The organism is Rhodoferax sp. LS1P39, assembly GCF_056521425.1.
This window is the reverse complement of sequence record NZ_JBWMAV010000002.1, coordinates 1-56,199: the sequence shown is the minus strand read 5'-3', so window position 1 is coordinate 56,199 and position 56,199 is coordinate 1. Positions and strand designations below refer to the sequence as shown.

Here is a 56,199-nt window from a genome sequence, read left to right as displayed (position 1 = left end):
ACCTGCTCAAACCGTTCCTGGTAGTCGCGGCAACTGCCACACCAGTCGGCGCACAGGCAGGCCACCCACAGCTGGGGCGCAGCGGGTTCGGGAGGCGTATTTACTACCAATTCCATAGCTGAAGGTCTTTATTCGGATAGCGCAGAGGGCCTATTTTAGGAGGCAAACTCGGCGGGGTAGGCCCGCGCCAGCACCTCGGCTGCGGTGGCTTCCAGCGACTGGCGCAGCCAGCGGTGCACCGGATCGTGCTGGTGGCGCAGGTGCCACAGCATGTACATCGGCAAGTCGGGGCAGGGCACTGGCACCGGGCAGCTCTGCAGGCCACGCAGCATGCCCAGCGCCAGCAGGCCGGGCAGGGTGGCGAGCCAGGGGCCCGCGTGCAAAAACGCCGCAATACCCGCAAACCCCGGCACGGTGGCGGCCATTCGGCGCTGGATGCCCTGGGCTTGCAGCCATTGGTCGATGTCCAGCGTGCGGCGGGGCTGGTACACCACGCTGATGTGCTCGCTGGCCAGGTAGTCGGCCAGGCTGTTGGGCGCGGCGCGCTGGCTGGCATCGAAAAACACGCGGTAGGGCGTGGCAAACAGGCGCTTTTGCACCACGTCGGTGGCATCGGGCGGGCGTGGTGACACCACCAGATGGCAACTGCCGTCGCGCAGCATCTCGGCCGTCGGCACGCCGGACGGCACCATGTGCAGGCTGACCTGGGGGGCCTGCTGCCGCAGCCTTTGCAGCAGGGCGGGCAGTAGCAGATCGCGCTGGAAGTCGTTGGCCGCAATGGTGAAGCAGGTTTGCAGCCGGGCCGGGTCAAACTGCTCGGGCGTGGCCAGACGCTGCATGTCTTCCAGCAGCAGGCGGGCGGGCTGGGCCATGGCCTCGGCCCGGGCGGTGGGTTGGATGCCGCGGCCTGACTTTACAAACAGCGGGTCGCCGGTGATGGCGCGCAGCTTGTCCAGCAAATGGCTGACCGCCGACTGCGTAACCCCCAGCCGCTGGGCGGCCCGCGTCACCGAGCCTTCTTCCAGCACTGCCAGCAGCAGCTGTAGCAACTGGCCATCGAGGTGGGAATGATCGAATTTGCTCATGGGTCTGATCGTGATTATCGGGTTTATCTGGGGGATCTGTTTGGGAATACTGCGGTTTCCACCACTTCCACAGGAGACAACCATGGCCCAGGCCGATATCCCCGGCACCACTTTGTTCGACGGTGTGCAAGCCCGCAAAGGCTACGCCCTCAACAAAATGTGCTTTTCCTTCAACGCCGCCGACGCGCGCGCCGAGTTCCAGCGCGACGAGGAAGCCTACATGCGCACATTCGGCCTGAACGCCGAACAGGCCGAGGCGATCCGCCAGCGCAATGTGCTGGCCCTGCTGGCTGCGGGCGGCAACGCCTACTACCTGGCCAAGTTCGCCGGTATTTTCGGGCTGGACATGCAAGACATCGGAGCCCAGCAAACGGGCGTGAGCAAAGCAGAATTCACGGCCCGTCTGTTGGCCGCAGGAGCATAAGCATGGCCAAAATCGTTGGTGCCATTACTACGTCCCACGTGCCCGCCATTGGCCGGGCGATTGCCCAGGATCTGCAAAACGATCCCTACTGGAAACCCTTCTTCGATGGCTTCCCCCCGGTGCGCCAGTGGCTGGACGAAGTCAAGCCGGATGTGGCGGTCGTCATCTACAACGACCACGGGCTGAACTTCTTTCTCGACAAGATGCCCACCTTTGCCGTGGGGGCCGCGCCGCAGTACCACCATGCCGATGAAGGCTGGGGCCTGGCCACGGCGGCACCCTTCCAGGGCAACCAGGATTTGTCGTGGCATTTGATCAACGGCCTGGTAGCCGATGGCTTCGACATCACCACCTGCCAGGAAATGCTGGTGGACCACGCCTTCTGCCTGCCCATGGACCTGTTGTGGCCGCATGCCGACCCCCAGGCCGCCTGGCCCGTGACCACCGTGCCCGTCTGCCTGAACACGGTGCAGTTTCCCTTGCCCACCGCTGCCCGCTGCTTTGCCCTGGGTGAAGCCATTGGCCGCGCCATCGCCCGCTGGGACAGCGATGCCCGGGTGGTGGTGGTCGGCACCGGCGGCCTGAGCCACCAGCTCGACGGCCAGCGGGCAGGCTTTATCAACAAAGAGTTTGACCTGGAGTTCATGCGCAGCCTGGTCAGCGACCCGGCCTGGGCCACCCGCTTCTCCATCCATGAACTGGTGGAAAAGGTGGGCACCCAGGGCATTGAGCTGCTGATGTGGCTGACCGCCCGCGCCGCGCTGCCCGGCCCGGCGCGCCTGCTGCACTCCAACTACCACATCCCCATTTCCAACACGGCTGCAGGCCTGATGCTGATGGCATCATGAAAAAAGCCCCTGGCGGACGATTCCGGCAGGGGCTTTTTCAGTTGGAGCAGCTTACAGCGTGTCGATAAAGCTGCGCAGCTTGTCGGAGCGGCTGGGGTGCTTGAGCTTGCGCAGCGCCTTGGCTTCTATTTGGCGGATGCGCTCGCGGGTCACGTCGAACTGCTTGCCGACTTCTTCCAGCGTGTGGTCGGTGCTCATCTCGATACCGAAGCGCATGCGCAGCACCTTGGCTTCGCGCGGGGTCAGGCTGTCCAGGATGTCCTTGACCACGTCGCGCAGACCGGCCTGCATGGCGGCTTCGATGGGGGCGGTGTTGGCACCGTCTTCGATGAAGTCGCCCAGGTGGCTGTCGTCGTCATCGCCGATCGGGGTTTCCATGGAGATGGGCTCCTTGGCGATCTTCATGATCTTGCGGATCTTGTCTTCCGGGATCTCCATCTTCTCGGCCAGGATGGACGCATCGGGCTCAAAACCAAACTCTTGCAAGTGCTGGCGGCTGATGCGGTTCATCTTGTTGATGGTCTCGATCATGTGCACCGGAATCCGGATGGTGCGCGCCTGGTCGGCGATCGAGCGCGTAATCGCTTGGCGAATCCACCAGGTGGCGTAGGTCGAGAACTTGTAGCCGCGGCGGTATTCGAACTTGTCCACGGCCTTCATCAAACCGATGTTGCCTTCCTGGATCAAGTCCAGGAACTGCAGGCCGCGGTTGGTGTACTTCTTGGCGATGGAGATCACCAGGCGCAAATTGGCCTCGATCATTTCCTTCTTGGCATTGCGCGACGAGGCCTCGCCTTCGTTCATGCGCTTGTTGATGCCCTTGAGCTCGTCCAGCGGCACCACCACGCGCGATTGCAGGTCGGTCAGCTTTTGCTGCAAATCCTGCACCGGCGGGATGTTGCGGCCCATGATGGCGCTCCAGGGCTTGCCTGCGGCGGTTTGGCGCTCGATCCATTTCAGGTCCAGCAGGTGCGAGGGCACTTTGTTGCCCATCTTGTCGCGGCCACTGAAGTCGGCAATGAAGTTTTCTTGCGGGTAGCCGCACTTGTCCACAATGATGCGGCGCAGTTCGCGCTCTTTCTTGCGCACGTCGTCCACTTGGCTGCGCAGCAGATCGCACAGCTTTTCAATGGTCTTGGCGGTAAAGCGGATGGTCATCAGCTCTTCGCTCAAAGCCGCCTGGGCCTTGACGTAGTGCGGCGTGCCGTAGCCTTCCTTGTCATAGATCTTGTGCACCTTCTCGAACAAGTCGCGCAGGGTATCAAAGCGGGTCAGGGCTTCTTTCTTCAGCTCTTCGAGCTTCTTGGTCAGCGCCTTGGAGCCGCCCTTGCCGTCGTCGTCGTCGGCAGCATCGAACTCGTCGAAGTCTTCTTCGGCCACGTAATCGTCGGCTTCGTTGGGGTTGGAGAAGCCGTCGACGATGGTGGAGATGACCACCTTGCCGTCACGGATCGCCTCGCCCATGTTGAACACTTCCGCCAAGGTGGCCGGGCTGGCGCTGATGGCTTCCATCATGCGCATCAGGCCGCCTTCGATGCGCTTGGCGATTTCGATTTCGCCTTCACGGGTCAGCAGCTCGACCGTGCCCATTTCACGCATGTACATACGCACCGGGTCGGTGGTGCGGCCGAACTCGCTGTCCACCGTGGAGAGGGCCGCTTCGGCTTCTTCTTCGGCTTCTTCTTCGGTGGCGGCGGTGGGGGCCGTGTTGTTCAGCAGCAAGGTTTCGGCATCGGGCGTTTGCTCGTACACCGCCACACCCATGTCGTTGAGCATGTTGACCACGACTTCCAGCGTTTCCGCATCGACCAGCTTGTCGGGCAGGTGGTCGGAGATTTCGCCGTGCGTCAGGTAGCCGCGGGTCTTGCCCAGCTTGATCAGGGCCTTGAGGCGCTGGCGGCGCTTGGCCAGGTCTTCTTCGCTCAGGACGGTTTCGTCCAGGCCGAATTCCTTCATCAGCGCGCGCTCTTTGGCCTTGCTGATCTTCATGCGCAGCGGCTTGATCTTCTCGCCGGTGGGGCTGAGCTGGACCGGTGCTTCCTCGACCGGGTCTTCCTCGATCTCGATCAGGTCGTCGAGGTTGATCTCGGTGGAGATCGAACCCTTGGGCTTGGGGCCGCGCTTGGCACCGGCGGGCTTGACCTTGGCGGGTGCTGCTGCGGCGGCGGCTTTGGCGGCGGGCTTGGCCGCAGGCATGGTCACCACCTTGGGCGGACGGCCAGGCTTTTTCTTCGCGGCATCATCGGCAGCGGAGGTAACTTCGGGAGCGGCGGGGGACTTCGATGCGGGCACGGGTTTGACTTTCAAGGCGGGCTTGACCGCTGTCTCGGCAGCCACTTTGGTGCTTGCTTTGGCAGGGATCTTGGCAGCGGGGCCAGCGGCGGATATCACGGGCTTCTCGGGCTTTGGAGCAGGCATGGGCAAAAAACCTCAGGACAACAAAAAAACGAAATAAACCCGGGAGCCACAGGCTACCGGCGCGGACGCGTAGGGATAGAGAAGGGTTCTCGTTGGCAAGATGGGAGGGCGATCATTTGCAAGAATTTTTTTAAAAATCCGTGCAGGCAGTCCTTGCGGTGGGGTGGCCGGTGCGCGCAGTGGCGGCGAGTGGCCGTATCCGGAGGTGTTGCTGTCGCTCTTGCCGAGCAGTTAGCCTTAGATTATAGCCTGCGCGCCAAAATTCAAGGCGTATTTTGAAGTTTCTAACCTATTTTGATAGCGGTTAGTTCCAGTCGGCGGCGGTTCAGGGCGCGGTAACGCTCCAACGCAGATGGGTCCGACTTGGCATCTTCCAAGGCCTGGGTTTCCTGCTGCTTGAGTTGGTCGATCAGCATCAGGTTGAGCAGGCCGCGCAGTTCCTGCAAGGCCTCGCGGTCGATCACGGTCTCGACGCCCTCGGCCGCGTCGGGGGCGTTGCTGGGCACGGGGCCGGACATCAGCTTCAGTGCCAGATCTTCGAACGGCTGGCCGCGCACGCCGGGGCGCAGCAGCTCCCAGGCTTGCGGGCCGTGATCGTGCTGTTGCGCCTCCAGCCAGACAAACAAGGCTGCGTGCGGCTGGGGCAGGGCGCACAGCAGGGCGTGGTCTTCGTGGGTCAGGCTGTCCCAGGCGGTGGCATTGGACAGCAGCAGGCGGGCCGCGTGGTCGGCACGGCTGGCGGGTTTGCGGCGGCCCGCGCTGTCTGAGCCGATGGGGGGTGCTTTGGGCTCATAGCGCTTGCCGGGTGTGTACGGGGTGCTATATTTTTTGCTGCCTTTGCCCTCGGGGCGGGCACCGATGGCCTTGCCGCTCCACACGTCGGTGAGTTCGCTGCTGCTGAGTTGCACCAAGTCGGCAATCTCGCCCAGCAACTGGCGTTTGAGTGCGCCTTCGGGCAACTGGCTCCACAGCGGTTTGGCGTTGCTGGCCAGCAGCGAGCGGCCTTCGGCGGTGTGCAGCTCGCAGCCTTCGCGGATGGATTCGATCAAAAAGCGGCTCAGCGGCGTGGCCTCGGACACATAGCGCGCAAACGCCTCGCGGCCATAAGCGCGGATGAAGCTGTCGGGGTCGTGTTCGGCGGGCAAAAATAAGAACTTACAGCTGCGCACATCGGTGGCCAGCGGCAGCGCACCGTCCAGCGCCTTGCGGGCGGCGCGGCGGCCTGCGGCATCGCCGTCAAAGCTGAACACCACCGCATCGGTGAAGCGGAACAGTTTTTGCAGGTGGTCGGCGGTGCAGGCCGTGCCCAGCGTGGCCACGGCGTTGGGAAATCCCAGCTGGGCCAGGGCGACCACGTCCATGTAGCCCTCGGTGACCAGGGCGTAACCGGCATCGCGCAGGGCGTTGCGGGCCTCGAACAGGCCGTAGAGCTCGCGGCCCTTGCTGAAGACCGGGGTTTCGGGAGAGTTGAGGTATTTGGGCTTGTCGTCGCCCAGCACCCGCCCCCCAAAGCCTATGCACTCGCCTTTGACGTTGCGGATCGGGAACATCACCCGGTCGCGGAAGCGGTCGTAGCGTTTTTCGGGGTCTTCTTCGCTGGTGATGACCAGGCCGCTCTCGGCCAGCAGCGGGTCGTCGTAGCGCGGGAACACCCCGGCCAGACTGCGCCAACCTTCGGGCGCATAGCCCAGGTCGAACTGCTTGGCGATTTCGCCCGACAGGCCGCGACCCTTGAAATAGTCGATGGCGCGGGGCGAGTCGCGCAGGTGTTTCTTATAGGCGGTGCAGGCCTGCTCCAGCACGTCGGTCAGGGTGGCCTGCTTTTGCTTTTGCTCGGCAGCGCGGGCACGGTCCTGGGGCGAGGCATCGTCTTCGGGCACTTGCATGCCGAACTGCTGGGCCAGGTCTTGCACGGCTTCGATGAAGGTCATGCCCGCGTGGTCCATCAAAAAGCGCAGCGCGTCGCCGCTCTTGCCGCAGCCAAAGCAGTGGTAGAACTGCTTGGTCGGGCTGACCGAGAAGGAGGGCGACTTCTCCGAATGGAACGGGCACAGGCCCATGAAGTTGGCACCGCCCTTTTTGAGCTGCACGTAGCGGCCCACGATCTCGACCACGTCGGCGCGGGCGATGAGTTCCTGGATGAAGGTATGGGGAATGGTCACGCCGCTATTGTCCCAGCATAGTCAGGCTGCCTGGATTACAAGAAAAATTGGCCCTTAGCGCTTATGGAATAAGCGTGAGCAGCTATAAAAATCGTAGTAATCAGCTTTTGCTCTTGGCCTGCGCATAACGGGCGGCGGCAATCACGCTGAGGATGGCGGTGGTCACCGTGTCGGGTTGGTCCTGGTGGATGTTGTGCCCGCTGTCGCCCACGATCTTCATGCGGCCCAGGCGCGACATTTTGGCCATGTTGCGTTGGCTGGCATCCCAGACCTTGCCCAGGCGCTCGGGCCAGCGGCTGGCGCTGCGGTCCTGGCTAAGCACGATGAGCGGCACGGGGGGAAACTCGCCGGCCCGGCGGACCTGGCGCGCGGTAAGTGCCGCAGACGCCATCTCAGCCCGCGTGGTGCTGGGTGCCATGGCAAACAACAGCGCGGGAGGGTCGTACCACATGCGGTGCACGCCAAGCTGTTTGCAGCGTTTGGAGAACTCGGCATGGCGCGCGTCCACCAGCACCACCCCGGCGACCTCCTCGGGGTAGGTTTTGGCAAACAGCTTGACGATGGTGCCGCCCAGGGAATGGCCCACCAGTACGTAAGGCGGTTTGATTTCTTCGGTCTGCAGCAAGGCGCGCAGCTCGCGCAAAATCTGCAAGCCATCGCGCGGCAGCCGGGAGCGCTCGCTCTGGCCATAGCCCGCCCGGTCGTAGGCCACCGCGTGGTTGATGGCGCTGATTTCGTTGAAGATACGGCCCCAGGCACTTTTGCCATGGCCCAGGCCGGCTTCAAACAGCACGGTGGGCCCGCCGGTGCCCGCGCTGACAAAGGCCCTGGTGCCAAACGGCGTGTAGCTCATGGTGTGCGGTGGCATCACTTCACTGCGCGCGCCGGGGCCCATGCGGGCCCGCAAAGCGTCCACCGACAGCAAGGGCAGGGGCTCAGCCGGTGGGGGCGCTACTGCTTCGGGAGGGAGGGCCTCGGTGATGCGGCTGGACGGCTTCAGGTACGCGGGCACATCGTCCTGCGGCATGCGCAAGACCGTGGTGCGCCGGCGTATGGGCTGGAACGGCACGGCTTCAGAGGGCTTCTGGTGGTCTGGCAACGGTGTGGAAGAGGCTCTCACCATGTCAAAAAGAAGACAAAAGGTCTGCGCTGGCCCACAGAGAAGACAAAGCCAGAGCGCGGGAGAACAACATATTCATTCCCTGATTATCAAACACCTAGCGGATCGTAATGTGTCAGGCTGTAATAACCGCTAGATGTTCGGTGTCGTGCCGGGACGGCTTTTAAGCAGTTCGCGCCCTTCCTCCCTTCTAGCTTCGCTGGAACGGTGGTCAGTGCTACGCACTGGATCTGCTGCGCAGCTCTCAGGCGCTGCGCGCCCTTCCACCCTTCTCAGCCCATGTCCGGGTCCAGCGGACTTGCATGATGCGCAACATGAACAACATCACTATCGCCAGACCGGCGAACAGGATGAAGCCCCACATGTAGCTGCCCGCGTACTGCTTGGACAGACCCATGGCGTTGGGCACCAGGCCGCCGCCGAGGGCGCCGATTTCGCCGATCATCGAGCCGGCCACGGCGGTGGCCAGGGGCCAGCGCAGGGGCACCAGTTGGAACAGTGCGCCATTGCCTGCGCCCAGGGCGGCAAAGCACAGAATCATCAGCAGCGTGGTCAGCACCAGCGAGCCACCCGCCAGACCACAGGCCACCAGCGTGGCCGCCACGGTGATGAGCACCACGTTCAGCGTGTTGACACCGCCCCAGCGGTCGGAGATCCATCCGCCAAACACCCGCAGCGCTGCGCCCATGAAGGCCGCCAGCATGGTCAGTTGCCCGGCCTGCACCTTGCTCACGCCAAACTGGTCGTAGTAGTAGGTGGGCAAAAAGGTGATCAGGCCGATGAAGCCGCCAAAGGTCACGGCGTAGATCAGGCTGAAAGCCCAGCCGTCCTTTTCAAACAGGCAGGCAATGTGCTCCTTGAAGCTGGCGTGCGGGTCCAGATCGGGCGGCTCCTGGGCGAAGACCACCATCACCACCATCGGGATGGCGATGGCGACGGCTGCAAAGCCGTACACCGCCACCCAGCCGTAGGCCTGGGCCAGGGGCGGGGCCACCAGCACGCAGACTGCGGTGCCGACGTTACCCGCGCCCACCAGGCCCATGGCCAGGCCCTTGTGCTTGGGCGGGAAGGAGCCCGCACCCAGCGACAAGGCCACGCCAAAGCTGGCCCCGGCAATGCCCAGCAGCACGCCCATGGCCAGCAGGTCGTTGAAGGTCTTGACAAAGAAAAAGCCAAACAGCATGGCGACCATGATCAGGCCCATCTCGACCAGCGTGGCCTTTTTGCGGCCGATGTACTGCGACAGCAGGCCCAGCGGAAAGCGCATCAACGCCCCGGCCATGATGGGAATGGACAGCATCAAGCCCTTTTGGGCCGGACTAAGGTTGAAGGTTTCGGAGATGAACGGAGCCATGGCCCCGTTCAGCACCCAGATGCAGCAGGAAAACGAAAAATACAAAAATGAAGCGAAGAGCGTGGGGGCGTGCCCGCTCTGGAGAAAACTGCGGAATCCCGCCATGGTGCATGTCCTAAATGTTCTGTAGATACATGCACCAAAGCGAAACTCGTGCCAACCAGAAATCGCCGTAAAACAGCCTCATTGCGGCATGCGTCCCGGTTTGGTGCTTGTTTTTGGTGCGGTACACCAAGTTGTGCGCCGTTTTGTGGGCAATAGCGGTGCACTACACCGGGCGACAGGCTACGCGGGTACCGGCTCCGCGATGGGTTGCCCCAGGCTGCGCAGCACGTCGCGCACCATTTGCGCGCGGTCTTTGGGCTCGGGCAGTTCGCGCTCGATGCGCAGCTTCTCGTTGCCCGCGAGCTTAATGTGGCGATTTTTCTGGATCAACTCGATGATGCGCATCGGCTCAATGGGCGGGTTGGCTTTGAAGGTGATGTTGATCACCCCCGGTGCCGCATCCACCTTGACCACGCCGTAAGGCCGCGACAGCACACGCAGGCGGTGGCCGTCGATGAGGGTTTGCGCCTGGGTGGGCAGCTTGCCGAAGCGGTCGACGATTTCTTCCAGCAGCGCGTCGATCTGGTCGGTGGTCTTGGCGGTGGCCAGCTTCTTGTAGAAACTGAGGCGCAGGTGCACATCGCCGCAGTAGTCGTCGGGCAGCAGGGCTGGGGCGTGTAGGTTGATCTCGGTGGTGACGTTCATCGGGCTCATCAGGTCGGGCTCGATGCCCGCCTTCAGGCAGCGCACCGCCTCGTTCAGCATCTCGTTGTAGAGCTGGAAGCCCACTTCCAGCATGTTGCCACTCTGGTTTTCGCCCAGCACCTCGCCCGCGCCGCGGATTTCCAGGTCGTGCATGGCCAGGTAAAAGCCGGAGCCCAGCTCTTCCATTTTCTGGATCGCGTCCAGGCGCTGGCTGGCCTGCTTGGTCAGGCCTTCCAGGTCGGGCACCATCAAATAGGCGTAGGCCTGGTGGTGGCTGCGGCCCACGCGGCCCCGCAGCTGGTGCAACTGGGCCAGGCCGAACTTGTCGGCGCGGCTCATCACGATGGTGTTGGCGCTGGGCACGTCGATGCCGGTTTCAATAATGGTGGAGCACAGCAGCACATTGAAACGCTGGGCCACAAAGTCGCGCATCACGGCCTCCAGCTGGCGCTCGGGCATCTGGCCGTGGGCCACGGCGATGCGGGCCTCGGGCAGCAGCTCTTCCAGCTTTTGGCGGCGGTTCTCGATGGTTTCGACCTCGTTGTGCAAAAAGTACACCTGGCCGCCGCGCTTCAACTCGCGCAGCACGGCCTCGCGGATCACGCCATTGCCTTCGGTGCGCACAAAGGTCTTGATGGCCAGGCGGCGCTGCGGCGCGGTGGCAATCACGGAAAGATCCCGCAGGCCTTCCAGGGCCATCCCCAAGGTGCGGGGGATGGGCGTGGCGGTGAGCGTGAGCACATCGACCTCGGCGCGCAGCGACTTCATCTGCTCCTTGTGGCGCACGCCAAAGCGGTGCTCTTCGTCGATGATCAGCAGGCCCAGATTCGCGAACTTGGTCGATTCGCTGAGCAGCTTGTGCGTGCCCACCACAATATCCACGCCACCTTCTGCTATGCCTTTCAGAGCGGCGGTGATTTCCTTGCCGGAACGGAAGCGCGACACCTCGGCCACCTTGACCGGCCATTTGGCAAAGCGGTCCACCAGCGTCTGGTAATGCTGCTCGGCCAGCAAGGTGGTGGGCGCCAGCAGGGCCACCTGCTTGCCACCGGTGATGGCGATGAAGGCGGCGCGCAATGCCACCTCGGTCTTGCCAAAGCCCACGTCGCCGCAGACCAGCCGGTCCATGGGGCGCGGGCTGATCATGTCCTGGATTACGGCGTGGATGGCGGCGGCCTGGTCGGGGGTTTCGTCAAAGCCGAAATCGTTGGCAAACACCTCGTAGTCGTTGGGCGAGTAGCGGAAGGCATGGCCTTCGCGGGCCGCGCGGCGGGCGTAGATGTTGAGCAGCTCTGCCGCCGAGTCGCGCACCTGCTCGGCGGCGCGGCGCTTGGCTTTTTCCCACTGGCCCGAGCCCAGGCGGTGCAAGGGTGCTTCGTCGGCGCTCACGCCGGTGTAGCGGCTGATGTGCTGGAGCTGGCTCACCGGCACGTACAGCGTGGCCTTGTCGGCGTATTCCAAAAACAGAAATTCCTGCAGCAGTGGCGTGCCGTCGGCATTTTTACCCTGGCCCAGGTCCAAATGCACCAGGCCTTTGTAGCGGCCAATGCCGTGGGCCGAGTGGACGACGGGGTCGCCCAGCGTGAGTTCGCTCAAATCCTTGATCAGCGCTTCCACATCGCTGACCTGTTCCTGCTTCTTGCGGCGGCGGGTGGTGGGCCCGGCGGCGAACAGCTCGGTTTCGGTGACGAAGTCGATGCCCTCGGCCATCCAGCTGAAGCCGCTGTTCAGCGCAGCGGTGGCAATGCCGACTTTCTCGGTGCTGGTCTGGAAGTCTTCCAGCGAGTCGAACGCGGGCGGGCTGACCTGGCTGGCGCGCAGCAGGTCCAGCAGGCTTTCGCGGCGGCCATCGCTTTCGGCCAGCAGCAGCACCCGGTGCGGGGTGCGCTGGATGTGCATCTTCAGCTGGGTCAGCGGGTCTTCGGCTCCGCGCGCTACCGACAGCACGGGCAGGGGCTCGAAACCGGTGTCGCTGGTGACATCCACATTCCGCAGGGCGAGTTGCGCATGCTGGTTGGTCAGTGCGTAGAACTGCTCGGTCCCTAAGAACAATGCCTCAGGCGGCAGGGCGGGGCGGTCCACCGCACCCTGCACCAGGCGGTAGCGCTCCTTGGTGTCTTGCCAGAAGCGCTGTAGCGAAGGCTCCAGATCGCCGTGCAGCACCACGGTGGCATCCGCACCGATGTAGTCGAACACGGTGGCCGTGTCTTCAAAAAACAGCGGTAGGTAGTACTCGATACCGGCGGTGGCCACGCCATTGCCCATGTCCTTGTAGATGCGGCTCTTGGTCGGGTCGCCGTCCAGCAGCTCGCGCCAGCGGCTGCGGAACTTGGCGCGGGCCTCGTCGTCCATGGGGAATTCGCGGCCGGGCAGCAGGCGCACTTCGGGCACCGGGTACAGGCTGCGCTGGGTGTCGGGGTCGAAGGTGCGGATGCTGTCGATCTCGTCATCGAACAAATCCACCCGGTAGGGCACGGCGCTGCCCATGGGGAACAGGTCGATCAGGCCGCCGCGCACCGCGTACTCGCCGGGGCTGACCACCTGGGTCACATGGCTGTAGCCCGCCAGCGTCAACTGGGCCTTGAGCTTGGCCTCGTTGAGTTTTTGCTTGGTCTTGAACTGGAAGGTGTAGCCCGCCATGAAGCTGGGCGGTGCCAGGCGGTACAGCGCGGTGGTGGCGGGCACGATGACTACGTCGGCCCCGGTGGTCTTGTCGCGTTGGCTGATGCGCCACAGCGTGGCCAGGCGCTCGCTGATCAGGTCCTGGTGCGGCGAAAACGTGTCGTAGGGCAGGGTTTCCCAGTCGGGAAACAGGGCGCAGCGCAGGCTGGGCGCGAAAAAGGCGATCTCGTCCATCAGCCGCTGGGCATCGGCTGCGTCGGAGGTGACGATGGCCGTCAGCGAACCCCGGGCCTTGTCCCGCAACGCCAGTTGCGCCAGCAGCACCGCATCGGCCGAGCCTTGGGGGCGGGGCAGGGTGAAGCGTTTGCCGGGGGTGAGTTTGGGGAGGTCCATGGGCTGCAATGGGGTGGGTCAGGAATGCAAAAACACCCTCCGGCACGAGGGCGGGGGGTGTGGATAGGCCTGATTTTAGAATGCAGGCAATGTCTATCGAACCCAAGCCCCCGATACCCCGCTTTTTCGCCCTGATTCCCTGTGCTGGTGTGGGCAGCCGCGCCATCGCCGTGGGTAGCCCGGATCTGCCCAAGCAGTACCAGATGGTGGCGGGCCAGCCCATGGTGATGCACACCCTGGCCGCCTTTGCCAGCGTGCCGCGGATTGCCGATGTGCTGGTGGTGGTCGCCGTGGGCGACGATTTTTTTGAGCGCCACAGCGCTGCGTGCGTGGTGTCCGACTGCGGGGGCAGCAGCCGGGCTGCGTCGGTGGCCAACGGCTTGCACGACCTGTTCGAGCAAGGTGCCAAAGCAGACGACTGGGTGCTGGTGCACGATGCCGCCCGCTGCCTGATCACCCCGGCGCAGATCAACGCGCTGATCGATGCCTGCCAGCAAGACCCCGTCGGCGGTCTGCTGGCCCACAAGCTGCCCGACACGCTGAAGGCCGAGGCCCAAGGCCGCGTGGCTGCCACCGTGCCGCGCGCCGACAAATGGCTGGCGCAAACCCCGCAGATGTTCCGCATCGGCATGCTGTCTCGGGCGCTGGAGTCGGCGGGAGCCGAGGTGACCGACGAGTCCAGCGCCATCGAGGCCCTGGGTTTGCAGCCCCAACTGGTGCCGGGCAGCGCCCAGAATTTCAAAGTCACCTACCCCGAAGACTTCGCGCTGGCCGAAGCCATTTTGCAATCCAGGAGTTAATGAATGCCGTTTCGTATTGGAGAAGGTTGGGACGTGCACGCCCTGGTGGCGGGGCGCAAGCTGATTTTGGGCGGGGTGGAGATTCCCCACACCATGGGCTTGCTGGGCCACTCAGATGCCGACGCGCTCTTGCACGCCATCACCGACGCCCTGCTGGGCGCAGCGGCGCTGGGCGACATCGGCACGCATTTCTCGGATACCGACCCGCAGTTCAAGGGCGCGGATTCGATGGTCTTGCTGGTGGAGGCCCTGCGCCGGGTGGCCGCCCAGGGCTACCAGATCGGCAACATCGACAGCACCATCATCGCCCAGGCACCCAAAATGATGCCGCACATCCCGGCCATGCGCGCGCGCATCGCCAGCGGGTTGGGCCTGGAACTGGACCAAATCAACATCAAGGCCAAGACGGCAGAGAAGATGGGCCCGGTCGGCCTGGGCCAGAGCATCGAGGCGCGGGCAGTAGTTTTGCTATATAAAAAATAGCTTTTCGTGCTTATGGAACAAGCACTAGAGGCCTATTCCATGCATGATTCGATGGCCGCAGCTTGCGGCTGTTTACTTCGCGCGACCGTCGAAGTTCTGCACCGCCAGGGCGGCAATGTCCACCCCCTCCAGGCAGCGCACATTCACAGCCGCCATGGCCTGCCCGTCGGGCGACATGGCTTCGCCAAACGGGTGGATGCCGCAGGTCGGGCAAAAGTGGTGCTGGATGATGTGCTTGTTGAACAGGTAGGTGGCCATCTTGTCCACGGGCGTCTGCAACACCACGGCAGGCCGGGGCACGAACCACATCAAGGTCCCCTTGCGCTGGCACATGGAGCAGTTGCAGGCCATCACCGCCGGGGGGAGCTCCCCCTCCACCTCAAAGGCAACCTGGCCGCAGTGGCAACTTCCTTGGTATTTCATGTTTTTGTCTCCGTGGTGGGTGGTTGCTTATTTTGCAGGCAATTGGGTCCAACGGCCCGGTTTTACCGTGCCTGCGGCTGCAACAGATTGTTATGGCAGGGGTTTGGATTTGCTATTGAATCGGTAGCTGCCTGTGCTTATACAGCCTAGGCTTCAACCTATTCTTCAGGGTTCATGGCGAACGCCATTGGCATACAGAGCGGTCAGGTTTGCGATTTGTCGCTGGTGCCTGGTGTGCGGCGGCCCAGTTCGGTGAAGCTCTCTACCATGGCGGCATCGATGGCTTGCATTTCAAGGTCAATGTAGTGCGTGCCTGCCGCGGAACCCAGGTACGTGATGTAGGCGGCCAGCTCGGCATCGGTCAGGCTGGCATAGATTTGCGTAAAACTGGCCAGCGCCATTTGGCCCGTCATCTGGAGTAGCTGTGGGCGCTGCGCCTCCAGGGCGTTGCGGATGTCGCGGGCCGAGATGGCGGGGCCGTGGGGCCGTGTGGAGGCTATGCCGACCTGGATGGCCACCAGGGTGTTGAGCATGGTGTTGGTGGAGGTCTCGGCAGCGCGGGTCACCCGCACGCACTCTAGCAATTGGGCCTGGCGCGCCGCAGGCAGGCTGGCAAACAAGGCGCTGCCTTTCTGGAACGACTCACGGGGGTCGCGCACATCGGCGCTGGCCTGCGCTTCCAACTGGGCCACCGCCGTGCCCAGCGGGCTTTGGTACCACGCCAGCACCGCGGGAATGTGCTCCGCCTGGATGTCCTGGGCAATCACGCCTTGCACCAGGGTGCGCAGATGCGCGGCGGCAAAAGCGCTATCGGCTACCCGGAGCAGCCGCTCCACCTCGCCTGCCGTTGGCGGAGATGGGCTTTGCGCCTGGACGTCGGTGATACCGGCCCGCACCTGGAGCCGGAAACTGTCCAGTTGCTCCCACAGCCCCGACTTGCGCATCAGGGTTTGGGCGGTGGCCAGATCGGTCTGTGCCGACGCGCCGGTGTGGGCGACCCACAGCACCCCGGCCAGGACTGCGGTGGCGATGGATTTCAGCATGTGTTTTCCGTGAGAAAAGCGGTGGGTAAAGACCGCATATGCTATCAAATATAGAGCTTCTTGTGCTTATTCAGCAAGCACAGGAGGCTGATATTCCTTGCAAGTCAGCCTGGCACATCGGCCTCAAGCCACCTTCCCAAACCGCTCCAGCACATGCCGCCCCATGTTGTGGGCCAGCTCGTCTTCGCCCAGGAACACGCGGCCGATGTTTTCCTGGGCCAGCAGGGCGGCCTCTTCTTCGTTGTGGGTACGCACCACGGTTTCGATGTGCGGGTTCAGCATGCGGGCGTTGGCCACCATCTGGCGTACGTTGAAGGCATCGGGTGCGGCGATCAGCAGCATGCTGGCGCGGGCGATATGGGCCTGGATGAGCACCCCGGGATCGGCCGCATCGCCCGACACGGCGGTCGTGCCGTTGGCGCGCAATTGCTCCACGCGTTCGCGGTTTTGCTCGACCACCACGAAGGGAATGCCCTTGGCCTCCATCTCGGCGGCCAGGCGTTTGCCGACGCGGCCATAGCCCACCAGCACCACCTGCCGGGACAGGTATTTTTCGTCGGTGGCCGTGGGCAGCTCGGACAGCGGGTCGGTGCTGCGCGCGAACTTGTGCGCCAGGGCGGGGTGGGCTTGCAGCCACTGTTCCAGCCAGTCGGCCGCCTTGAACACCAGCGGGTTAAGCGCAATCGACAGCAGCGCGCCCGCCAAAATCAGACTTTGCCCTTCTGGCCGCAGCAGGCCCAGGCTGGCACCCAGCCCGGCCAGAATGAACGAGAACTCGCCGATCTGTCCCAGGCTGGCCGACACGTTCAGCGCGGTGTTCAGCGGGTAGCGAAACACCAGCACCAGCGCAGCGGCGGCGATGGATTTGCCGACGATGATGATGGCCAGAACGGCCAGCACCTGCAGCGGCTGCTTGACGATGACCATGGGGTCAAACAGCATGCCCACCGACACAAAGAACAGCACGGCAAAAGCTTCGCGCAGCGGCAATGAGTCTTCGGCAGCGCGGTGGCTGAACTCGGATTCGCGCATCACCATGCCCGCAAAGAACGCGCCCAGCGCAAACGACACGCCAAACAGCATGCCCGCCCCATAGGCAATGCTGACGGCGGCAGCGATCACGCACAGCGTGAACAGCTCGCGCGAACCGGTGCGTGCCACCAGCCACAGCAGCTTGGGAAACACGCGGCGGCCCACCACCAGCATCAGGGCTACAAAGGCCGATACCTTGAGCAGCGTGGTGCCCAGTGTCAGCCACAAGCTGCCGCCACCGCCGTGTTCCTCGCCCGGCACCTTGCCGCCCAGCCAGCCCGCCAAGGGGGGCAGCAGCACCAGCACCAGCACCATGGCCAGATCTTCCACCACCAGCCAGCCTACGGCGATCTTGCCGTTCAGGGAATCCAGCGCACCGCGCGCCTCCAGCGCCCGCAGCAGCACCACGGTGCTGGCCACCGACAGGGCCAGGCCGAATACCAGCCCTTCGCCCAGTGGCCAGCCCCAGAAATGGGCCACGCCCGCGCCCATGGCCGTGGCCACGGCGATCTGCAGTACCGCACCGGGTAGCGCGATCTTGCGCACCGACATCAGGTCGTCCATCGAAAAATGCATGCCCACGCCAAACATCAGCAGCATCACGCCGATCTCGGCCAGCTCGGCCGCGATCAGGCTGTCGGCCACAAAGCCAGGGGTGAACGGGCCAATCAACACCCCGGCCAGCAGGTAGCCCACCAGTGCGGGCAGCTTGAACCGCACGGCGAGGAATCCAAACACCAGCGCCAGCCCGAGTGCGGTGGCGATGGTGGTGATGAGAGGCGTGCTATGGAGCATGAGAAGCTCCTAAAAATGTAGCGCGTCGGCAGCGGGGCAGCATGGCAATCCTGGTTGTGGTGTAGAGAAGGTCCATACCATAACCGCTGATCCAAATGCCCCACCGACCCAGGGCATAAAAATCCTCTTTTTTACGCCACGGCGGCCAAAGCGTGCAGGCTGGCGATGCGCTCTGCGTCGTAGCCCAGCAGCCCGGCCAATACCGCCTGGGTATCGCGGCCCAGGGTGGGCGGCGGCTGGAAGCTTGGCGTGCCCGAGTCGGAGAACTTCATCGGGATGCCGGGCATGCGCACGCTGTCGCCGCCGGGCAGGGGCACCTCCACCACCATGTCGCGGGCCAGGATCTGCGGGTCGTTCAGGGCCTGGGCAAAGTCGTTCACTGGGCCGCAGGGCACGCGGGCGGCGCGCAGCTTGTCCAGCCAGTAGGCGCATGGGTGCTGTAGCAGCGCGGTGTTGACGATGTTTTCGATCAGCAGCCGGTCGGCATAGCGGGCGGGTTGCTTCAGGTAGGCGGGTTCACGCAGGGTGGGGTGGTCCACCACTGCCAGAAAGCGCTCGTAGAACGCATCGCCGATGCAGGCGATGACGATGTGGCCGTCCTGCGTCTGGAAGGTGTTGTACGGCACATGCACAAAGTGCGAGTTGCCGATGCGCTCGGGCACGTGGCCCGACATCAGGTGCATGGTGGCCATGTAGGTGAGCAGCGAAATCTGCACGTCCAGCATCGATACATCCACATGCTGGCCCACGCCGCTCTTGGTGCGGCCTTGCAGTGCGGCCAGCACGCCCATGGCGCCGAAGATGCCGCCGCCCAGGTCGCCGACAGGGATGCCAGCGCGCACCGGGGCGTGCTCGCCCATGCCGGTGATGCTCATGCCGCCTCCCATGGCCTGCACCACCTGGTCGAAGGCGGGGCGCTGGGTGTCGGGTCCGGTTTCGCCAAAGCCGGTGACCGAGCAGGTGATGATGCGCGGGTTGATGGCCGCCAGCGTGGCGTGGTCGATCTGCAGGCGCTGCGGCACGCCCGCGCCAAAGTTGTCGAACACCACATCGGCCTTGCGCACCAAGTCGTAGAACACGGCGCGGCCAGCCTCGGATTTGAGGTCGATGCAGACGCTTTCCTTGCTGCGGTTGAGAGTCATGAAGTACGCGCCCATGCCGTCGCGGGCGTAGTCGGGGTGCTGGGCCAGCAGCTCGCGCGTGCCTTCGCCGCGCCCTGGTGGCTCGACCTTGATGGTGCGCGCGCCCAGGTCGGTGAGTGTCATCGTGCCGTAGGGGCCGGACAGCATGTGCGTCAGGTCAAGGACCGTGATGCCTTCTAGGGGTCGGGTCATGGCGGGGTCCTCAGATGCGGTAACGGTCGATGAGCTGCTTGGCGATGACCTGGCGCAGGATTTCGTTGCTGCCCTCGCCAATCACCATCAGCATGCAGTCGCGGTAGTAGCGCTCGATCTCATATTCCACCGAGTAGCTGTAGCCACCAAAGATGCGCATGCCTTCCTGGGCGCAGAACACGCCCGCCTCGGAACCCGCCAGCTTGGCCATGGCGGCCTCCAGGTCGCAGCGCTCGCCCTTGTCGAACTTGCGGGCTGCGGCTTCGATCAAATGCTTGGCGCCTTCCACCTGGGTCACCATGTCGGCCAGCTTGAGCTGGATCGCCTGGTGCTGGCCGATGGGCTTGCCGAAGGCGCTGCGCTCCTGCACATAGCGCAGGCAGTGCTTGAGAGCGCCTTCGCCAATGCCCGCGCCGCGCGCCGCCACGTTGATGCGGCCCAGCTCCAGCCCGCCCGCGGTGTGGGCAAAGCCCTTGCCCTCCACGCCGCCCAGTAGCCGGTCGGCGGGCACGTGGTAGTTGTCGAAGTTCAGTTCGCAGGTGTCGATGGCGCGGTAGCCCATTTTCTTGAGCTTGCCAACCACGTTGTAGCCCGGGCCTTTCTCGGCGATGAGCATGCTCATGCCCTTGTGGCGCGGCTCGGCGTGCGGGTCGGTCTTGACCAGCAGCAACGTGAAGTTGCCGTGCAGGCTGTTGGTGATCCAGGTTTTGTTGCCGTTGACGACGTAGTGGTCGCCGTCCAGCCGGGCGGTGGTGCGGATGGCCTGCAGGTCGGAGCCGGCATTCGGCTCGGTCAGTCCCAGGCTGCCCCGGAATGCACCGGTGGCCATGATGGGCAGGTAGTGGTCTTTCTGCGCCTGCGTGCCGCTGCGTTCGATGGCCGAGGCCACGATCAGGTGCGAGTTGAAGATGCCCGAGGGTGCCATCCACACCGAGGCCACCTTGATGACGATTTGTGCGTAGGTCCAGGCCGACAGGCCCAGGCCGCCGTATTCCTCGCCAATGGTGGCGCCAAACAGGCCCAGCTCTTTCATCTGGTCCACGATGTCTTGCGGGTATTCGTCGGCCAGGTCGAATTTGCGGGCCACGGGGCGCAGTTCTTTTTCGACCCATACCTCGATGGCGTCGACGAATTCCTGCTGGTCGTTGGTTTCGGTGCGCATGGGGTTGCCTCAGTAGTTGATCTTGTCTTCGATGCTGTGGCCGCGCTTGGCAATCAGCATGCTGCGGGTGAAGGTGCCCACCACCTTGCCGTCCTGGTTCAGGCCGGTGGTTTTGACCGACACGATGCCCGCGCCAGGGCGCGAGTTGGATTCGCGCTTGTCCAGCACCTCGGACTCGGCGTACAGCGTGTCGCCCGCGAACAGCGGGAAGGTCAGCTTGATGTCGGTCCAGCCCAGGTTGGCAATGGCCTTCTGGCTGGTGTCGGTTACGCTCATGCCCACCATCAGCGCCACGGTGAACGGGCTGGCGATCAGGCAACGGCCAAATTCGCTGGCCTTGGCGTATTCCGCGTCGAAGTGCAGCGGATGGGTGTTCATGGTTAGCAGCGTGAACCAGGTGTTTTCGGTCTCGGTGATGGTGCGGCCCGGTCGGTGCTCGTAGATGTCGCCCACCGTGAAGTCCTCGTAATAGCGGCCAAAGCTCTCGCGGAAGCGGTGTTCACCGACCTGTTTGACGTTCTGCACCATGGTGTTGTCTCCTGTGGGTAATAAAAAATAGTTGTCAGGCACGGGCGGCGTTGTCCACGATGCGCCGGGCCTTGCGCACCAGCGGCGCATCGACCATGCGGCCCTGGTACAAAAATGCGCCGCTGAACTGGCCTGCGGGCACGGCCTCGACCAACAGCTGGGCCCAGGCCAGTTCCTCAGGCGTGGGCGCATGGGCGGCGTGGATGCGGGCAATCTGCTGCGGGTGGATGGCGGTTTTGCAGTCAAAACCCAGGCCCAGCACGCGGCGGGTTTCGGTGGACAGGGCTTCGGGGTCCTGCAGGTCGATGTGCGGTACGTCCCAGGTTTGCAGACCGGCGGCACGGGCGGCGTTGACCAGTTGGCCCCGGGCATGCAGCAGGCCATCCCAGCCGAATTCCGCGCCCAGCTCTGCGGCCAGGTCGGCTCCGCCCAGCATCAGGGCGCGCAGCTTGCCGCCTGCCGCCGCAATCAACGGCAGCTGGGCAATGCCCAGTGGGGTTTCCAGCAGGGCGCAGAGTGCGCCGAACTGAGCACCGGCCCAGCTCTCCACGCATTGCAGGTCGGCCGCGTGCTCTACCTTGGGCAGCAGCAGCCAGTCCACCTGCGCCGTGGAGGCCAGCAGCGCGGCCATGTCGGCAAATCCATCAGGGGTGCGCAACGGGTTGAGGCGCAGTGCCACCGGGCAAGCGCCTTGCGCGGGCCGTGCCGCCAGCCAGGCCAATACTTCCTGGCGGGCTTGCTGTTTGCGGTCGGGGTGCACTGCGTCTTCCAGGTCGATACACACCAGGTCGGCCCCGGCGGCCATGGCTTTGGCAAAGCGCTCGGGCTTTTCGCCCGAGACGAACAGCATGGAACGGGGTGGGGTGGGATGTGTTTTCATGCGGACAATTAATTTAAATGTACGTTTATTGTGCGTATTGGCGGTGGTATTGTCAATAAATTTCTATGCACGGTGTATTTGTCCTGGCATGCATGGGCCCTGCGCGGCCATGTGATGAAATGGCGGCTATGACTTCCATACCTTCCACCGATCTGCCCGACATCGACACGCCCGAGAAATCCGATGACGGCCAGCCGCGCTACGCCCAGGTCGCCCGCGAACTTCGGCGCGCCATTGCCACCGGTGTCTATCCTGTGGGGGCGCACCTGCCCACCGAGCACCAGTTGTGCGCGCAGTACCAGGTCAGTCGATTTACGGCGCGCGAGGCGGTGCGCATCCTGGCGGCCAGCGGCCTGGTGACGCGGCGACCGCGTATTGGCACGGTGGTCACCGCCACCAGCGAGGCGGGCCGTTACACCCATAACGCCACCTCGGTGCAAGACCTGCTGCAGTACGCGCAGGACACCGAGTTGCGCCTGGTCTACATCGGCAAAGTGGCGTTCAGCAAGGCGCAGGCGCAAGAGTTTGGGGTGGAGGCCGGGGTGGAGTGGATCTACGGCATGGGGGTGCGCATGGCCGGTACGCTGGCCGAGCAGGCGGCGGGCGCGGCCCGGCCGATCTGTGTCACCCGGCTGTACCTGAACCCGCTGCTGGCTGGTATCGAGTCCAAACTGCGTGGCCGCCGGGGCGCAGTGCACGCCATGATCGAGGTCGACTACGGCGTCACCATCAGCCGGGTCGAGCAGGAGTTGCAAGGCGTGCTGCTGGATGCCGAGGATGCTGGCAACCTGGATGCCGCGCCGGGCGTGGCGGGCCTGCGCATCCTGCGCCGCTACTACAGCGACAAGGACGAACTGCTGGAGATTGCCGACAACGTGCATGCCAGCGACCGCTTCAGCTACAAGATGCAGATGAGGATGTAAGGGTTGGGGATAGTTTTCGATGTTTGTATTGACAGGACAATTAAAAGTAAATACTATTTAATTAACCGTACAAATACAGGAGACTTTCCATGCACCCTTTTTCCAAGATATTCACCGTGGCCGCCCTGGCCATGGTCGCAGGCGGGGCGCTGGCCGCCGATGCCGACTTTCCCAACAAGCCGATCAAGATCGTGGTGGGCTTCCCCGCCGGGCAGGGCACCGACACGATTGCGCGGGCCTTGACGCCCAAGCTGCAAGCCGTGCTGGGCCAGGCGCTGATCGTGGACAACAAGGCCGGTGCCGGTGGCATTTTGGGCCAGCAGGCGGCGGCCATCGCCGTGCCGGACGGCTACACCATCTTGTTTACCTCGGCCGGGCCCATGGCTGTGAATCCGGGCGTGTACGAAAAGCTGCCCTACGACCCGGTGAAGGACTACACCGGTGTGGCGGGTGTCATCAGCGTGCCGCTGGTGCTGGTGGCCAACGCGGCCTTCCCGGCCAAAAATGCCAAGGAACTGGTGGCCCTGGCCAAAGCCAAGCCGGGCGAGATCAACTTTGCCTCCAGTGGCAACGGCGTGACCAACCACCTGGCCATGGAAATGCTGGCCCTGGCCGGTGGTGTGAAGATGACTCACGTTCCCTACAAAGGCTCGCCCCCGGCGGTGACCGATTTGATTGGTGGCAGCGTCAGCGTGATGTTCGACACGCCGGTGTCGGTGCTGCCGCACATCAAGAGCGGCAAGCTGCGCGCCCTGGCCGTCAGCGGCAGCAGCCAGATTGCCGCGCTGCCCGACGTGCCCACGGTGGCCGAGGCTTTTCCGGGCTTCTCTGCCGTGTCGTGGATGGTGTTTGTGGCCCCCGCCAAGACCCCAGCGCCAGCGGTGGCCAAGCTGAGCGAAGCCGTGCTCAAGGTGGTCAACACCCCCGAGATGCACCAGTATTTCCTGGCCCAGGGGGTGGAGCCCATGCCCATGGGGCCGGCCGAGCTGGACAGCTTCATCAAGTCCGAAGTCAGCAAATGGGGCAAGGCCGCCAAGGCCGCTGGCGCCAAGGTCGATTGAATGCAGTCCGCCGATCTGGTCGCCAGCACGCTGGCGGGCTTTGTCGCCGACCTGCAGCCCGCGCAGATACCCGCTGAAGTGTCCATGCGTGCCCGGCACCTGCTGCTGGATGCCATTGGCTGCGGCCTGGCGGCGCGGCGCGAGCCGTTTGCGCTGGGTTTCCAGTCGTCGCTGCGCGAACTGGCGGGCGGTGTGCAGGGTGCGGCGGGTGTGGTGGGGTTTGGCGAGCGCATGGGGCTGCGCGACGCGGTGATGCTCAACGGCATGCTGATGCACGGCCTGGACTTCGACGACACCCATATGGCCGGTGTGGTGCACCTGAGCGTCAGTGTGCTGCCCGCGGTGCTGAGCCTGGCGGTGCAGCGCGGTGCCAGCGGCGGCGCTTTGTTGACGGCTTACATTGCCGCCGTGGAAGCCGGGGCCCGTATCGCCAGCGCGGTGCAGGGCGGTTTTCACCAGCAGGGCTTTCACCCCACCGGTCTGGTGGGTACCTTTGCCAGCGCCTTAGCCGCGGGCAAGCTGTTGGGGCTGGATGCAGCAGCGCTGGTACACGCCCAGGGCGCGGCCTTGTCCATGGCCAGTGGCAGCCTGCAATTTATCGAAGACGGTGCCTGGACCAAGCGCGTGCATGCGGGCTGGGCTGCGCAGGCCGGGCTGACCGCTGCCAGCTTTGCCGCCCACGGCATCGTCGCGCCGCAGGCCCCGTATACCGGGCGCTACGGCCTGTACCGCAGCCACTTGGGTGACCCCGCAAGGCTGGATCTGGACATCGCCACGCGCGGGCTGGGCTCCGATGGCCGCGCCCCTGTGTGGGAGCTGATGCAGATTGCCGTCAAGCCCTTTGCCATGTGCCACTTTGTCCATGCCGCTACCGATGCCGCCATTGCGCTGCCCGGGCTGGACATCGGTGAGGTCGAGCGTGTGGAGGTGCTGGTGCCGCAAGCGGCGGTGGAGCTGGTGTGCGAACCCGCCGCCCGCAAGTGCCGCCCGCAGAACGAATACGACGCCAAGTTCAGCCTGCCCTATGCCGTAGCCAGCGGCCTGGCGCGTGGCCGCCTGGGGCTGAAAGAGCTGCTGCCTGAGGCCTATCTGGACACCGCCATCCAGGCGCTGATGGACAAGGTGCAGTACCGCGTGGACCCGGATGCCACCTTTCCCCGCCACTACAGCGGCGAAGTGCGTGTGGTGCTGCGCGATGGCAGCCAGCGGGTGCACCGCGAGGCCGTCAACCGCGGCCACCCCGAGCGTCCGGTGGCCAATGCCGATGTGGTCGCCAAGTTCATGGACAACGCCGGGCTGTATTTTTCTGCGGCCCATGCGCAGGCCATCTGCACTGCCGTGCTAGGCCTGGACCAGGCGGCCAGCGTGGCACCCTTGGAAGCGCTACTGGCAAACGACCCGCAAGTCTGAGTCCAGCGCCGCGAGCCGCTGCTGGATCTGCGCAAACAGCGGTCGGGCCGCCGCCTGGGGCTGCAGGCAGTCGTTCCGTAATGCGGCCAGTGCTGTGGAGTTTTCCGGGCAGTGCGCCAGCAATTCCTCCAGCAGGCAGCCAAACGCCCGTACTTCCAGGCGTTGCAAAGCTTGCGCCTGAGCCACGTTGGCGGGCAAGAATGAAGCCGCGCCCATGTCGCCCAGCAGGCAGTGGCCGTCGGTGTCGCACTGCAGGTTGTGCGCATACAAGTCGCCGTGTAGCAGGCCGCTGGCGTGCAAGTGGGCGGCGGCAGCGGCCACGCCCTGGGCAATGCGCAGTATTTTTTCCAGCGTAAACACGGTGCCCGCCGGGTACACGTCGCGGGTGCAACTCTCCAGGCTGGGCGGCCCGGCCAGGGTGCTGAAGTGCGGCGGAATGCAGGGCATCACCAGCCCTGCTGTCCCCTCGGGGTGTGCTGCGAGCGGGCCCAGGGTCGCTATCAGGTGCGGGTGCGCAGCCACCGCCAGGCAGGCGGCCAGCTCGCTCTGCGGCCAGCCGTCGCTGGTGACCTCGCCTTTGAACAGCTTGACGGCCACGGGCTCCCCCTGCCACTCGGCCTGGTGGATCACGCCGGACGCGCCTTCGCCCAGCCGGTGCTGCAGGGCCAGGTCGCTCCAGCGGATGGCGTTGCCTGATGCGGGAACGTGCGGCGTACCCGCCCGTGCCAGCCAGGCCAGCCGGGGCAGGTGCAGCAACCAGTCGGGCAGGCTGCCAGCGTCCGCCATGGGGTTGGCCGAGAAGCGCAGCAGCTCCAGCCGCTGGCACTGCGCCAGTTCGGGCGGCAACTGCGCCAGCTGGTTGCCCGCCAGCATCAGCTTTTGCAGCTGCAGGCACTGGCCGATTTCGGCGGGCAGGGTGCTGAGCTGGTTGTCGGTCAAGATCAACCAGCGCAGCCGGGGCGGCAGGGCGGCGGCGGGCACATGGTGGATCTGGCACGACTTGAAGCCCACCATTTCCAGCTGCACGCACTGGCCCAGCACGGCGGGCAGTTCGGTGAACGGGTTGCCAGAGCAAAACACCACCCGCAGCCGGTGCAGCCGGGGCAGGTCGTCGGGCAGGCTGGTGAGGGCGTTGCCGGAGAGGTTCAGCACCTCCAGCGTGTCGGCCAGGTCAAAAATCTCGCGGGGGAAGGTGCTCAGTCCGGCGGATAGATCCAACCGCCGGATGCCCTGCAGTTGGCCAGAGCGGAGTTGGGAAAGAGTGTGCATGCCGCCTATTGTCGCGGCTGGTGTCGCGGCTGGCCCGGGCGGCTTGCTGTGTGGCGGGTGTCATAGGCGAAAAATGCTCTCTGCGCTTATGGAATGGGCACAAGAAGCTATCAAAATAGTAGTAATCAAGGCGATTTTTGCAGCTGTACCTGTACGCTGGGGGTGGCCGGGGCCACGCTGTTGCGCCAGGGTGCGTAGCCGGGCAGCCGCACTTCGAGCACGCGTTGCCCGGGTGCCAGCTGGCTGCCCAGTGCCAGGGCAAAGCGCCCAGCGGCATCGGTCACCGTGGTGTGCCCGGCCATGGCCACCGTGGCGGCGGCCAATGCCGTGCCGTTTTCGTCTTGCACCTGGCCCTGCAGGGGCCAGGGTTTCCAGCGCACATCCAGGTACACCGCTTCGTGCACCAGGGCCAGCGTGGCGCTGGAGCCTGCGGCCAGCACCAGCAAGGGCGCCTGCAGCAAGGACACTGGCACCGACTGCCCTTGCAGTTCGGCCGGAATCCCCATGAAACGCACCAAACCTTTGCTCTCTACCGCTTCTTCGCGGCGGTCGGCACCCAGGTCCAGCCGCAGGCGGGCACCTTGGAAGACCTCTTGCCCGTCGTCCCCTTCCAGCCGCAGAAAAACGGTGAGGTCCCATGTGCCCGGCTTGGGCGGCAGCGCGTAGCCCAGCACCACGATGACCAGCATCAGCACGCCGGGGCCACCCAGTTTCACGGTGCCGTTCATGGCCTTGCCGCTGTAACTTGCGTATGACTTGAGCACGGCAAACAGGCTGACCGCGCAAAAGAATCCCAGCATGCACAGCACCACATACCAGACCTTGTCTACCAGGCCCGCGCTTTGCAACGCGGCGGGGTAGCTCCACATGGCGGCAATCAAGGCCAACACCACGACAAGCGCTGCAGCGCTCAGCACCAGCGCCCAGCGGGTGTGGTCGGTTCTGGGCAGGGGCGGCTTTTGGGTGGCCATGGATCAGTCCAGCTGCTGCAGGTTGCGCTGTGCCCGCTCCAGGTCCTGCTGGAGCTTGGCGGAGCGCGGGGCGAAGGGGGTCAGAATAGCCACCGCTTCGCCCAGGGCGGTGCGGGCTTCGGGGATGCGGTTTGCCCTGCGGTGCAACAGGCCCAGGTTGTTCAGCGTGCTGGCGACCTGGGGCAGGTAGGCATCCGGGTTTTTCAAGGCCAGGCTGCGGCGGATGGTGAGCGATTCGTCAAAAGCTGTATGGGCCTGTGGCAGGCTTTTTTCTTCGCCGTGCAGCACCCCGAGGTTGTTTAGCAGGGTGGCCACGTAGGGCAGGTAGGCATCTGGATTTTTCAGGGCCAGCGTGCGGTAGATGCCGAGTGCTTCGTTGACGGTGGCAACTGCCTCTGGTGTGCGGTTTTCATTGCCGTACAGAATTCCCAGGTTGTTCAAGATGCTGGCGATGTTGGGTAAAAACGCGTCCGGATTCTTCTGCGCCAGGCTGCGGTTGATGCGCAGTGCTTCGTCAAAGGCCTGCCGGGCTTCGGGAATGCGGTTCTCAACGCGGTCCAGGACACCCAGGTTGTTCAGCGTCATCGCCGTGTCGGGCAGGTAGACGTCCGGCTTCTTCAGGGCCAGGTCGCGGTAGATGGCGAGCGCTTCGGCGTAGGCCGCACGGGCTTGTGGCGCGCGGTGTTCAAGCCGGTGCAGGATGCCCAGGTTGTTCAAGGTGGTGGCCACTTCGGGCAAATAGGCATCCGGCTGTGTGCTCGCCAGGCTGCGGCGGATGGTGAGTGCCTCTTCGTAGGCGGTGCGGGCCTCGGGCATGCGGTTTTCATCGCTGTGCAGGATGCCCAGGTTGTTCAGCGTGTTGGCCACAACAGGCAAATGCGTACCCGGATTATTCAGGGCCGAGGCGCGGGCCAGGGCCAGGGCGGTGTCGTAGCCACGCCGTGCCTGAGGCCCGTGGTTGAGTGCACTGTGGAAGTAGGCCAACTCAAACCACACATTGGCATCCAGCGGCGCCAGGACGGTGGCTTTGTCAAACGCGCGGGCTGCGCCGTCGAAGTCCAGTTTGATGGTCAGCAGCTTGCCCCGCAGGAGCCAGCCGTCTACTGCCTTTTGCAGGGTGGCCTGGGCTTTGTCGCTGTCTTTTTGCAGCTGTTCTTCGCTCAGGATTTCCAGCGCGGGGTCGATCTGGCCTGCTAAAAACAGCTGGATGGCCTGGTTGTAGGCCGGGCTGTCTTCGCTGGGGGTGCGGTTGGCGAGTTGGCGGGCGAGTTCCTGTACCTGCTTCAAGGCGCTGTCGCGTTCTTCCAGCAGCCGGGTGCGCTCCTGGGCGGTGGCCGCGTTGTGCCCCTCCAGCGCCGCCAGCTTGGTCTGGTATTGCTGCTCCACGGTGGTGCTGCCCTTGAGGCCAAAGAAGCGCACCGCCATGGCATCGCGCTGCGCCGCCGGGGCCATCACGATCTCGACGGTGCGCTCGGCCGGGTTGGCGCTCAAGGTGTGCTCCAGCGCATAGCGGTTGACGACTTCCAGGCCGCTGCGCTGGGCGACCAAACGCACGGTATCGCCCGGCTTGCGCTGCGGGAAGTTCAGGGTGAAGCTGCCGTTGCTGTGGCTGAGCTGGTTTTGCCCATCGGCGCTGATGCTGACGTTGGCAATCGGGCTGCCCAGCGACACATCGGCAACCACAAAGCCCTGGATGCTGGCGGCGGCCCAGCCCGCGCCCGGGGCGCACAGGGCCCAGATGCAGATGCAACCCACTCTGCCTGCCAACAGCGCGCGCAGGTTTTTTCCAATGGATGCCATGGCTGCCCCCTTTTCCATAGTGGCCCTGGTAAGCCAGTATCCACATTGCAGCGTTGCACACATCCTTCTTTTTAAGGAAAGCCCATGGCCACCAAAGCCCCTAAAGATTTATAAAAAAAGTGCCTCTGGCGCTTATTCCATAAGCACGAGAAGCTATAAAAATAATAGTGTTGCTAGAGCCACCGCGTCACCACATCCAGCGGCTGGGGGTGGCCGAACAAGTAGCCTTGCACGGTGTCGCAATGCTGGTCGGCCAGGAAGCGGCTTTGGGCTTCGGTCTCTACCCCTTCGGCCACCACCTGCAGGCCCAGGCCGTGGGCCAGGGCGATGGTGGCACGCACGATGGCCGCGTTGTCCTTGTCGGTGGCGATGTCGTTCACAAAAGTGCGGTCGATCTTGAGCTCATCGATGGGAAAACGTTTCAGGTAGGCCAGCGACGAGTAGCCGGTGCCGAAGTCGTCCACCGACAGCCGCACGCCCAGGGCGCGGATTTCGTGCAGCAGGCCGATGACCTGGTCGGCATCGGACATGGCGGTGGTCTCGGTGATCTCCAGGCGCAGCAGGTGCGGGGGGATGCCGGTTTCCTCCAGCGCCCGGCGCACCACCTGCACCAGGTCGCGGTTCAGGCATTGGCGGGCCGAGATGTTGACGGCCACCGGCACGGGTGTAAGCCCGGCGCGCAGCCAGAGTGCCACCTGGCGGGCGGCTTGCAGCACGGCCCAGGCCCCCATATCGACGATCAGCCCGCATTCTTCGGCCACCTCTATGAAGCCGCCGGGCATGACCAGCTGCTCCGGCGTGCGCTGCCAGCGCATCAGGGCTTCCAGGCCGACCATCTGCCGACCGTACAGTGAAAATTGGGGCTGGTAGTGCAGCACAAACAGGTCTTCGCGCAGGGCTTGGCGCAGGTCCATCTCCAGCGCCAGGCGTTCATGCATGCGGGTGTTGATGTCGTTCGACCAGAACTGGAAGCAGGCCTGGGGCTGGGCCTTGGCGCGGTACATGGCCATGTCGGCCTTGGACATCAGGCCGTCCAGTTCGGTGCCGTCCTGTGGTGCTATCACCACGCCCACACTGCCCGCGCTGGGCACGGTGATGTTGCCAAAGCTGTCGTCCAGCACGATGTCCTGTGTCAGTGCATCCACCACCTTGGTGGCGGCGGTGGCGGCACCGTCCTGGCCGCCCACGTCTTCCAGCAGCACCACAAATTCATCGCCGCCCCAGCGGGCCACGGTGTCGGTGTCACGGCACAGGGCGCGCAGGCGCTGGGCGATGACGCGCAGCACCGCGTCACCCGCGCGGTGGCCCAGGTTGTCGTTGATGTGCTTGAAGCGGTTCAGGTCCAGAAACAAAATGGCCGTGCTGCCGCCGCGCCGCTGCACCCGCGACAGGGCCAGGTTCAGGCGCTCGTGCAGCAGCACCCGGTTGGGCAGGCCGGTGAGGGCATCGTGGTTGGCGGCAAAGTCCAGTGCGCGGGCAGCGGCCACGGAATCGGTCACATCGGAAAACACCAGCACCGCCCCTTCCAGAGCGCCTTCGGGGCTGCGCAGGGGGCTGGCGGTGGCCCGTAGCACGCGCAGGCCCTGGGGGCCGGGCAGGTTGAGCAGTTCGCGCACATAGACCCGGCTGCCCCGGCCCAGGCACTCGAATATCGCGGCCACCAGGCGTTCCATGCTGTCTTCGCTGAGGGGGTAGGCGGTGTGCAAGGGCTGCCCCAGCAGGTTATGGCCGGGGGCGTGCGACTGGGCGGCGGGGTTGGCAAAGCGGATGGTGTGCGACCCTGCATCGATGGTGATGATGGCCTCGTCAATCGCCTGCAGGGTGGACTGGGCGTGCTGGCGGGTGCGCAGCAACGTGCGGTTCAGGGTGCGCAGCTGGCCCGCCAGCCAGAAGCTCAGTGCCACGGCCAGGGCCAGGGTGGCGGTGCCGGGTGGCAGCCAGGTGCGGGTGGCCAGCAGCACCCCGGCGCTGGCCAGCAAGGGCAGCGGCAACAAGCCCGCCACCAGCAGCAGGCGGCGGCCCTGGCAGGCTGGCACCAGAGCCACACTGCTGACGGCCAGCAGGGCCAGCAGCAGGGTCCACGGCGGGGGTGCGCGGGTGATCCAGGTCTGGCTGCGCAGGGCCTCGAAAGCCTGGGCGTGGAACATCACCGACGGCAGGGTGGCGCGCCCGCCCGCCAGGGGCGTGACCAATTCGCCGCCCAGCCCGCTGGCGGTGATGCCGATGAATACCGCCCGGCCCCGCACCATGTCCAGCGCCTGGGGGGACTGCAGGGCATTGCCGAACGACAGCGTGGGCAGGCCGCGCATGCGGGGCAGCAGCACCTCGTGCTCCCGTACCCAGTGGGTGCGGGTGTGGTTCAGGGTATCTACCGGGACCAGCCGATCCCAGACCGGATCGGGGGCCGCCTGTTGCAGCACCGCCAGGGCCAGGGCGGGCGTGTCGGCATCGCCATTGCCAGCCATCAGGTGGATGCTGCGGGACTGGCCGTCTACGTCGATCTCCACATCCACATGGCCCAGGCGGGGCGGGGTGCTGGCATCGGGTGCCACCAGCGTGGGCAGCAGCGGGGCGGCGGCGATGCGGCCATCGGGCTGCTGCGCCGGGGCCGTGGCCAGTACCACGTGGCCCTGGCGGGCGATGGCGCTGGCCAGGGCGGCATCGCTGGCGGGGTTGCGGGTATCGGGCTCGGAGAACAGCACTGCCATGCCGATGGCGCTGGCCCCCGCCTCGCGCAGGCGGTCCACCATCCGGGCATGCAACTCGCGCGGCCAGGGCCAGCGGCCCAGCGCGTCCAGGCTGGCATCGTCGATGGCCACCACCACCGGCGGCTGGATATCGGCAGTGTGGGTGGGCAGCAGCAGGTCGTAGGCCAGCAGGTCCAGCCGCTGCAGCGCCGCCGGTTGCAGCCAGGTCAGCAGCAAGGCGGTGGCGATGCCTGCCAGCCACCAGCCTGCACGCAGCGCCGCCTGCTCCCAGCGGGGCGGGAGGGGCGGGGAGGCGCTGCCTCCGGTGGGGGCAGGCAGGGGGGTCAGAAAATCGCCAGGGCAGGGAGGAGTAACAGCAACAGACCCCAGCGGCTGGGCGGAGGTTCGGGTACGACAAAGGTTTGCGTGCTGCCCCAGGGGCCGGTGTAACCGTCGGTGCCGGTGGCCTGCACCCGCACGTGGTGCGCTCCGGGTTGCAGATCTTTCAGGCCGAACTGGCTGGTTTCGGTTTCGGCATCGGCCAGGGGGCTGGTGAAGCTGTCATCGCGGGCCACCTGCAGGTGGTAGCGGGCGGTTTGGGGCTGGGCCGTCCAGCGCAGCGTGAGGCTGCCGTCCTGGGGCTGCGGAATCTCGACACCGGGGCCGGGCAGCACGCGGCGAAATGGCTGGGCATCGCCCCAGGGGCCTTGTCCCTTGGTCGGGTGGACGGCGGCCACGCGCCACTGGTAGATGCCGGGCGGCAGGTCCTGCGGGGGCTGGGCGCTGGCACTGGCAACAAGCTGCTCGTCGATCGCCTTGCCGTCAACGCTGAGCTGCACGCGGTACTGCAGGCTGGCATCGCCCTGGGTCCAGCGCAGGCTGGGGCGGGCGGCGGTGGTGGCGGCTTCCGGGGCCGGGTCGATCAGCAGCGGCGGCTCGGGCTGGGTGTGGATGACCAGCCGGCGCTCGGCCGACAGGCCCTCCAGGCCCTGGGCATCGATGCCGCGCACCCGCAGGGCGTAGGTGCCGTCTTCGATGTCGCGTACCCGGATGCGGGCGGCATCGGTGACTTCGTCCGACAGCATGGCGCTGAACTCGGAGGTGGCGGCCAACTGGGTGCGGTAGCGGATGGCGCCGGCCAGGGGGGAAATCGGCCAGGCGATGGGCAGACGCTCGATGGTGTCGGGCAGGCCGTCCAGGCTGGGCGTGGGTAGCAAGGGAATGGGCGCATTGGGGCGGCTGCCGCTTTGGGCCAGCGTGCCCTGCGCGGCCTGGGCGGTGACCTGGCCGGTGGCGTTGGCAACCTGTACGGCTCCGCTGACCACTTCGGTGCGCATGGTCTTGCCGTCGGCGACCACCCGGTACTGGGTGCCGCGCACGGCGGCAATGGCGGCCGGTGTGCGGATCTCAAACCGGCCACCGCTGTTGCCGACCGGGGTGACCTGGTTTTCCACACTGCCGTGCACCAGCGACAAGGCCACGATGCTGGCCTGGCCCAGCAGGGTTTTCTGGCTGGTTTGCAGCAGGAGTTCGCTGTCGCGGCGTACCAGCACGCGGCTGCCGTCGGCGAATTGCAGCGTGGCGCTGCCGTCTGGTCCGGTGCGCAGGCCCGACGGGGCTTGCAGTTGCTCGCCCGACACGGCGGCGCGGGCGGGCGCGTTGCCTCGGCGCAGCGTGGTGTCACCCACCACGGCCAGCAGCAGCACCTGGGTGGACTCCAGCTTCAGCCATTCCTTGGGGATGCGCAATTTCGTGCCGGGGGGGATGCGGTGCTCGTCGGCAATCTGGTTGCGCTGGCGCAGCGCCAAGGCCAGAGACGGGCTTTTCAGATAGCGCTCGGCCAGGTTCCAAGGGTGGTCGCCGGGTTGCACGGTGTACACAAAGTCAGTGGCCTGTGCGGTCGGTAAAAGACTTAGCAAAACCAGGCCCAGCAGACCGTTATGGAGGCGGCGACGAGGGCTAGGGCTGATTTGCATGGCTTTACACGCTAATTAGGCGCGAATGGTGTTGTAAATTGCTAATACAGTGTAACAACTGCATAAATTTGCCAACTCCGTTTTCTACCGCCACCCCGTACAGTGGCTTGAAACGATGAATCCGTCACGGATGTAGATCATTTGTAGCCGAGCGCGCACCGCCGTGGCTGGGTTGCTTATTCCTGCCTTCGCAGTACTATTTTCCGACCGCTGGCTCTTTGGCGGCGTGCCAGCTCTTCACAGGAACTGCATGCAACGTTTCGATTTGTGGAAAACCCGGCTGTGCCGCTTGCGGGACTTATGTCTGGGTACCGACCGGCATATGCGCATCCGCACCAGCCAGGCGGGTCTGGCTTCGCTGGTGATGCTGGCCTGCGTGGCCACGATGTACGGCATGGCCTGGTATGGCGTGACCGAACTCTTGTACGTGGAAATCTGGTCGGCTTTTTGCGTCGTCGGGCTGTTGCTGGTGTATGGCCTGATCCGCAGTGGCATCTCGCTGCGCTGGGCCGATCCGTCGCTGGCGCTGGCGCAGATGCTCTATGCCATTGCCTGCAACGCCGCGGCTTTTGTGCTGGCGGGCCATGGCCGGGGCATCACCTTGCCGCTGATGGCAGTGATTCTGATGTTCGGCATGTTTGGCATGTCGATGCGCCAGGTGGTGGTGGTCGCGCTGTACGCCATGCTGCTGTTCGGTGCGGCCATGGTCTTGGCGCTGGAGCAGGGGTTGACCGACGAGCCTGCCGTGCTGTACGCGGCATACTTTGTGATGGTGGTGATCGTGCTGTCGTGCACCACCATTTTGACCCGCCGCCTTGGCACGATGCGGGCCTACATGCGCAACCAAAAATTCCAGTTGGCCCAGGCGCTGGAGAAAATCCAGCGCATCGCCACCCGCGACGAACTCACCGGCACCGCCAACCGGCGCTTCATGACGGAGTTGATGCGTGAGGAAATCCAGCGCACCGACCGCACGGGCGCAACGCTGATGGTGGCGATTCTGGATATCGACTACTTCAAACGCGTCAATGACAGCTATGGCCACCAGGCGGGCGACCGCTGCCTGCAGGAGTTTGCCCGGGTGGTGCAGTCCAGCATCCGTACCACCGACCGGTTGGCCCGCTGGGGCGGGGAGGAGTTTTTGATTTTGCTGGCCGACACCGACTTTGCGCTGGCCCTGGCCTGCCTGGAGCGGGTGCGCACCCAGGTGGAGCAGGCGGTGGTGACCCTGGGCGGGATCGACATTCGCATCACCGTGTCCATCGGCGTGACCCAGTACCAGAAGGGCGATTCGATCGAGCAGACCATCGACCGCGCCGATTTGGCCCTGTACGCGGCCAAAGCCCAGGGGCGCAACCAGGTGGTGAGCGCTTAATAACGCGTTCTAAGCCAGGCGCTTGAGTTCCGCCGCGGTAGCCAGACGGCGCGGTGCCTGTGGATGGCTTGTTGCGGAGAGCTTGAACACCGCCACGGCCTGCACCAGTTGTTCGGTCTGGTCGCGCAGGCTTTCGGCGGCGGCGGCGGATTGCTCTACCAATGCGGCATTTTGCTGGGTCATCTGGTCCAGTTGGGTGATGGCTCCGCTCACCTCGTGGATGCCACTGGACTGCTCGGTGCTGGCTTCGCTGATTTCACCGATGATGCCGACCACCCGCTGCACCCCCGCCACGATTTCCCCCATGGCCTGCCCTGCGTCGTTGACCAGCCGGGTACCGCTCTGGATCTTTTCGCTGGAGGCGTGGATCAGTGTTTTGATCTCTTTGGCCGCCTGGGCGCTGCGCTGCGCCAGGCTGCGCACTTCGCTGGCGACGACGGCAAAACCCCGTCCCTGCTCGCCCGCACGGGCGGCTTCGACTGCGGCGTTGAGCGCCAGGATGTTGGTCTGGAACGCGATGCCGTCGATCACGCCGATGATCTCGTTGATCTTCAGGGAGGCGGTGTTGATCTCTTCCATGTTGTGCACCACCTGCTGCACGATGCCACCGCCGCGCTGGGCTGCACTGGCCACGGTGGTCGCCAGTTGCTTGGCCTGCTGGGATGATTCCGCGCTGTGGGCCACCGTGCCGCTGAGCTGCCCCAGCTCGCTGGACACCTGCTGCAGGTTGTTGGCGGTTTGTTCGGTGCGGTTGCTCAGGTCCTGGTTGCCCGAGGCGATTTCGGTGGACGCATTGGCAATGGAGTCGCTGGTCTGGCGGATGGAGCCGACGATGTTGCGCAGGCGCTCGGTCATGCTGGCTACGGCGGCACCCAGCGAGGTGCGGTCATGGGCTGCCGTGGTAACGGCAATGTCTAGGTCGCCCTCGGCCACGCGGTGGACCAGATCGCGCAGTTCTGAAGGCTCGCCGCCCAGGTCTTTCCACACCGATGCCAGAATAAGCCGTGAGCCCAGGCCCAGGCCGAGCAGAATCACGGCGGCCGTGATGCTGCTGATCCACTGTCCCCTGTGCTGGCCTGCCGCAACGCTGGAAAAGCGCTCGTCCAGCACCGTGCGGGCTTCTTTCTGGATTGCCTGGAGCTGCTGGCTGAACTGGACCTGGGTGCTTTGCATGCGCTGCATCTCGCCACCGACCAAGGTCTTTTTGAGCATTGCCGAAGTGGCCTCCAGGGCCGCAGTTTGGTAGGCTGTAAATGCCTTGGCCAGCCCCGCCACGGCATCGGCTTTGCCGTCCAGTTGCTGGGCGGTGGCCAGGGCCGCATCTACCGCTTTGGTGAAAACCTGGGCTTCGTCGAGTTTGTCGGGGTCGCCCTCGGAAGCTGCCGCCTGCAGGCTGGTACGCAGTTGTTCCACGCCCCGCTCGACCAGCAGCACCTGCTCCAGATAGGGGTTGTCCACCGTGCGCAGCGTTTCCAGCTGCACGGCATTGCGTTCATTCAGCGTGAAGCTCAGGGCCAGCCCGAGGCCAAAGGCGATACCCACCGTAATGGGCAACAGCAGTATCTTGGTACGAAAGTTCATAGTGACGGCACCGTAGAGTGAAACAAAACCCCGCCGCCCGGCTACACAGCGGCAGCCAGACGGCGGGGTTGGGGGCTGGGGGCTTAGTTCAGTGCGAAGGCGCTTTTGACGCTGCCATCCAGGGCCGATTTTTCAATGTAGCCAATGGCTTTGGGATTGGCGGCCACCGCCTTCTTGACCGCCGCTGCGTCGGGCAGTTCGGCCGGGGCCTGGCCCTTGCCACTGAACACAATGCGCGACCACAGCGACTTGATCTGCCCCAGGTCGCGGCCCGTGGCTTTGGGATAGAACTCGGCCCGGTCGGCCGATCCTTCGGGCAAATCCAGCGGCACAAAGCTTTGGTTCTTGCCCAGATACACGTCGGCCACCTGCTCCTTGGTGGGCGCGGTCGCAGCCGGGTTGACAATGACGACCAGGTCGGCTGCCACCACGGCGGTGGATGCCAGCAGGGCCAGCATCAGAAGGGAGAATTGCTTTTTCATAGGGGATGTTCAGCCTCAGAATACGAAGTCGGCGGTGACGCTCAGGACATTAAATTTGGGTTTGTTCGCGTTGAATGCCGTGGTGTAGTGCACGTACTGCGAGGTGGGCTTCAAGCGCTCCAGCTGGGTTTTGATGGCCACGTTTTTCAGGGCATCCCAGCGCACGCCAACCGCCTGGGTCGAGCCCGAGCCACCGGCGTTGCGCGAGCCTTTGGCTTCGATGTGGCTGCCGGTGACGTAGGGCATCACGCTGCCGAAACGGTAGCCTGCGCTGGCGTAGTAGCTGTTGGAGTCAAACAAGTGCGCCGAATTGCGCCGCGTCAGGTACTCCGACACCACCAGCAGTTTGCCGTTGTCGTACTGCAAGCCCAGGCCTGAAAACACATCGTCGCTTTGCGGCAGGGTGCCCAGGTTGGAGAGCTGGACCTTGGGGCTTTGCGTGCGGCCGACGCGGGCCGTCCAATCGCCACGCTCTGCCGTCAGGTTCACGGAATACAGCTTGTCGTAGGTCAAAGTGACATTGCGGGTGTTGACGAACATCTTCGCCTCGGCCTGGCCGGCCGAGATTTGCAGGTTCACATTCACATCGCCCACGGTGGAGTGCAGGTGGACCATGCCGCCGTCAAACGACGATGGCGGGTACAAGGCATACGCTTCTTGCGGCGCACGCACCCAGTGCTGGGCATAGCCCACACTGCGGGTGTCCGAGAACAAAAACACGGGCAGCACCATGCGGCCCGCGCGCAGGTCCAGCCACGGGGTGACGGCCGCCTGGCCGAACAGCCATTCCACCACCGGTTTGTCGCTGCCATCGCGGCGGCTTGCCAGTAGCTGGCCAACGGCGGAGAAGGTCTCGTTGAGCTTGAAGTTGGCTTGCAGGCCCAGGCGGCTATCGACCCCCAGATCGCCAGAGTCGTCGGCACCGCGCGATTGGCGGTACGAAGAACGGAATTCGGTCTGGTCGGTGCTGGTCACCACGGCGCCCAGGGTGCCAAAGCCACTGAACTTCCAGGCGGAGCCTTCGTCGGCGTGTACCGCCATCGTGCTGAACAGCGCGAGGCTGGCCAAAGCTCTTACCAAGTGGCGTGATTGGGGGGAGATGGTCATTGTTTTCCTGTGTGTCTGCGGACGTGCCAATCTGCAAAAAATAGAAGGGTCAGACCTGGCACAGTTTGGATCTAACTTGGATCTATTCTATTTTCTATACAGAATAAAATTCTGCAATTAGATACATTTGAAATGCATGAACTGCTTGATTTGTGTAACAGCGCAGCGCAAATCGGCCGTGACCGGGCCTTGGTCAGCCGACCGTGGATGGACTATCAGGGGTGGTGGGGCCAGGCTGGTGCCACAGGCTCTGGCGCAGCGAGGGGCTCAGCGGCCCCGTGCGATTTTTAGACTTCGCGGTTGCGCGCCAGCGGCGGGTTTTTGGCGAAGTAGCCGCGGATGCCGCGCAAGATGGCATCGGCCAGTTGCTCGCGGTAATCGCCGCTGTTGAGCTTGGCTTCTTCTTCGGGGTTGCTGATGAAGGCGGTTTCGATCAGCACGCTGGGGATGTCGGGGGCTTTGAGCACCGCAAAACCGGCCTGCTCCACGTTGGGCTTGTGCAGTTTGCCGACCCGGCCTACCTCGCCCAGCACGGCGCTGCCCAGTTTCAGGCTGTCGTTGATCTGGGCGGTGGTGCTCATGTCGAGCAAGGCTTTTTGCACCTGCGCGTCTTTGGCCTGCACGTTGATGCCACCAATCTGGTCGGCGGCGTTTTCCTTGGTGGCCAGCCAGCGGGCGGCACTGCTGGAGGCCCCGCTGCGGCTGAGTGCGAACACGCTGGCCCCGCGTGCCTTGGGGTTCAAGAACGCATCGGCATGGATGCTGACGAACAGATCGGCCTGTACCCGGCGGGCTTTTTGCACCCGCACCTGCAGCGGCACGAAGAAGTCGGCATCGCGCGTCAAAAAGGCGCGCATCGGGTTGCCGTTGACGGTGCTGGCGTTGATGCGCTCGCGCAGCAGGTGGGCGACCATCAGCACGATGTCTTTTTCACGCGTGCCGTTGGGACCGATGGCACCGGGGTCCTCGCCGCCGTGGCCGGGGTCTAGCGCGATGATGATCAGGCGGTCGGTGCGCTGGGCTGTATGTTTGGCATCATTTTGGCCTCCAGCGCTTGTGGGACGGGCGGGAGGTGCTATCGCAACAATAGCGGGCTCTTTGCTGGGGGCGACGGTGGGCGCGGGGGCCGGGCTGGGGGCGTTGAGAGGGCGCGGGGCCGGTTTGGTGTTGTGCTGGGCGATCAGCTCAGCGAGCGGGTCGTGGGCCTCGGCGGCCAAGGGAGGTGGTGCCGCAGGCATGGCAGGGGCCGGGTCGGCCAAGCGCTCCGCAATCAGCGCTTCCAGCGGGTCTTCTTCTTGCGCAGGGTACAGGTCGAACACCAGGCGGTGCTGGTAGGCGGCCACCGGGTTCAGGGTGAACACCTGGGGCCGTGCGGCGCGCTTGAGGTCGATCACCAGGCGCACCACGCCAGGCGTGCTCTGGCCGACGCGGATGCCCGCAATGTTGGGGTCGTCGGCCTGCACCCGGCCTACCAGTTCGCGCAGCGCCGGGTTCAGGTCGATGCCCTCGATGTCCACGGCCAGGCGCGGCGGGCTGGTGATGAAGCTGTGCTTGACCGTCAGCGCGGTGTCGCTCTCGATGGTGACGCGCGAGTACTCGGGCGCGGGCCAGACCCGCACGGCGACGATGCCTGCACCCCGGGCCAGCTCGTTGATACCGAGCAGCAGCACCACCGCGCCGCTTTGCAATAGGCTGCGGCGCTTCATGCGGCCAGCCCGCTTAATCGGCTTAATAGGGCCCGGCCGGTGGGGGTGGCGGCGGTGAGGGTGGCGGTTCGGGATGCGTCAGGCATGGTGTCGATATGGATGGCTATGTCGGGTGTGGGCAGCAGGGCCCCGGCGTTTTGCGGCCATTCGGCCAATTTCAGGCCGGGGCTGGCAAAGATGTCGCGAAAGCCTGCGTCTTCCCATTCGCGCGGGTCGCTGAAGCGGTAGAAGTCGAAATGCCAGATATTCAGGCCCGGCAGTTCATACGGCTCCACCACAGCGTAGGTCGGGCTTTTGATGCGGCCCTGCACGCCCAGAGCGCGCAGCAGGTGGCGCACCAGCGTGGTTTTTCCCGCGCCGAGGTCGCCGTGCAGGGTGATGAAGGCGTGGCGGATACCCGGCTGCGTTGCCAGCGATTGCGCAAACGCCTCGGTGGCAGCCTCGGTAGGCCACAGGCGGGTTTCTACAATCGGCAGATGGTGTTCAACAGTGCTCAGTTTGAAAATCTCCAACAGGTGTCTCAGATACAGGGATGGGCGCGCGAACTCGGATTTTCCCAAATTGGCGTGGCCCCGGTGGATTTAAGCTCCGCCGAGGCGGGTCTGACTGCCTGGTTGGCCCAAGGGTTCCACGGCAGCATGGCTTATATGCAAAGCCATGGCCTCAAACGCGCCCGCCCGGCCGAGCTGGTGCCGGGCACCGTCAGCGTCATCACTGCCCGCATGGATTATCTGCCGTGCAGCACGCCCGATGGCTGGCAAGCCGTGGAATTTGACCGGTTGAACCGTCCCGGCGAGGGCATTGTGTCGGTCTACGCCCGGGGGCGGGACTACCACAAGGTGCTGCGCGCGCGCCTGCAACGCTTAAGCGACCGCATCGCGCAGGAGCTGGGCCCGCTGGGTTACCGCGTGTTTACCGACTCGGCCCCGGTGCTGGAGGCCGAGCTGGCCCAGCGCAGCGGCCAGGGCTGGCGCGGCAAGCACACCCTGGTGCTGAACCGCGAGGCGGGGTCGATGTTTTTTTTGGGCGAAATCTATGTGGATGTGGCTTTGCCGACCACGGACGCAACCACCGGCCACTGCGGCAGTTGCAGCGCCTGCATTGACGTGTGCCCCACCCAGGCCATCGTGGCCCCGCACCGGTTGGATGCCCGCCGTTGCATCTCTTATTTGACCATCGAGCACGCCGGGCCGATTCCGCTGGAATTTCGCCCGCTGGTCGGCAACCGCATCTACGGCTGCGACGACTGCCAGTTGGCCTGCCCCTGGAACAAGTTTGCCCAGCGCAGCGCCTTGCCCGACTTCGACGAGCGCAGGGGCCTGAGCGGCCAGCAACTAACCACCCTGTTGGGCTGGACCGAGGATGAATTTCTGCGCACCACCGAAGGCGGGCCCATCCGCCGCATCGGCCATGAACGCTGGTTGCGCAATGTGGCGGTCGCCATGGGAAATGCGTTGCGGACCGGGGAGGATGCAGGTATCCGCCAGGCCTTGCAGCAGCGGGCCGAGGACCCCAGCGCCCTGGTGCGTGAGCACGTGGCCTGGGCGCTGGAGGATCGTCGCTAAGTGCTCAGGCGGACTTCGCCACCCGGCGGCGTGTGGCTGCCGCTGCCACCAGCCCCAGGCCGAGCAAGGCCAGGCTGGACGGCTCGGGCACGTTCAGGGTGACGGGCTGGCTGGTGATCAGGAAGTTGAAGCTGAATGCGTTGGCCTGGCCTTCCACCGTGGTAAAGCCCATGCAACCGGCGGCGGCGTTGACGGCATTGCACACGGCGCTGGGCAGGGCGGTCAAGGACTGTGCGGAATCAAACAGGCTGACGTAGTAGGTGTTGTCGTCCAGAAAAAAGCTGTTGTTCAGCAAACCAGCGATCACAAAGATGTCGTTGCAGGGCGTGGGACTGGTCGCGACGCAGGTGCCTGCAGTGTTGGGGGTTTCCAGGAAGTTGATGAAGAAGGGCAGGGTGGACTGGTAGTTCACACCCGTGGCCGGTGCCAGGGAGTTCAGCGTCAGCGTGGACTGCACTGTCACGGACTGCAAGGTGGCCAGGGTGCTGGACAGCGCATTGTTGTAGTGGGTGAAGGTGTTGGTGGGGACAGACAGACCATTGGTCTGGACGGTGCCGACAGCCGGGCTGCTGGTGATGGCCAGGCCGCTGCGGCTGGTGGCCGTGTTGCCCGTATTCACTGGGGTAGTGCCGCCGCAGCCGCCCCAGGTCAGGGCCGAACCGGTGCTGGTCTGGCAGCCGCCCGCCGCCGTGTAGATGGCGGTGGTGGAGTCAAACACGGTGTTCACGTTGTAGGTCCAGTCAGTGATCATGGGGCCTGCAGATGCCGTGCCGCAGCACAGTGTGAGGGTCGCCGCGAGAGCGGAAAAACGGAGTTTGGTGTGTTGCATGGTGGGAATGAGCTCTTCAAGGTGGATGATTTGCATTGCCTGTGTCTAGATGTACATAGGCTCTGCGCCATGGCCTGACATTTCAAGCCACGAACAAATAGATCGCATACAAAGTGCCAAAAATGAAAATTGCATTCAAACCATGAATCTATGTAAACATAAAACGATGTATACAAATAATTTGTAAGTATTGTCGACACTGTTAAATATGTTTGTGCATGCAGATCAAGGATGTGCTGCAGCGGGCGCGTGAGCCAGTAGCCTCCGGCCGACCTCGGCCGCGCGGATAGGGGTGTTTTTAGGGCTTTGTGCTTATTCCATAAGCACAAGCAGCTATATTTACCGTAGCATGCCCAAAGCAAATGGCAAACTCGCCATGGCCAGCAGCGTGGACAGGCTGACCAGGCTGGCGGTGAGCGCGCCGTTGTAGCCCATCTTGGCGGCCAGCACGTAGGCGCTGGACGCAGTGGGCAGGGCCGAGAACGCCAGCAGCACCGTGGTGTGGATGGCCGACAAGCCCAGCACCCAGGCGATGCCCAGCGCCAGCACCGGCAGCACAAAGTGCCGAATCCCCAGCACCGACACTGCCAGCACCTTGGCCCGGGCCAGCGGTCCAAACTGCATGCCCGCACCGGCGGCCAGCAAGCCCAGGGTGATGGAGGCCGCGCCGATGCGGTTGGTGGTGGGCTCCAGCCACGGCGGGATGGTCAGGCCTAGCAAGTTGGCCGCCAGCCCGGCGGTGATGGCCAGAATCAGCGGGTTGCGCAAGAGCGCCGCACCAAACCCGGCCTGCGAGTGCCGCGCCATCGGCCATACCGCCGCCACGTTCATCAGCGGCACGCACACCCCGATCAGCACCGCAATCAGCTGCGGCCCCTGTGGCCCGGCCAGCCGCTCGGCCAGCGCCAGGGCGATGAAAGAATTGAAACGAAAGGCAATTTGTGCATTTGCCGCATGCTCGCGGGCGTTGATGTGGGTGCGCAGCCACGGCAGGTGGGGCAGGGCGTAGGCCAGGCCGATGGCGCTCAGGCTCAGGGCCAGCCCGGCAAACACCAGGCTGGAGGCGGCCACCAGGTCCAGCGGATTCTTCACAATCGACTGGAACAGCAGCACCGGCAGCAAAAAATAATAGGTCAGACTTTCCACCTGTTCCCACACGGTGCGGTTCAGTCCGGTATAACGGCATACGAGGTAGCCGCACAAAATCAGCGAAAAATCAGGAAACAATAGCTGGGCATAGTGCATGCAAATGAGAATAACAGCCCGATCCCCGTTTTTCCCCAAAGGAGACCTATGACCCGTCGCACCTTTCTTGCCGTCAGCTTGCTCGCCGCCACCAGTCTGGCCCAGGCCCAGGGCTACCCCAACAAGATCATCAAGCTGCAGGTGCCATTTGCGCCGGGCGGCACCACTGACATCATCGCCCGCACCATTGCCGACCCGCTGAGCCGGGCGCTGGGCCAGCCGGTGGTGGTGGAAAACAAGGCCGGTGGTGGCGGCATCATTGGTGCCAATGAAACCGCCAAGGCCGCGCCCGATGGCTATTCGCTGGGTATTGCCACGGTGTCCACGGTGGCGGCCAACCCGGCCATCAACCCCAAGATCCCGTACAACCCGCTCACCGATTTCACCCCCATCATCAACATCGCCGCCACGCCCAACATCATCGTGGTGACCTCCGGCTTTCCGGCCAAGGACTACAAGGGTTTTGTGGCAGAGCTGAAGAAGTCGCCGGGCAAGCACTCGTTTGCCTCGTCGGGCACCGGCACCATCCAGCATCTGCAGATGGAGCTGTTCAAAAGCAAGACCGGTGTCTTCATGACCCATATTCCCTACCGGGGTGCGGGCCCGGCGCTGAACGACACCGTGGCCGGCCAGGTGCAGATGATGCTGGACAACCTGCCTTCGGCGCTGCCCTTCATCCAGGCCGGTCGCCTGGTGCCCATCGTGGTGGCCGCGCCGCAGCGGTTGAGCATCTTGCCCAACGTGCCCACCTTCAAGGAAGTCGGCCTGGAGCCGGTGAACCGCCTTGCCTTCTACGGCATCTACGGCCCCAAAGGCCTGCCGCGCGAGGTGGTGGACAAAATCAACGCCGGTGTGCGCAAGGCGCTGGAAGACCCCGCCGTGCGCAAGCGCATCGAAGATACCGGCTCCCTCATCGTGGCCAACACGCCCGAGCAGTTTGCCGAAGAGATCAAGTCCGAGTACGCGGTGTACAAAAAAGTGGTCACCGACTCCAAGTTGACACTGGATTGAGCACAGACCGTATCGATGCCTTCATCGATGCCCTGTGGCTCGAACAAGGCCTGTCCAAAAACACCCTGGCCGCCTACCGGCGCGACTTGACCCTGTTCAGCGCCTGGCTGGGCGAGCTGCCCAAGACCCTGGATTCCACGCAAGAGCACGACATCCAGGCCTACTTTGCGGCCCGCCACGCCCAGACCAAGGCCACATCGGCCAACCGGCGGCTCACCGTGTTCAAGCGCTACTTCCGCTGGGCGCTGCGCGAGCGGGTGCTGCACGCCGACCCCACGCTCAAGCTGCAGGCCGCCCGCCAGCAGCCCCGCGCCATCAAGACCCTGACCGAGGCCCAGGTCGAGGCCCTGCTGACCGCGCCCGACGTGGACACGCCCTTGGGCTTGCGCGACCGCGCCATGCTGGAGCTGATGTACGCCAGCGGGCTGCGCGTCAGTGAGCTGGTGCTGCTCAAAACCTTCCAGCTCAGCCTGAACGACGGGGTGCTGCGCGTGATGGGCAAGGGCAGCAAGGAGCGGCTGGTGCCTTTCGGCCAGGTCGCCCGCATCTGGCTGGAGCGCTATATGGCCGAGGCCCGCCCGGACATTCTGGACGGCAAACAGACGGACGATTTGTTCATCACCTCGCGCGGCGAAAAAGCCGGGCGCGCCATGTCGCGGGTGATGTTCTGGATGCTGGTGCGCAAATATGCGCTGGCTGCCGACATCCATGTGGCCTTGTCGCCGCACACCCTGCGCCACGCCTTCGCCACCCATTTGCTGAACCACGGCGCCGACCTGCGCGCGGTGCAGATGCTGCTGGGCCACGCCGACATTTCCACCACCACCATCTACACCCACGTGGCCCGCCAGCGCCTGCACGACCTGCATGCAGCGCACCACCCACGGGGCTAGGCGGCCAGTGCCAGTATGTCCGGCTGGGCCGCTTGCTTGCGGGTGAATACTTCGGCAATGCGCAGGCCGTCCGAGCCGCGGCACAGGATGCTGTGGTGGTTCAGCAGTTCGCCGTGCAAGCCGGTGTGTACCGCGTCGCCCATGTCCAGGTTGCCGTAGAACACCATTTCGCGCTCCCGCAACACCGCCGGGCGGCTGGCCGCAGCGGTGCTGCGCATCCAGGCCCATTCGGCGCGGTCCACCATGGACTGGAAGCTGCTGAAGTAGAGCAGGTCCGCACCGTTGAAGTCGTTGTGGGGGCAGGGCGTGCAGACACTGGCGTGCACCTCGGCCTGCCCGGTCGGTACTGCCGCTCGGCGCACACGTCCACGCTGCACAAAAGCTTCGCAGGCAGCGGCCAACCCAGACGGGGCCGCCGTGGCATGCGGCGTGGCCATCACCGCGCGCACGATGCTGCGGTTGTTGCCCGCCTGCGCGCGCAGCACAAACACCGACAGCATCTCGACCCGTGCCACCAGTTGGCCCTGCCATTGCACCGTGTGCTGGCTGTAGTACTGGGTGCGCCCGGCGGGGTGACACTGGGTGGCGATGGTGAAGGCATCGTGCTCCGTCACCCGCTCCAGCTGCGCCTGGCTGACGCGCACCAGGGTGAAGGCGGCGTACACCTTGCGGCCCTGCACATCGCGGAACTCGGGCACGGGCTGCCCCTGGCGCTGGGCGATGGCCAGCCAGTGCCGGTGCCCGCATTCCTTCAGCAGCCAGTTTTCGGACAGGCCGCTGCTGCTGAGTTGCGGCATGCCCGCCGTGTAGCGCCCGACCGAGGCGTTGGGCAGCCGGTGGGTGCTCACGACAGCAACAGCTCCGTCTCGGCGGTGTCTGCGGTCGCGTCCTGGTCGCCTATGTATCCCTCGATCTGCTCCGCCAGATACAGGGCATCGCGCGCCACGCCCGAGAAGCGGCCCGAACCCCAGGTGTGCAGCCACGGCAGGCCCAGAAAATACAGGCCGGGCTGGTGGGTCACGCCGCGCACATGCACCGGCTCGCCGCGCCCGTTGAACACCGGGGCATCCACCCAGGCGAAGTCGGGCAAGAAGCCAATACACCACACCACCGTGCTGATGCCGCTGGCGGCCAGGTCGAGCGTGGTGCGCTCCTCGGCGGGCTGCCACACGGGTACATACGGGCCGCCGGGCGGTGCGTCGATATTGTGGCCGGCGATGTACTTGTCGATGCTGGCGTTGATGCCGTTGTAGATGCCGTCGGCATGGTCCAGGTGGGCCTGCAGATTGGGCTGGAACTGCAAAGTATCGCCCTGCAGGTCTGTCAGCAGGCCGTACAGCTCCATGCCCTCCAGCGCAAAACGGCGCAGGTCAATGTCGCGCCCGCCATCGCGGCCCGTCACGTAGTGGTTGGTGTTGTCGCGCACGCCTTCGCGCAGTGGGTGCTGGGTAACGGGCAGGTTGTAGTAGTCCATGTCGGCCAGCCAGTCCACCACGTCCTTGCCGCGGTAAAAACGGGCACAGCGTGGGGCATCGCCGGTGGCCACAAACACTTTGCGGCCCGCCAGGTGCAGGTCTTCGGCAATTTGCGAGCCTGACTGGCCGCAGCCCACCACCAGCACTGCGCCCTCGGGCAGGGCCTGCGGGTTGCGGTATTCGGCCGAGTGCATCTGCGTGATGTGCACCGGCAGGCGCTCGGCCAGGCGCGGCACGATGGGCTTGTGGTAGCCGCCCGAGGCCATCACCACCTGGTCGGCCGTGAAGTCGCCCTGGCTGGTGGTCACGGCAAAGGGCTTGTGGGCGTGGGGCCGGGCGATCTTGTGCACCGTCACCCCCTCCAGCGCGGGCGCATCCACGTGGGCCACAAAGCCCTCCAGCCAGGCGTTGATCTGGTCCTTCACCATGAAGCCGTGCGGGTCGTCGCCCGCATAGCTCCAGCCGGGCAGGTTGCATTGCCAGTTGGGGGTGACCAGGCAAAACGAGTCCCAGCGCTGGCTGCGCCAACTGTGGACCAGCTTGTTTTTCTCCAGCACCAGGTGGCTGATGCCGCGCTGCTGCAGGTAGACGCTGAGCGACAGGCCGGCCTGGCCGCCGCCGACGATGGCAACAGCATAGTGGGTGGTGTGCGGGTCAATAGGGGACATGGTGGTTCTTTGCTTTAGCTGAAGGAAGTGACCGACACCTGCGCGTCGGCCTGGGTTTGGAAGGTGCTGGCCAGCAACTCGATCTCGGCCAGTTGGTCCATGGCCTGCGAACAGGCAAAGCCGTACTTGGCCCGCACACGCTCGGACGCTATGTGCAACGCCTCGCGGCAGCGCTGCACAAAGTCGTTGAGCGGGTAGCTGTGGCCGACCTGCAAATACTCCTGCACCACCAGTGAGGGGGAGTAGCAGCGGGTCTGCGTCTGGTCGGGCCAGACGACGTGGAAGTGCATTACGGGCATAGGGCGGGCGCTCTCATTTTTGAATAAATCTCGGCATGCAGCCCGGCGCTGCGCGGCCAACTGAATTGCGCAGCCAGCCGGGTCGCCGATGCGTGGATGCGCTGCGCGTCGCGCCCCAGCAGGGCGTGCTGGATGGCACGGGCGATGGAGGCCGCATCTAGCGGGTCGGCCCAACTGGCATCCTGGGGCTGCAGGTATTCGGTGAACGGCGCGATGTGCGATACCACCACCGGCACGCCGCTGCATAGCGCCTCCAGCACCACCAGGCCAAAGCCTTCGCTGAGCGACGGCATGGCGACCACGTCGGCCAGGCGGAACAGGCCGGGCATGTCGGCATCCAGCAGCGGGCCGGTCAGCAGCACGTCCTGGGCTGCACCGCTGGCCTGCAGCAGGGCGTGGAATGCATGTGCGTAGCGGCTGTGGTCCAGCAGGCTGGCCCCGCCCGCGATGACCAGTTGCAGTTCTGGCATCTGCGCACGCAGTTGCACAAAGGCTTGCAGCACGCGCACGGTGTTCTTGCGTTCCTCCACGCCGCCCACGCACAGCAGCACCAGGCCGTCGGTGCGGATGCCCAGGCGCTGCGCCAGTGCCGCGTCGGTGCTTTGCACCACCGGGCTGTAGCGGGCGGCATCCACGCCGTTGGGCACTTCCAGCGCGGCAATGCCTTGCCCGGCCAGCACCGCCTGCCACACCCGGCTGACGCACAGTACCTGGCGCGCCTGGTGCACCGAGCGGTGCTGCCAGGCCATCAGCTGCGGCTGGGCGAAGCTGTCCAGGTGGTGCACGGTGCGCACAAAGCCATCGACCAGGCCCCGCTCCTGCAGGGTGGTCAGGGCGTTGCCGCCAATGCCGTCGTGGCAGTGCAGCACGTCAAAGCGTGCGCGTTCCAGCAGCGGCGTGAGGTGGTCTACATAGGCATCGATGCGGCTGCCGACCATCGCCACCATGTCGGTCGGTGTGCTGGCTACCGGCACCAGTTCGGTAGCGCAGCGTACCGGGCGAAAGAACTGCTGGCCGGGCGTGGCCGGGACCATCACCGTGACATCGTGCCCGGCATCCTGCAGGGCATGGGCCAGCTCAATCGTGTGGACGACACCGCCGCGCGGGTTCACCGAATGGGTGAGCAGGCCGATTTTCACGCGGCTACCCCTACCGCTTCGCCAATGAACGCCTGCTCTGCAAAGTCCCACAGCAGGGCCTGGCTGCCTGCGTGGCGCAGGTGCACCTGGCGGCGGGCGGTGACTTCGCCCACCACGCTACAGGCAATGTCGCGCACGGCAAAGCGCGTGAGTACCTCGCCCAGGTGCTGGGGCCGCACGCTCAGCACAAAGCCGTAGCTGGGGAAGGCGGTGAGCCAGCGCTGCAGCGGCACGCCATCGGGGCGGGGGATGGCATCCACGTCGATGACGGCACCCACCTGCGAGCACTCCAGCAGCATCATGGCCGTGCCCACCGCGCCTGCCATGCTGATGTCTTTGGCGGCATCGCAGAGGCGATCTTCGGCCAGGCGCGGCAGCAGTTCCAGATCACTGCGCAGCCGGGTGGCCGGGGCAGTGGTGGACGCGTTCCAGTACGGAAACGGCTCCTCGAACGCGCCGCGTAGGTCCATCGCCATCACCAGCTTGTCGCCGGGGTAGGCGTTGAAGCTGGTCAGCAGTGCTTTGGCCTGGCCGAGGATAGCCACGGCCAGTTGGGGCCGTTCGCTGCGGTTGTTGCTGTGGCCGCCCACAATGGGTACGCCATAGGTTTGCGAGGCGCGGGCCATGCCTTGCAGCATTGCGCCTGCCGGGTCCATGCCTTGGCTCCACAGCGCGTTGACCACTGCCGTGGGGCGGCCCCCCATGGCGTAGATGTCGCTCACGTTGACCATCACGCTGCAGTAGCCCGCAAACCAGGGCATGCGGGAGATGAAGTCTTCTACCAGGCCTTCGATGGCCAACAGCAGGTAGCCGCCCTGGCCGTCGGGGATGGCGGCACAGTCGTCGCCCACCGGCACGGCCTGGGCCAGCGCGGCGCTGCCGCCGGGCAGGGCGGCCCCCAGCGCGGTGACGATGTCGCTGATGTCGCGCTTGTGGGCAAAGCCCCGGCTGTCGCGCAGGAAGTTGCAGAGCTGCTCTGCCCTCATAGCGAACCCCGTGCGCGGGTCACATAGCCGCTGACCGGATCGAAGTAGGGCGGGTAGGCTGCCAGGTCGGCTTGCATCTCGCAGTGCGGGCGGCCATGGATGCTGAGTTCACTCAGCTGCTGCCATTTCAGCCGCCGGAACAGCGGCACGTTCTGCGCCTGCACATGGGCCAGAAAGGTGTGGCAGCCCAGCGCATGGGCGCGGCTGACCGCCAGGCGGATCAGCGTGGCCCCCAGGTTGCCCTGGCTGCGAAACGAGGGATGCACCGCCAGCCGCGAACCCCACCACAGGCCGGGCGATTTTTCATGGATGCGCACCGTGCCCACCACCTGGTCGGGCATGCCGCCGCGGCAGGACATGGCCACCAGCAGGTGGGATGCGTCGTCGATGGCATCCCGGTCGTCGCCGCTGAAGATGCCTTGCTCGATGCAAAACACCGCCCGGCGCAGCGCAAAGGCCTCGCGCCGCTCCCAGTCCTGGCAGGCGGCACGTATCAGGAACTCGACCGGGGCCCAGGCGGGCGGGGTTTCCAGGATGTTGTCGATGCACAGCATGGCAGTCCTTTCAGGTTTCGTAGACTGATAGCGACGAGCACGCACCGCACTTGCCGCACCCGGCCTTGATGTCGCTGGAGCGCAGGTTCGCCTCGGCCACGCTGCGGCCCAGCGGCTGCAGGATGGAGCGCATGAACTCGGGTGAGGGGGCGGGGTGGTCTTCCAGCGGCGTGCCGCTGATGGGCACAAACGGCACCACAAACGGGTACACGCCCAGCGCCAGCAGCTGGTCGCAGATCTGCAAAATGGCTTCCCGCGTATCGCCCAGCCCGGCCAGGATGTAGGTGCTGACCTGGCCGCGGCCAAACACGCGCACGGATGCCTCGAATGCCTCCATGTAGCGGCTGATGGGCACCTGGGCCTTGCCGGGCATGATTTTTTCGCGTAGCGCGGGTGTGACGACCTCCAGGTGCATGCCCAGGGTGTCGATGCCCGAGGCCCGCATGCGCTCGAACCACACATCCTTGTCTGGCGGCTCGCACTGGCCCTGGATGGGGATGTTGACGGCGGCCTTGATGGCAAACGCGCTGTCGCACAGCACCTGGGCACCCCGGTCGGTGGCGTTGGGCGTGCCGGTGGTCATGACCATGTGTTGGATGCCGTCCAGCAGCACGGCGGCGCGGGCCACTTCGGCCAGTTGTTGCGGGGTCTTGTGGGCAATGGTGCGGCCTGCTGCGAGCGACTGGCCGATTGCGCAGAACTTGCAGGTCTTCTTGCGGCTCTCGTAGCGTATGCAGGTTTGCAGCACCGTGGTGGCCAGCACGTCCGCGCCGTGCAGGGTGGCAATGTGCGAGTAGGGCACGCCGTCCAGGGTTTGCAAGGCGTAGAAGCGCGGCTGCTTGGGGAAGCTGATGCTGGCAATCGGGATGCTGCCGCGCGTCACCACGCTGCGGCCTAGGGCATCGGGGGCCAGCGCGGTGAACGGCGAGTTCCAGGCGCTGGAGGTGTGCACCGGCACCATGATGGTGTGGCCGTCCACCGTCACCGCCTTGTGGTCGCTGGGGCCGGCGCCGCCCTTGCGGCTGGCCACGCCCGCACTGGGGTCCACCAGCCGCAGCCCGAAGGACTGCAGCTCGGTCATCAACTCACGATTCATGGGCTGGAGGCTGGGGTTCATACAGGCTTTCAGAGGTAGAGGGAATAGCGGCCATGCGCTGCATGGGCACGGCGGGGCGGTCGTTGAGTACCAGGCCCAGCAGCTCGGGGCGGGCGTAGTGGCCCACCGAATCCATCATGCGTTTGCGCTTGGTGATCAGCGCCATGTCCAGGTCGGCAATCACCATGCCTTCGCCCTCGGTCAGCGGCGGGGCCAGGTACTTGCCTTCGGGCGACACGATGGCCGTGTGGCAGCCGCCGCGCAGGGCTTTTTGCAGCGCCGTGTCGGGGGTGATGGCCATGATTTGTGCATCTGTCAGCCAGCCGGTGGCGTTGACCACAAAGCAGCCCGATTCCAGCGCGTGGTGGCGGATGGTGACCTCCATCTGCTCGGCAAAGATGGGCCCCACCAGCGAGCCGGGGAACTGGGCGCAGTGGATTTCTTCGTGCTGCGCCATCAGGCTGTAGCGGGCCAGCGGGTTGTAGTGCTCCCAGCAGGCCAGCGCGCCGACGCGGCCCACGGCGGTATCCACCACCTTCAACCCGGCCCCATCGCCCATGCCCCAGACCATGCGCTCGTGGTAGGTGGGGGTGATCTTGCGGCGCTTCAGCGCCAGGCTGCCGTCGGCATCGAACACCAGCTGGGTGTTGTACAGGCTGCCATGGTCGCGCTCGTTCACGCCCAGCACCACCACCATGCCGTGGGACCGCGCCTGCTCGGCTACTGCCGCCGTCACCGGGCCGGGCACCACCACCGCGCGCTCGTACAGTTTGAGGTGGGGCGCGCCCTGCAGCACCGGCGGCAGCACGAACGAGAAGTAGGGGTAGTAGGGCATGAAGGTCTCGGGAAAGACCATGATCTGCACGCCCTTGGCTGCAGCCTCGGCGATAGCCTCGCACACCCGCTCCAGCGTGCCTTCGGGGCGTTCAAAGTCCGGGGCGATCTGCACCGCTGCGGCCCGTACGGTGGAGGGTGTGGCTGCCATTTACAGCGTCCAGGTGTCGAGAATGACGGCGTTGGCTTTCTTGTGCAGCAGCACGATGTCCAGCACGTCCAGCGGGCTGATCGGGCGTATGCCTTCGATCAACGCGCCTTCGCCGTGGCCGTACAGCGCCTGCAGCGCAAAGCGGCAGGCATAGACCTTGCCGCCCTCGGCCATGAACTTGGTGATCTGGTTGTTGAAGTTCTGGTGGCCGGGAAAGGCCTCGTCGCCCAACGTGGGAAAGCCGCGCTGCACGCCCAGCGTCACACCGGGGCCATACAGCAGCACCGAAGTCTCGAAACCCTTGCGTTGCAGCCGGGTGGCCTGCAGCAGGTTGACGAAGCCGATGGAGCCTTCAAAGGCCACGGTATGGAAGGTGACCAGGGCTTTCTCGCCCGGTGCGGCCTTCACGTCTTCAAATACTTTTTCTTCGTAATCGACAAGGAAGTCGCCTTTGGCGTTGGCGGGCTTGGTGACTTTGGGCATGGGGAATCTCCGGGTAAACAGGGTGGATGAAAGGACTGTCGCCCCGAACATTTCGCACGCTCTGTGCCACGGCCATGGCCCCACCATGCGATCAAGTCGCCATCAAACCCGCGGGATGTGCCCCGGCGGTTTAAAAACTTTTTTCCAGGCCCTGCAAGCACCGGTTGGCGGTGTTTTTTTGCACTGAATTAATGCAATTTCCATGCGATCAATGCACCCGATAAACCGTTTTTGTGCACCAGCAGGATGCACAATTTGCGTGTGCAACGGGCTTGGAACTTGCATCCATGATTGGATGCCCATGCAATCAATCCATGCGATCAAGTTGAACGACCCGGTAGCGCCATGAACAAAACCCCCGCCCACTGGATCAAGAAGCTGCACAAGAGCGACAAACCGGCCTACCTCTTGATGGCCGACCTGATTGCCGACGACGTGCGTACCGGCAGGCTGGTGGCCCGCGACCGCCTGCCCACGCTGCGCGAGCTGGCCGAGGACCTGCAGCTCAACTACACCACCGTGGCGCGCGGCTACAGCGAGGCCCGCAAGCGCGGCCTGATCGACAGCCACGCGGGCATGGGCACCTATGTGCGCGGCAGCAGCCCCAGCCTGCCCCTGCGCGGTGGCAGTGCGGCCGAGATGACCATGAACCTGCCGCCCGAGCCCCAAGACCCGGCCCTGCTGGCCCACATGCACGATACCGCCGCCGGTGTGATGGCCAGTGCCGACCTCTACGCCTTGCTGCGCTACCAGGACTTTGGCGGCACCCTGCACGACCGCGAAGTGGCCGCCCAGTGGCTGCGCCGCCGCGTGCCCACCTGCCGTGTCGAGCAGGTGCTGGTCTGCCCCGGCATCCACAGCGTGCTGACGGCCTTGTTCTCGCAACTGGCGCGCCCTGGCGAGCTGGTGTGCGTAGAGGCGCTGACCTACCCCGGCGTGAAAGCCATCGCCGCCCAGCTCGGCATCCAGCTGCACGCGCTGCCGCTGGACGACGATGGCCCCAGCGCCGAAGCCTTCGAGCACGCCTGCAAAACCCTGCACCCCAAGGCGCTGTACTGCAACCCCACGCTGCTCAACCCCACCACCGCCACCGTCAGCCGCTCTCGCCGCGAAGCCCTGGCCGATGTGGCTTTGCGCTACGCGATTCCGATCATCGAAGACGATGCGTATGCGATGTTGCCCAGGGAGATGCCGCCGACCATGGCCACCTTGGCGCCAGGCCTCACCTACTACATCACCGGCTTCGCCAAGTGCTTTGGCGCGGGCCTGCGCAATGCCTATGTGTGCTCGCCCGGCGAGCGCCAGTCGCAGCGGCTGGCCGGGGCCCTGCGCGCCACCACGGTGATGGCCTCGCCGTTCACCAACGCACTCGCCACCTTCTGGGTGGAAGACGGCACGGCCGATGCCATGCTGCAAGCCATCCGCAGCGAATGCGCCGCCCGCCAGGCCGTGGCCGAGCGCCACTTGGCCCCCTTTGGCATGCGCGGCCACCCCGAGGCCTTCCACCTCTGGCTGCCCGTGGCCGAGGGCTGGAGCCCCGTGGAACTGGCCGCCCACCTGCGCAGCCAGGGCGTGGGCGTGGTGGCCAGCGCCGCGTTTTCCACCGACAGCGATCCCCCAGATGCCGTGCGCATCTGCCTGGGCGGTCCCACCACGCTGGACGAATGCGAGCGCGGCATGCACTTGGTGGCCGATACGCTGCTACACCCTGTTCACCACCACGCCACCAATCTTTAAGGAGACACCATGGAAACCAAACCCCCACTGCCCCCATTCACCCTTGAATCGGCCACCCAAAAAGTCCGCATGGCCGAAGATGCCTGGAACAGCCGCGACCCCGACCGCGTGGTGCAGGTCTACACCGAAGACACCCGCTGGCGCAACCGCGCCGAGTTCCCTGCGGGCCGCGCCGAGGTGCACCAGTTTTTGACCCGCAAATGGGCCAAGGAGCTGGACTACCGCCTCATCAAAGAGCTGTGGGCCTTCACTGGCAACCGCATCGCCGTGCGCTTTGCCTACGAATGGCACGACGCGGCCGGCCAGTGGTTTCGCAGCTACGGCAATGAGAATTGGGAGTTCACCGAACACGGCCTGATGGCCTGGCGCTTTGCCAGCATCAACGACCTGGCGATTACCGAGGCCGAGCGCAAGTTCCACTGGCCCCTGGGCCGCAGGCCGGATGAGCATGCTTCGCTGAGTGCTATGGATTTATAAAGAAATTTACAGCCTGTAATTGGCAGCTTGCGCTTATGGATAGAGCGCAAACAGCTATCAAAAAGATACTATTTTTTCAAAACTGGAGCTTCCATGAACCGCTTAGAGATCACCGAAAAGATCATCACCGTCAAAGTCTCCAAAGGCATCCAGTGGGCCGATGTGGCCAAGAAGGTCGGCCAGTCCAAAGAATGGACCACCGCCGCCTGCCTGGGCCAGATGACCTGCGATGCCGCGCAGGCCAAAGCCATAGCCAAGATCTTTGGCCTGACCAGTGACGAGCAAAAGTGGCTGCAGGTGGTGCCTTACAAAGGCTCACTCCCGACCCCTGTGCCCACAGACCCGCTGATCTACCGCTGGTACGAAATCGTCAGCGTCTACGGCACAACTATCAAGGAGCTCATCCACGAAGAGTTCGGCGACGGCATCATGAGCGCCATCGATTTCAGCATGGACATCGAGCGCCAGCCGGACCCCAAGGGCGACCGGGTCAGGGTGGTGTTGTCGGGGAAGTTTTTGCCTTACAAGACGTATTGAGGGGGCACGACTGCGGGTGGAGCCAATGGGGGTCGGATCCCAATTGCGCGATCAAAGCTGGCGGGTCGGGCACCGTGTGGCCCGTATTTGGGCTCCGACCCTCATGGCACTAGGATAAGCCCCGCCGCATGCGAATCGCCGCTCTGGCTGCTGTGCGAGGCACGTTCAGCAGCGGCAACGGTTTGAGTCTTCGCTTCTTAGCCCTGGGCTCAATCC

General features: G+C 64.8%; 49 protein-coding genes (1 of these 49 only partly in view). 14 read left to right on the top strand and 35 right to left on the bottom strand.

What is annotated here, in order from left to right; translation table 11 throughout:
- Nucleotides 1-116: the 5' end (the start) of a thioredoxin domain-containing protein gene (locus AC097O_RS03590; protein ID WP_479591516.1), read on the bottom strand. 247 nt of this gene lie to the left of the window's left edge; the window shows 116 of its 363 coding nt (coding positions 1-116); its start codon is at nt 114-116; its stop codon lies beyond the left edge, outside the window.
- 39 nt (nt 117-155) lie between these two features.
- Complete coding sequence (locus tag AC097O_RS03585; protein ID WP_479591515.1) at nt 156-1,085, bottom strand: LysR family transcriptional regulator; 930 nt, start codon at nt 1,083-1,085, stop codon at nt 156-158.
- Nucleotides 1,086-1,167: 82 nt separating this feature from the next.
- Here AC097O_RS03585 and AC097O_RS03580 point away from each other — a divergent pair, with 82 nt between their 5' ends.
- Together AC097O_RS03580 and AC097O_RS03575 are read left to right on the top strand one after the other, a co-directional pair.
- Entirely contained in the window at nt 1,168-1,509 is a 342-nt protein-coding gene (locus AC097O_RS03580; protein ID WP_479591514.1) for a protocatechuate 4,5-dioxygenase subunit alpha, read from the top strand.
- Between the two features lie 2 nt (nt 1,510-1,511).
- Complete coding sequence (locus tag AC097O_RS03575; RefSeq protein ID WP_479591513.1) at nt 1,512-2,357, top strand: class III extradiol dioxygenase family protein; 846 nt, start codon at nt 1,512-1,514, stop codon at nt 2,355-2,357.
- A 51-nt stretch (nt 2,358-2,408) separates the two neighbouring features.
- Here the strand turns inward: AC097O_RS03575 and rpoD are convergent, their stop codons facing one another.
- From rpoD to mfd, 5 genes are all read right to left on the bottom strand, one after another.
- Nucleotides 2,409-4,775: an RNA polymerase sigma factor RpoD gene (gene rpoD, locus AC097O_RS03570; protein ID WP_479591512.1), complete on the bottom strand. Its 2,367-nt coding sequence runs from the start codon at nt 4,773-4,775 to the stop codon at nt 2,409-2,411.
- Between the two features lie 284 nt (nt 4,776-5,059).
- Nucleotides 5,060-6,937, bottom strand: a complete 1,878-nt coding sequence (dnaG, locus tag AC097O_RS03565) for a DNA primase (protein ID WP_479591511.1) — start codon at nt 6,935-6,937, stop codon at nt 5,060-5,062.
- Nucleotides 6,938-7,037: 100 nt separating this feature from the next.
- Nucleotides 7,038-8,060 (bottom strand): alpha/beta fold hydrolase, encoded by a 1,023-nt coding sequence (locus AC097O_RS03560; RefSeq protein ID WP_479591510.1) that lies wholly within the window; start codon nt 8,058-8,060, stop codon nt 7,038-7,040.
- 241 nt (nt 8,061-8,301) lie between these two features.
- Nucleotides 8,302-9,516, bottom strand: coding sequence for a nitrate/nitrite transporter (locus AC097O_RS03555; protein ID WP_479591509.1), 1,215 nt, complete (start codon nt 9,514-9,516; stop codon nt 8,302-8,304).
- A gap of 180 nt (nt 9,517-9,696) precedes the next feature.
- Entirely contained in the window at nt 9,697-13,176 is a 3,480-nt protein-coding gene (gene mfd, locus AC097O_RS03550; protein ID WP_479591508.1) for a transcription-repair coupling factor, read from the bottom strand.
- A gap of 89 nt (nt 13,177-13,265) precedes the next feature.
- On the opposite strand from mfd, the gene ispD reads away from it, so the two are divergent.
- Entirely contained in the window at nt 13,266-13,976 is a 711-nt protein-coding gene (gene ispD, locus AC097O_RS03545) for a 2-C-methyl-D-erythritol 4-phosphate cytidylyltransferase (protein WP_479591507.1), read from the top strand.
- 3 nt (nt 13,977-13,979) lie between these two features.
- Nucleotides 13,980-14,459 (top strand): 2-C-methyl-D-erythritol 2,4-cyclodiphosphate synthase, encoded by a 480-nt coding sequence (ispF, locus tag AC097O_RS03540; protein ID WP_479591506.1) that lies wholly within the window; start codon nt 13,980-13,982, stop codon nt 14,457-14,459.
- A gap of 72 nt (nt 14,460-14,531) precedes the next feature.
- Here ispF and AC097O_RS03535 read toward each other — a convergent pair whose 3' ends face one another.
- From AC097O_RS03535 to AC097O_RS03505, 7 genes are all read right to left on the bottom strand, one after another.
- On the bottom strand, nt 14,532-14,882 hold the full coding sequence (locus AC097O_RS03535) for a GFA family protein (RefSeq protein WP_479591505.1): 351 nt from the start codon (nt 14,880-14,882) through the stop codon (nt 14,532-14,534).
- A 203-nt stretch (nt 14,883-15,085) separates the two neighbouring features.
- Nucleotides 15,086-15,925, bottom strand: coding sequence for a hypothetical protein (locus AC097O_RS03530; protein ID WP_479591504.1), 840 nt, complete (start codon nt 15,923-15,925; stop codon nt 15,086-15,088).
- A gap of 123 nt (nt 15,926-16,048) precedes the next feature.
- Nucleotides 16,049-17,752 carry a cation:proton antiporter domain-containing protein gene (locus AC097O_RS03525; RefSeq protein ID WP_479591503.1) on the bottom strand — a complete coding sequence of 568 codons (1,704 nt, stop codon included), beginning with the start codon at nt 17,750-17,752 and terminating at the stop codon, nt 16,049-16,051.
- A gap of 131 nt (nt 17,753-17,883) precedes the next feature.
- Entirely contained in the window at nt 17,884-19,086 is a 1,203-nt protein-coding gene (locus AC097O_RS03520) for a CaiB/BaiF CoA transferase family protein (protein WP_479591502.1), read from the bottom strand.
- A gap of 10 nt (nt 19,087-19,096) precedes the next feature.
- Nucleotides 19,097-20,248, bottom strand: coding sequence for an acyl-CoA dehydrogenase family protein (locus AC097O_RS03515; protein WP_479591501.1), 1,152 nt, complete (start codon nt 20,246-20,248; stop codon nt 19,097-19,099).
- A 9-nt stretch (nt 20,249-20,257) separates the two neighbouring features.
- Nucleotides 20,258-20,776, bottom strand: coding sequence for a MaoC family dehydratase (locus AC097O_RS03510; protein WP_479591500.1), 519 nt, complete (start codon nt 20,774-20,776; stop codon nt 20,258-20,260).
- A gap of 34 nt (nt 20,777-20,810) precedes the next feature.
- On the bottom strand, nt 20,811-21,656 hold the full coding sequence (locus AC097O_RS03505) for an HpcH/HpaI aldolase/citrate lyase family protein (RefSeq protein WP_479591499.1): 846 nt from the start codon (nt 21,654-21,656) through the stop codon (nt 20,811-20,813).
- Nucleotides 21,657-21,784: 128 nt separating this feature from the next.
- On the opposite strand from AC097O_RS03505, the gene AC097O_RS03500 reads away from it, so the two are divergent.
- The 3 genes from AC097O_RS03500 (at nt 21,785) to AC097O_RS03490 (ending at nt 25,050) form a co-directional block, all read left to right on the top strand.
- Nucleotides 21,785-22,579, top strand: coding sequence for a GntR family transcriptional regulator (locus AC097O_RS03500; RefSeq protein ID WP_479591498.1), 795 nt, complete (start codon nt 21,785-21,787; stop codon nt 22,577-22,579).
- 89 nt (nt 22,580-22,668) lie between these two features.
- Nucleotides 22,669-23,640: a Bug family tripartite tricarboxylate transporter substrate binding protein gene (locus AC097O_RS03495; RefSeq protein ID WP_479591497.1), complete on the top strand. Its 972-nt coding sequence runs from the start codon at nt 22,669-22,671 to the stop codon at nt 23,638-23,640.
- Nucleotides 23,641-25,050 (top strand): MmgE/PrpD family protein, encoded by a 1,410-nt coding sequence (locus tag AC097O_RS03490; RefSeq protein ID WP_479591496.1) that lies wholly within the window; start codon nt 23,641-23,643, stop codon nt 25,048-25,050.
- On the opposite strand, the gene AC097O_RS03485 is transcribed toward AC097O_RS03490, so the two are convergent.
- The 5 genes from AC097O_RS03485 to AC097O_RS03465 form a co-directional block, all read right to left on the bottom strand.
- Entirely contained in the window at nt 25,024-26,319 is a 1,296-nt protein-coding gene (locus tag AC097O_RS03485; protein WP_479591495.1) for a leucine-rich repeat-containing protein kinase family protein, read from the bottom strand. The genes AC097O_RS03490 and AC097O_RS03485 overlap by 27 nt on opposite strands.
- A 125-nt stretch (nt 26,320-26,444) precedes the next feature.
- Nucleotides 26,445-27,290 (bottom strand): carboxypeptidase-like regulatory domain-containing protein, encoded by an 846-nt coding sequence (locus AC097O_RS03480; protein ID WP_479591494.1) that lies wholly within the window; start codon nt 27,288-27,290, stop codon nt 26,445-26,447.
- Between the two features lie 3 nt (nt 27,291-27,293).
- On the bottom strand, nt 27,294-29,090 hold the full coding sequence (locus tag AC097O_RS03475) for a tetratricopeptide repeat protein (RefSeq protein WP_479591493.1): 1,797 nt from the start codon (nt 29,088-29,090) through the stop codon (nt 27,294-27,296).
- Nucleotides 29,091-29,263: 173 nt separating this feature from the next.
- Nucleotides 29,264-32,014, bottom strand: a complete 2,751-nt coding sequence (locus tag AC097O_RS03470; RefSeq protein ID WP_479591492.1) for an EAL domain-containing protein — start codon at nt 32,012-32,014, stop codon at nt 29,264-29,266.
- A 107-nt stretch (nt 32,015-32,121) separates the two neighbouring features.
- Entirely contained in the window at nt 32,122-33,753 is a 1,632-nt protein-coding gene (locus AC097O_RS03465; protein ID WP_479591491.1) for a FecR domain-containing protein, read from the bottom strand.
- Nucleotides 33,754-34,003: 250 nt separating this feature from the next.
- On the opposite strand from AC097O_RS03465, the gene AC097O_RS03460 reads away from it, so the two are divergent.
- A complete protein-coding gene (locus AC097O_RS03460; RefSeq protein ID WP_479591490.1) occupies nt 34,004-35,128 on the top strand; it encodes a GGDEF domain-containing protein in 1,125 nt (374 codons plus the stop codon).
- Nucleotides 35,129-35,137: 9 nt separating this feature from the next.
- Here AC097O_RS03460 and AC097O_RS03455 read toward each other — a convergent pair whose 3' ends face one another.
- The 5 genes from AC097O_RS03455 to tsaE all read right to left on the bottom strand — a co-directional run bounded on the left by AC097O_RS03455 (nt 35,138) and on the right by tsaE (nt 40,501).
- The gene (locus AC097O_RS03455) at nt 35,138-36,709 is read right to left on the bottom strand and encodes a methyl-accepting chemotaxis protein (RefSeq protein WP_479591489.1); all 1,572 of its coding nucleotides are present in this window, start codon (nt 36,707-36,709) and stop codon (nt 35,138-35,140) included.
- Between the two features lie 83 nt (nt 36,710-36,792).
- Nucleotides 36,793-37,191, bottom strand: a complete 399-nt coding sequence (locus tag AC097O_RS03450; protein ID WP_479591488.1) for a hypothetical protein — start codon at nt 37,189-37,191, stop codon at nt 36,793-36,795.
- Nucleotides 37,192-37,206: 15 nt separating this feature from the next.
- Nucleotides 37,207-38,298 (bottom strand): hypothetical protein, encoded by a 1,092-nt coding sequence (locus AC097O_RS03445; protein ID WP_479591487.1) that lies wholly within the window; start codon nt 38,296-38,298, stop codon nt 37,207-37,209.
- A 287-nt stretch (nt 38,299-38,585) separates the two neighbouring features.
- A complete protein-coding gene (locus AC097O_RS03440; protein ID WP_479591486.1) occupies nt 38,586-40,004 on the bottom strand; it encodes an N-acetylmuramoyl-L-alanine amidase in 1,419 nt (472 codons plus the stop codon).
- The gene (gene tsaE, locus AC097O_RS03435; RefSeq protein WP_479592084.1) at nt 40,001-40,501 is read right to left on the bottom strand and encodes a tRNA (adenosine(37)-N6)-threonylcarbamoyltransferase complex ATPase subunit type 1 TsaE; all 501 of its coding nucleotides are present in this window, start codon (nt 40,499-40,501) and stop codon (nt 40,001-40,003) included. Before tsaE ends, AC097O_RS03440 begins: the two co-directional genes overlap by 4 nt.
- Between tsaE and queG the strand changes: the two genes are divergently transcribed.
- A complete protein-coding gene (queG, locus tag AC097O_RS03430) occupies nt 40,481-41,569 on the top strand; it encodes a tRNA epoxyqueuosine(34) reductase QueG (protein WP_479591485.1) in 1,089 nt (362 codons plus the stop codon). The genes tsaE and queG overlap by 21 nt on opposite strands.
- Before the next feature lie 4 nt (nt 41,570-41,573).
- On the opposite strand, the gene AC097O_RS03425 is transcribed toward queG, so the two are convergent.
- Nucleotides 41,574-42,434: a THxN family PEP-CTERM protein gene (locus tag AC097O_RS03425; protein WP_479591484.1), complete on the bottom strand. Its 861-nt coding sequence runs from the start codon at nt 42,432-42,434 to the stop codon at nt 41,574-41,576.
- Nucleotides 42,435-42,737: 303 nt separating this feature from the next.
- Nucleotides 42,738-43,643 (bottom strand): AEC family transporter, encoded by a 906-nt coding sequence (locus AC097O_RS03420; RefSeq protein WP_479591483.1) that lies wholly within the window; start codon nt 43,641-43,643, stop codon nt 42,738-42,740.
- 48 nt (nt 43,644-43,691) lie between these two features.
- Here AC097O_RS03420 and AC097O_RS03415 point away from each other — a divergent pair, with 48 nt between their 5' ends.
- Together AC097O_RS03415 and xerD are read left to right on the top strand one after the other, a co-directional pair.
- Nucleotides 43,692-44,654 carry a tripartite tricarboxylate transporter substrate binding protein BugE gene (locus AC097O_RS03415; RefSeq protein ID WP_479591482.1) on the top strand — a complete coding sequence of 321 codons (963 nt, stop codon included), beginning with the start codon at nt 43,692-43,694 and terminating at the stop codon, nt 44,652-44,654.
- Nucleotides 44,651-45,547, top strand: a complete 897-nt coding sequence (xerD, locus tag AC097O_RS03410; protein WP_479591481.1) for a site-specific tyrosine recombinase XerD — start codon at nt 44,651-44,653, stop codon at nt 45,545-45,547. The genes AC097O_RS03415 and xerD overlap by 4 nt, the downstream gene beginning before the upstream one ends.
- Here the strand turns inward: xerD and AC097O_RS03405 are convergent.
- Genes AC097O_RS03405 through AC097O_RS03365 form a run of 9 tightly spaced genes read right to left on the bottom strand, consistent with a single transcriptional unit; the run spans nt 45,544 to nt 53,232 of the window.
- The gene (locus tag AC097O_RS03405; protein ID WP_479591480.1) at nt 45,544-46,395 is read right to left on the bottom strand and encodes a Pnap_2097 family protein; all 852 of its coding nucleotides are present in this window, start codon (nt 46,393-46,395) and stop codon (nt 45,544-45,546) included. The genes xerD and AC097O_RS03405 overlap by 4 nt on opposite strands.
- Nucleotides 46,392-47,690, bottom strand: a complete 1,299-nt coding sequence (locus tag AC097O_RS03400; RefSeq protein WP_479591479.1) for an MSMEG_0569 family flavin-dependent oxidoreductase — start codon at nt 47,688-47,690, stop codon at nt 46,392-46,394. Before AC097O_RS03400 ends, AC097O_RS03405 begins: the two co-directional genes overlap by 4 nt.
- A 14-nt stretch (nt 47,691-47,704) precedes the next feature.
- The gene (locus AC097O_RS03395) at nt 47,705-47,989 is read right to left on the bottom strand and encodes an MSMEG_0570 family nitrogen starvation response protein (RefSeq protein ID WP_479591478.1); all 285 of its coding nucleotides are present in this window, start codon (nt 47,987-47,989) and stop codon (nt 47,705-47,707) included.
- Nucleotides 47,980-49,128 carry an MSMEG_0565 family glycosyltransferase gene (locus AC097O_RS03390; protein WP_479591477.1) on the bottom strand — a complete coding sequence of 383 codons (1,149 nt, stop codon included), beginning with the start codon at nt 49,126-49,128 and terminating at the stop codon, nt 47,980-47,982. Before AC097O_RS03390 ends, AC097O_RS03395 begins: the two co-directional genes overlap by 10 nt.
- The gene (locus tag AC097O_RS03385) at nt 49,125-50,114 is read right to left on the bottom strand and encodes a sll0787 family AIR synthase-like protein (RefSeq protein WP_479591476.1); all 990 of its coding nucleotides are present in this window, start codon (nt 50,112-50,114) and stop codon (nt 49,125-49,127) included. The genes AC097O_RS03390 and AC097O_RS03385 overlap by 4 nt, the downstream gene beginning before the upstream one ends.
- On the bottom strand, nt 50,111-50,668 hold the full coding sequence (locus AC097O_RS03380) for an MSMEG_0567/Sll0786 family nitrogen starvation N-acetyltransferase (protein WP_479591475.1): 558 nt from the start codon (nt 50,666-50,668) through the stop codon (nt 50,111-50,113). Before AC097O_RS03380 ends, AC097O_RS03385 begins: the two co-directional genes overlap by 4 nt.
- Before the next feature lie 10 nt (nt 50,669-50,678).
- The gene (locus tag AC097O_RS03375; protein WP_479592083.1) at nt 50,679-51,749 is read right to left on the bottom strand and encodes an MSMEG_0568 family radical SAM protein; all 1,071 of its coding nucleotides are present in this window, start codon (nt 51,747-51,749) and stop codon (nt 50,679-50,681) included.
- Between the two features lie 4 nt (nt 51,750-51,753).
- On the bottom strand, nt 51,754-52,749 hold the full coding sequence (locus AC097O_RS03370; protein WP_479591474.1) for a Nit6803 family nitrilase: 996 nt from the start codon (nt 52,747-52,749) through the stop codon (nt 51,754-51,756).
- Complete coding sequence (locus AC097O_RS03365; RefSeq protein WP_479591473.1) at nt 52,750-53,232, bottom strand: MSMEG_0572/Sll0783 family nitrogen starvation response protein; 483 nt, start codon at nt 53,230-53,232, stop codon at nt 52,750-52,752.
- A 345-nt stretch (nt 53,233-53,577) separates the two neighbouring features.
- On the opposite strand from AC097O_RS03365, the gene AC097O_RS03360 reads away from it, so the two are divergent.
- From AC097O_RS03360 to cynS, 3 genes are all read left to right on the top strand, one after another.
- On the top strand, nt 53,578-54,969 hold the full coding sequence (locus AC097O_RS03360) for an aminotransferase-like domain-containing protein (protein ID WP_479591472.1): 1,392 nt from the start codon (nt 53,578-53,580) through the stop codon (nt 54,967-54,969).
- Between the two features lie 9 nt (nt 54,970-54,978).
- Nucleotides 54,979-55,446 (top strand): nuclear transport factor 2 family protein, encoded by a 468-nt coding sequence (locus tag AC097O_RS03355; protein ID WP_479591471.1) that lies wholly within the window; start codon nt 54,979-54,981, stop codon nt 55,444-55,446.
- 93 nt (nt 55,447-55,539) lie between these two features.
- Nucleotides 55,540-55,983: a cyanase gene (cynS, locus tag AC097O_RS03350; RefSeq protein WP_479591470.1), complete on the top strand. Its 444-nt coding sequence runs from the start codon at nt 55,540-55,542 to the stop codon at nt 55,981-55,983.
- Nucleotides 55,984-56,199: the final 216 nt, after the last annotated feature.

Coding starts and splice junctions, on each gene's coding strand:
- AC097O_RS03585 (WP_479591515.1), bottom strand. CDS start 1,085: ATGAGCAAATTCGATCATTCCCACCTCGATGGCCAGTTGCTACAGCTG.
- AC097O_RS03580 (WP_479591514.1), top strand. CDS start 1,168: ATGGCCCAGGCCGATATCCCCGGCACCACTTTGTTCGACGGTGTGCAA.
- AC097O_RS03575 (WP_479591513.1), top strand. CDS start 1,512: ATGGCCAAAATCGTTGGTGCCATTACTACGTCCCACGTGCCCGCCATT.
- rpoD (WP_479591512.1), bottom strand. CDS start 4,775: ATGCCTGCTCCAAAGCCCGAGAAGCCCGTGATATCCGCCGCTGGCCCC.
- AC097O_RS03560 (WP_479591510.1), bottom strand. CDS start 8,060: ATGGTGAGAGCCTCTTCCACACCGTTGCCAGACCACCAGAAGCCCTCT.
- AC097O_RS03555 (WP_479591509.1), bottom strand. CDS start 9,516: ATGGCGGGATTCCGCAGTTTTCTCCAGAGCGGGCACGCCCCCACGCTC.
- mfd (WP_479591508.1), bottom strand. CDS start 13,176: ATGGACCTCCCCAAACTCACCCCCGGCAAACGCTTCACCCTGCCCCGC.
- ispD (WP_479591507.1), top strand. CDS start 13,266: ATGTCTATCGAACCCAAGCCCCCGATACCCCGCTTTTTCGCCCTGATT.
- ispF (WP_479591506.1), top strand. CDS start 13,980: ATGCCGTTTCGTATTGGAGAAGGTTGGGACGTGCACGCCCTGGTGGCG.
- AC097O_RS03535 (WP_479591505.1), bottom strand. CDS start 14,882: ATGAAATACCAAGGAAGTTGCCACTGCGGCCAGGTTGCCTTTGAGGTG.
- AC097O_RS03530 (WP_479591504.1), bottom strand. CDS start 15,925: ATGCTGAAATCCATCGCCACCGCAGTCCTGGCCGGGGTGCTGTGGGTC.
- AC097O_RS03525 (WP_479591503.1), bottom strand. CDS start 17,752: ATGCTCCATAGCACGCCTCTCATCACCACCATCGCCACCGCACTCGGG.
- AC097O_RS03520 (WP_479591502.1), bottom strand. CDS start 19,086: ATGACCCGACCCCTAGAAGGCATCACGGTCCTTGACCTGACGCACATG.
- AC097O_RS03515 (WP_479591501.1), bottom strand. CDS start 20,248: ATGCGCACCGAAACCAACGACCAGCAGGAATTCGTCGACGCCATCGAG.
- AC097O_RS03510 (WP_479591500.1), bottom strand. CDS start 20,776: ATGGTGCAGAACGTCAAACAGGTCGGTGAACACCGCTTCCGCGAGAGC.
- AC097O_RS03505 (WP_479591499.1), bottom strand. CDS start 21,656: ATGAAAACACATCCCACCCCACCCCGTTCCATGCTGTTCGTCTCGGGC.
- AC097O_RS03500 (WP_479591498.1), top strand. CDS start 21,785: ATGACTTCCATACCTTCCACCGATCTGCCCGACATCGACACGCCCGAG.
- AC097O_RS03495 (WP_479591497.1), top strand. CDS start 22,669: ATGCACCCTTTTTCCAAGATATTCACCGTGGCCGCCCTGGCCATGGTC.
- AC097O_RS03490 (WP_479591496.1), top strand. CDS start 23,641: ATGCAGTCCGCCGATCTGGTCGCCAGCACGCTGGCGGGCTTTGTCGCC.
- AC097O_RS03485 (WP_479591495.1), bottom strand. CDS start 26,319: ATGCACACTCTTTCCCAACTCCGCTCTGGCCAACTGCAGGGCATCCGG.
- AC097O_RS03480 (WP_479591494.1), bottom strand. CDS start 27,290: ATGGCCACCCAAAAGCCGCCCCTGCCCAGAACCGACCACACCCGCTGG.
- AC097O_RS03475 (WP_479591493.1), bottom strand. CDS start 29,090: ATGGCATCCATTGGAAAAAACCTGCGCGCGCTGTTGGCAGGCAGAGTG.
- AC097O_RS03465 (WP_479591491.1), bottom strand. CDS start 33,753: ATGCAAATCAGCCCTAGCCCTCGTCGCCGCCTCCATAACGGTCTGCTG.
- AC097O_RS03460 (WP_479591490.1), top strand. CDS start 34,004: ATGCAACGTTTCGATTTGTGGAAAACCCGGCTGTGCCGCTTGCGGGAC.
- AC097O_RS03455 (WP_479591489.1), bottom strand. CDS start 36,709: ATGAACTTTCGTACCAAGATACTGCTGTTGCCCATTACGGTGGGTATC.
- AC097O_RS03450 (WP_479591488.1), bottom strand. CDS start 37,191: ATGAAAAAGCAATTCTCCCTTCTGATGCTGGCCCTGCTGGCATCCACC.
- AC097O_RS03445 (WP_479591487.1), bottom strand. CDS start 38,298: ATGACCATCTCCCCCCAATCACGCCACTTGGTAAGAGCTTTGGCCAGC.
- AC097O_RS03440 (WP_479591486.1), bottom strand. CDS start 40,004: ATGAAGCGCCGCAGCCTATTGCAAAGCGGCGCGGTGGTGCTGCTGCTC.
- queG (WP_479591485.1), top strand. CDS start 40,481: ATGGTGTTCAACAGTGCTCAGTTTGAAAATCTCCAACAGGTGTCTCAG.
- AC097O_RS03425 (WP_479591484.1), bottom strand. CDS start 42,434: ATGCAAATCATCCACCTTGAAGAGCTCATTCCCACCATGCAACACACC.
- AC097O_RS03420 (WP_479591483.1), bottom strand. CDS start 43,643: ATGCACTATGCCCAGCTATTGTTTCCTGATTTTTCGCTGATTTTGTGC.
- AC097O_RS03415 (WP_479591482.1), top strand. CDS start 43,692: ATGACCCGTCGCACCTTTCTTGCCGTCAGCTTGCTCGCCGCCACCAGT.
- AC097O_RS03400 (WP_479591479.1), bottom strand. CDS start 47,690: ATGTCCCCTATTGACCCGCACACCACCCACTATGCTGTTGCCATCGTC.
- AC097O_RS03395 (WP_479591478.1), bottom strand. CDS start 47,989: ATGCCCGTAATGCACTTCCACGTCGTCTGGCCCGACCAGACGCAGACC.
- AC097O_RS03385 (WP_479591476.1), bottom strand. CDS start 50,114: ATGAGGGCAGAGCAGCTCTGCAACTTCCTGCGCGACAGCCGGGGCTTT.
- AC097O_RS03380 (WP_479591475.1), bottom strand. CDS start 50,668: ATGCTGTGCATCGACAACATCCTGGAAACCCCGCCCGCCTGGGCCCCG.
- AC097O_RS03375 (WP_479592083.1), bottom strand. CDS start 51,749: ATGACCGAGCTGCAGTCCTTCGGGCTGCGGCTGGTGGACCCCAGTGCG.
- AC097O_RS03370 (WP_479591474.1), bottom strand. CDS start 52,749: ATGGCAGCCACACCCTCCACCGTACGGGCCGCAGCGGTGCAGATCGCC.
- AC097O_RS03365 (WP_479591473.1), bottom strand. CDS start 53,232: ATGCCCAAAGTCACCAAGCCCGCCAACGCCAAAGGCGACTTCCTTGTC.
- AC097O_RS03360 (WP_479591472.1), top strand. CDS start 53,578: ATGAACAAAACCCCCGCCCACTGGATCAAGAAGCTGCACAAGAGCGAC.
- AC097O_RS03355 (WP_479591471.1), top strand. CDS start 54,979: ATGGAAACCAAACCCCCACTGCCCCCATTCACCCTTGAATCGGCCACC.
- cynS (WP_479591470.1), top strand. CDS start 55,540: ATGAACCGCTTAGAGATCACCGAAAAGATCATCACCGTCAAAGTCTCC.